The organism is Chromobacterium fluminis (assembly GCF_011602385.1).
In the GTDB taxonomy this organism is placed as follows: domain Bacteria; phylum Pseudomonadota; class Gammaproteobacteria; order Burkholderiales; family Chromobacteriaceae; genus Chromobacterium; species Chromobacterium fluminis.
On the sequence record NZ_JAAOMA010000028.1, the window covers coordinates 1 to 55,797 of the forward strand.

The 55,797-nt window shown below is 65.1% G+C and carries 56 protein-coding genes (1 of these 56 only partly in view); 24 read left to right on the forward strand and 32 right to left on the reverse strand.

Translation table 11 applies throughout. The features are described 5' to 3' along the window. Positions 1-5,650: RHS repeat protein (locus HA052_RS17875; RefSeq protein WP_166452933.1), on the reverse strand; the 5,650-nt coding region annotated here is incomplete at its 3' end. Positions 5,651-5,762: 112 nt separating this feature from the next. Then, the gene (locus tag HA052_RS17880) at positions 5,763-6,623 is read right to left on the reverse strand and encodes a methionyl-tRNA formyltransferase (protein ID WP_166452934.1); all 861 of its coding nucleotides are present in this window, start codon (positions 6,621-6,623) and stop codon (positions 5,763-5,765) included. A gap of 312 nt (positions 6,624-6,935) precedes the next feature. On the opposite strand from HA052_RS17880, the gene HA052_RS17885 reads away from it, so the two are divergent. From HA052_RS17885 to HA052_RS17905, 5 genes are all read left to right on the forward strand, one after another. Beyond that, positions 6,936-7,598, forward strand: coding sequence for a hypothetical protein (locus HA052_RS17885; protein WP_166452935.1), 663 nt, complete (start codon positions 6,936-6,938; stop codon positions 7,596-7,598). 64 nt (positions 7,599-7,662) lie between these two features. Continuing rightward, positions 7,663-8,097 (forward strand): hypothetical protein, encoded by a 435-nt coding sequence (locus tag HA052_RS17890; RefSeq protein WP_166452936.1) that lies wholly within the window; start codon positions 7,663-7,665, stop codon positions 8,095-8,097. Between the two features lie 145 nt (positions 8,098-8,242). Continuing rightward, entirely contained in the window at positions 8,243-9,073 is an 831-nt protein-coding gene (gene dapF / locus HA052_RS17895; RefSeq protein WP_166452937.1) for a diaminopimelate epimerase, read from the forward strand. A gap of 67 nt (positions 9,074-9,140) precedes the next feature. Continuing rightward, positions 9,141-9,794 carry a DUF484 family protein gene (locus HA052_RS17900; RefSeq protein WP_081544570.1) on the forward strand — a complete coding sequence of 218 codons (654 nt, stop codon included), beginning with the start codon at positions 9,141-9,143 and terminating at the stop codon, positions 9,792-9,794. Next, the gene (locus HA052_RS17905) at positions 9,791-10,360 is read left to right on the forward strand and encodes a hypothetical protein (protein WP_081544569.1); all 570 of its coding nucleotides are present in this window, start codon (positions 9,791-9,793) and stop codon (positions 10,358-10,360) included. The genes HA052_RS17900 and HA052_RS17905 overlap by 4 nt, the downstream gene beginning before the upstream one ends. 88 nt (positions 10,361-10,448) lie before the next feature. On the opposite strand, the gene HA052_RS17910 is transcribed toward HA052_RS17905, so the two are convergent. The 7 genes from HA052_RS17910 to HA052_RS17940 all read right to left on the reverse strand — a co-directional run bounded on the left by HA052_RS17910 (position 10,449) and on the right by HA052_RS17940 (position 17,140). Continuing rightward, complete coding sequence (locus tag HA052_RS17910) at positions 10,449-11,018, reverse strand: YceI family protein (RefSeq protein ID WP_166452938.1); 570 nt, start codon at positions 11,016-11,018, stop codon at positions 10,449-10,451. A gap of 44 nt (positions 11,019-11,062) precedes the next feature. After that, positions 11,063-11,620 (reverse strand): YceI family protein, encoded by a 558-nt coding sequence (locus tag HA052_RS17915; protein WP_166452939.1) that lies wholly within the window; start codon positions 11,618-11,620, stop codon positions 11,063-11,065. Continuing rightward, positions 11,617-12,180 (reverse strand): cytochrome b, encoded by a 564-nt coding sequence (locus HA052_RS17920; protein WP_081544567.1) that lies wholly within the window; start codon positions 12,178-12,180, stop codon positions 11,617-11,619. Before HA052_RS17920 ends, HA052_RS17915 begins: the two co-directional genes overlap by 4 nt. Positions 12,181-12,440: 260 nt before the next feature. Beyond that, complete coding sequence (locus HA052_RS17925; protein ID WP_166452940.1) at positions 12,441-13,406, reverse strand: ABC transporter permease; 966 nt, start codon at positions 13,404-13,406, stop codon at positions 12,441-12,443. Beyond that, on the reverse strand, positions 13,406-14,512 hold the full coding sequence (locus HA052_RS17930) for an ABC transporter permease (protein WP_166452941.1): 1,107 nt from the start codon (positions 14,510-14,512) through the stop codon (positions 13,406-13,408). The genes HA052_RS17925 and HA052_RS17930 overlap by 1 nt, the downstream gene beginning before the upstream one ends. Beyond that, positions 14,509-16,038, reverse strand: a complete 1,530-nt coding sequence (locus HA052_RS17935; protein ID WP_081544565.1) for an ABC transporter ATP-binding protein — start codon at positions 16,036-16,038, stop codon at positions 14,509-14,511. The genes HA052_RS17930 and HA052_RS17935 overlap by 4 nt, the downstream gene beginning before the upstream one ends. Positions 16,039-16,156: 118 nt before the next feature. Beyond that, positions 16,157-17,140, reverse strand: coding sequence for a BMP family lipoprotein (locus HA052_RS17940; protein WP_166452942.1), 984 nt, complete (start codon positions 17,138-17,140; stop codon positions 16,157-16,159). Between the two features lie 492 nt (positions 17,141-17,632). Here HA052_RS17940 and HA052_RS17945 point away from each other — a divergent pair, with 492 nt between their 5' ends. From HA052_RS17945 to HA052_RS17965, 5 genes are all read left to right on the forward strand, one after another. Beyond that, positions 17,633-18,400 carry a tRNA pseudouridine(65) synthase TruC gene (locus HA052_RS17945; RefSeq protein WP_166452943.1) on the forward strand — a complete coding sequence of 256 codons (768 nt, stop codon included), beginning with the start codon at positions 17,633-17,635 and terminating at the stop codon, positions 18,398-18,400. Between the two features lie 21 nt (positions 18,401-18,421). Beyond that, positions 18,422-19,270 (forward strand): 23S rRNA (adenine(2030)-N(6))-methyltransferase RlmJ, encoded by an 849-nt coding sequence (locus HA052_RS17950; RefSeq protein ID WP_166452944.1) that lies wholly within the window; start codon positions 18,422-18,424, stop codon positions 19,268-19,270. Positions 19,271-19,290: 20 nt separating this feature from the next. Further along, positions 19,291-19,845: a thymidine kinase gene (locus HA052_RS17955; RefSeq protein ID WP_166452945.1), complete on the forward strand. Its 555-nt coding sequence runs from the start codon at positions 19,291-19,293 to the stop codon at positions 19,843-19,845. Positions 19,846-19,981: 136 nt separating this feature from the next. Next, positions 19,982-20,560 (forward strand): LexA family protein, encoded by a 579-nt coding sequence (locus HA052_RS17960; RefSeq protein ID WP_166452946.1) that lies wholly within the window; start codon positions 19,982-19,984, stop codon positions 20,558-20,560. A gap of 17 nt (positions 20,561-20,577) precedes the next feature. After that, positions 20,578-20,733, forward strand: coding sequence for a hypothetical protein (locus HA052_RS17965; RefSeq protein WP_166452947.1), 156 nt, complete (start codon positions 20,578-20,580; stop codon positions 20,731-20,733). Positions 20,734-20,809: 76 nt separating this feature from the next. Here the strand turns inward: HA052_RS17965 and nagZ are convergent, their stop codons facing one another. From nagZ to rpoE, 16 genes are all read right to left on the reverse strand, one after another. Continuing rightward, entirely contained in the window at positions 20,810-21,898 is a 1,089-nt protein-coding gene (nagZ, locus tag HA052_RS17970) for a beta-N-acetylhexosaminidase (RefSeq protein WP_206118949.1), read from the reverse strand. Between the two features lie 15 nt (positions 21,899-21,913). Beyond that, complete coding sequence (gene acpS, locus HA052_RS17975; RefSeq protein ID WP_166452948.1) at positions 21,914-22,303, reverse strand: holo-ACP synthase; 390 nt, start codon at positions 22,301-22,303, stop codon at positions 21,914-21,916. Continuing rightward, positions 22,300-22,863 (reverse strand): metal-dependent hydrolase, encoded by a 564-nt coding sequence (locus tag HA052_RS17980; protein ID WP_166452949.1) that lies wholly within the window; start codon positions 22,861-22,863, stop codon positions 22,300-22,302. The genes acpS and HA052_RS17980 overlap by 4 nt, the downstream gene beginning before the upstream one ends. Positions 22,864-22,868: 5 nt before the next feature. Then, positions 22,869-23,594 carry a pyridoxine 5'-phosphate synthase gene (pdxJ, locus tag HA052_RS17985; RefSeq protein WP_166452950.1) on the reverse strand — a complete coding sequence of 242 codons (726 nt, stop codon included), beginning with the start codon at positions 23,592-23,594 and terminating at the stop codon, positions 22,869-22,871. 23 nt (positions 23,595-23,617) lie between these two features. Further along, on the reverse strand, positions 23,618-24,346 hold the full coding sequence (gene recO / locus HA052_RS17990) for a DNA repair protein RecO (protein WP_217806182.1): 729 nt from the start codon (positions 24,344-24,346) through the stop codon (positions 23,618-23,620). Further along, positions 24,343-24,666: an antibiotic biosynthesis monooxygenase family protein gene (locus HA052_RS17995; RefSeq protein ID WP_166452951.1), complete on the reverse strand. Its 324-nt coding sequence runs from the start codon at positions 24,664-24,666 to the stop codon at positions 24,343-24,345. The genes recO and HA052_RS17995 overlap by 4 nt, the downstream gene beginning before the upstream one ends. 7 nt (positions 24,667-24,673) lie before the next feature. Continuing rightward, positions 24,674-25,564, reverse strand: coding sequence for a GTPase Era (era, locus tag HA052_RS18000; protein ID WP_166452952.1), 891 nt, complete (start codon positions 25,562-25,564; stop codon positions 24,674-24,676). Then, positions 25,561-26,280 carry a ribonuclease III gene (gene rnc / locus HA052_RS18005; RefSeq protein WP_439823243.1) on the reverse strand — a complete coding sequence of 240 codons (720 nt, stop codon included), beginning with the start codon at positions 26,278-26,280 and terminating at the stop codon, positions 25,561-25,563. The genes era and rnc overlap by 4 nt, the downstream gene beginning before the upstream one ends. Beyond that, positions 26,277-26,639, reverse strand: a complete 363-nt coding sequence (locus tag HA052_RS18010; RefSeq protein ID WP_081544554.1) for a DUF4845 domain-containing protein — start codon at positions 26,637-26,639, stop codon at positions 26,277-26,279. Before HA052_RS18010 ends, rnc begins: the two co-directional genes overlap by 4 nt. Positions 26,640-26,670: 31 nt before the next feature. Beyond that, complete coding sequence (lepB, locus tag HA052_RS18015; protein ID WP_346774573.1) at positions 26,671-27,639, reverse strand: signal peptidase I; 969 nt, start codon at positions 27,637-27,639, stop codon at positions 26,671-26,673. Then, on the reverse strand, positions 27,640-29,433 hold the full coding sequence (gene lepA, locus HA052_RS18020) for a translation elongation factor 4 (RefSeq protein ID WP_166452953.1): 1,794 nt from the start codon (positions 29,431-29,433) through the stop codon (positions 27,640-27,642). A 173-nt stretch (positions 29,434-29,606) separates the two neighbouring features. After that, on the reverse strand, positions 29,607-29,846 hold the full coding sequence (locus tag HA052_RS18025) for a glutaredoxin family protein (RefSeq protein WP_081544551.1): 240 nt from the start codon (positions 29,844-29,846) through the stop codon (positions 29,607-29,609). Beyond that, positions 29,843-31,261 (reverse strand): DegQ family serine endoprotease, encoded by a 1,419-nt coding sequence (locus tag HA052_RS18030; RefSeq protein WP_166452954.1) that lies wholly within the window; start codon positions 31,259-31,261, stop codon positions 29,843-29,845. The genes HA052_RS18025 and HA052_RS18030 overlap by 4 nt, the downstream gene beginning before the upstream one ends. A 235-nt stretch (positions 31,262-31,496) precedes the next feature. Next, the gene (locus HA052_RS18035) at positions 31,497-32,456 is read right to left on the reverse strand and encodes a MucB/RseB C-terminal domain-containing protein (protein WP_081544548.1); all 960 of its coding nucleotides are present in this window, start codon (positions 32,454-32,456) and stop codon (positions 31,497-31,499) included. Beyond that, the gene (locus HA052_RS18040; protein ID WP_166452955.1) at positions 32,457-32,945 is read right to left on the reverse strand and encodes a sigma-E factor negative regulatory protein; all 489 of its coding nucleotides are present in this window, start codon (positions 32,943-32,945) and stop codon (positions 32,457-32,459) included. 2 nt (positions 32,946-32,947) lie between these two features. Continuing rightward, positions 32,948-33,547 carry an RNA polymerase sigma factor RpoE gene (gene rpoE / locus HA052_RS18045; RefSeq protein WP_081544546.1) on the reverse strand — a complete coding sequence of 200 codons (600 nt, stop codon included), beginning with the start codon at positions 33,545-33,547 and terminating at the stop codon, positions 32,948-32,950. 300 nt (positions 33,548-33,847) lie between these two features. On the opposite strand from rpoE, the gene prpB reads away from it, so the two are divergent. The 6 genes from prpB to prpF all read left to right on the forward strand — a co-directional run bounded on the left by prpB (position 33,848) and on the right by prpF (position 40,324). Next, positions 33,848-34,735 carry a methylisocitrate lyase gene (gene prpB, locus HA052_RS18050; protein WP_166452956.1) on the forward strand — a complete coding sequence of 296 codons (888 nt, stop codon included), beginning with the start codon at positions 33,848-33,850 and terminating at the stop codon, positions 34,733-34,735. Further along, on the forward strand, positions 34,722-35,051 hold the full coding sequence (locus HA052_RS18055) for a cupin domain-containing protein (RefSeq protein WP_166452957.1): 330 nt from the start codon (positions 34,722-34,724) through the stop codon (positions 35,049-35,051). The genes prpB and HA052_RS18055 overlap by 14 nt, the downstream gene beginning before the upstream one ends. A gap of 32 nt (positions 35,052-35,083) precedes the next feature. After that, on the forward strand, positions 35,084-36,232 hold the full coding sequence (gene prpC, locus HA052_RS18060; protein WP_166452958.1) for a bifunctional 2-methylcitrate synthase/citrate synthase: 1,149 nt from the start codon (positions 35,084-35,086) through the stop codon (positions 36,230-36,232). Positions 36,233-36,284: 52 nt separating this feature from the next. Next, the gene (gene acnD, locus HA052_RS18065) at positions 36,285-38,894 is read left to right on the forward strand and encodes a Fe/S-dependent 2-methylisocitrate dehydratase AcnD (RefSeq protein ID WP_439823242.1); all 2,610 of its coding nucleotides are present in this window, start codon (positions 36,285-36,287) and stop codon (positions 38,892-38,894) included. A gap of 56 nt (positions 38,895-38,950) precedes the next feature. Then, positions 38,951-39,046, forward strand: coding sequence for a DUF559 domain-containing protein (locus HA052_RS28260; protein ID WP_166452959.1), 96 nt, complete (start codon positions 38,951-38,953; stop codon positions 39,044-39,046). 90 nt (positions 39,047-39,136) lie between these two features. Further along, positions 39,137-40,324, forward strand: coding sequence for a 2-methylaconitate cis-trans isomerase PrpF (prpF, locus tag HA052_RS18075; RefSeq protein WP_166452960.1), 1,188 nt, complete (start codon positions 39,137-39,139; stop codon positions 40,322-40,324). Positions 40,325-40,335: 11 nt separating this feature from the next. Here the strand turns inward: prpF and HA052_RS18080 are convergent, their stop codons facing one another. Together HA052_RS18080 and HA052_RS18085 are read right to left on the reverse strand one after the other, a co-directional pair. After that, positions 40,336-41,850: a class I adenylate-forming enzyme family protein gene (locus HA052_RS18080; protein WP_166452961.1), complete on the reverse strand. Its 1,515-nt coding sequence runs from the start codon at positions 41,848-41,850 to the stop codon at positions 40,336-40,338. Between the two features lie 16 nt (positions 41,851-41,866). Continuing rightward, the gene (locus HA052_RS18085; RefSeq protein WP_166452962.1) at positions 41,867-43,513 is read right to left on the reverse strand and encodes an acyl-CoA dehydrogenase family protein; all 1,647 of its coding nucleotides are present in this window, start codon (positions 43,511-43,513) and stop codon (positions 41,867-41,869) included. Between the two features lie 57 nt (positions 43,514-43,570). Here HA052_RS18085 and HA052_RS18090 point away from each other — a divergent pair, with 57 nt between their 5' ends. Further along, positions 43,571-44,215 carry a TetR family transcriptional regulator gene (locus HA052_RS18090; protein ID WP_166452963.1) on the forward strand — a complete coding sequence of 215 codons (645 nt, stop codon included), beginning with the start codon at positions 43,571-43,573 and terminating at the stop codon, positions 44,213-44,215. A gap of 82 nt (positions 44,216-44,297) precedes the next feature. Beyond that, complete coding sequence (gene dapA, locus HA052_RS18095; RefSeq protein WP_166452964.1) at positions 44,298-45,200, forward strand: 4-hydroxy-tetrahydrodipicolinate synthase; 903 nt, start codon at positions 44,298-44,300, stop codon at positions 45,198-45,200. A 57-nt stretch (positions 45,201-45,257) separates the two neighbouring features. On the opposite strand, the gene HA052_RS18100 is transcribed toward dapA, so the two are convergent. Next, positions 45,258-45,758 carry a YajQ family cyclic di-GMP-binding protein gene (locus HA052_RS18100; RefSeq protein WP_019099884.1) on the reverse strand — a complete coding sequence of 167 codons (501 nt, stop codon included), beginning with the start codon at positions 45,756-45,758 and terminating at the stop codon, positions 45,258-45,260. Positions 45,759-45,813: 55 nt separating this feature from the next. Next, complete coding sequence (locus tag HA052_RS18105) at positions 45,814-46,686, reverse strand: MurR/RpiR family transcriptional regulator (protein ID WP_166452965.1); 873 nt, start codon at positions 46,684-46,686, stop codon at positions 45,814-45,816. Positions 46,687-46,985: 299 nt separating this feature from the next. Between HA052_RS18105 and HA052_RS18110 the strand changes: the two genes are divergently transcribed. From HA052_RS18110 to HA052_RS18135, 6 genes are all read left to right on the forward strand, one after another. After that, positions 46,986-48,356 (forward strand): glutamine synthetase family protein, encoded by a 1,371-nt coding sequence (locus tag HA052_RS18110; RefSeq protein WP_166452966.1) that lies wholly within the window; start codon positions 46,986-46,988, stop codon positions 48,354-48,356. After that, on the forward strand, positions 48,357-49,742 hold the full coding sequence (locus HA052_RS18115) for an aldehyde dehydrogenase family protein (RefSeq protein WP_081544534.1): 1,386 nt from the start codon (positions 48,357-48,359) through the stop codon (positions 49,740-49,742). 4 nt (positions 49,743-49,746) lie between these two features. Continuing rightward, positions 49,747-50,907, forward strand: coding sequence for an iron-containing alcohol dehydrogenase (locus HA052_RS18120; RefSeq protein WP_166452967.1), 1,161 nt, complete (start codon positions 49,747-49,749; stop codon positions 50,905-50,907). Further along, positions 50,907-51,617, forward strand: a complete 711-nt coding sequence (locus tag HA052_RS18125; RefSeq protein ID WP_166452968.1) for a gamma-glutamyl-gamma-aminobutyrate hydrolase family protein — start codon at positions 50,907-50,909, stop codon at positions 51,615-51,617. The genes HA052_RS18120 and HA052_RS18125 overlap by 1 nt, the downstream gene beginning before the upstream one ends. Before the next feature lie 142 nt (positions 51,618-51,759). Beyond that, positions 51,760-53,298 carry an amino acid permease gene (locus tag HA052_RS18130; protein WP_206118950.1) on the forward strand — a complete coding sequence of 513 codons (1,539 nt, stop codon included), beginning with the start codon at positions 51,760-51,762 and terminating at the stop codon, positions 53,296-53,298. Positions 53,299-53,398: 100 nt separating this feature from the next. Then, entirely contained in the window at positions 53,399-54,037 is a 639-nt protein-coding gene (locus HA052_RS18135) for a LysE family translocator (RefSeq protein WP_166452969.1), read from the forward strand. Between the two features lie 75 nt (positions 54,038-54,112). Here HA052_RS18135 and HA052_RS18140 read toward each other — a convergent pair whose 3' ends face one another. The 3 genes from HA052_RS18140 to HA052_RS18150 form a co-directional block, all read right to left on the reverse strand. Then, positions 54,113-54,316: a DUF2788 domain-containing protein gene (locus HA052_RS18140; RefSeq protein WP_019099892.1), complete on the reverse strand. Its 204-nt coding sequence runs from the start codon at positions 54,314-54,316 to the stop codon at positions 54,113-54,115. Between the two features lie 115 nt (positions 54,317-54,431). Then, complete coding sequence (locus HA052_RS18145; RefSeq protein ID WP_166452970.1) at positions 54,432-55,316, reverse strand: DMT family transporter; 885 nt, start codon at positions 55,314-55,316, stop codon at positions 54,432-54,434. A 58-nt stretch (positions 55,317-55,374) separates the two neighbouring features. Further along, a protein-coding gene (locus HA052_RS18150) for an argininosuccinate synthase (RefSeq protein ID WP_081544630.1) crosses the window boundary here: on the reverse strand, positions 55,375-55,797 show its 3' portion. 804 nt of this gene lie beyond the right edge of the window; the window shows 423 of its 1,227 coding nt (coding positions 805-1,227); its start codon lies off the right edge, out of view; the stop codon is at positions 55,375-55,377.

Consider the following 55,797-nt stretch of genomic DNA (forward strand, 5'->3'; position numbering starts at 1 on the left):
CCACCGCGGTATTGGTCTTGCGCAGCGTCGCCACGCCTCGCACCGCGCCGGCCGGCGCCACGCCGTCCGCCACCGTCCGTTTGTAACCCTTCAGCGCCGGACCGCCCGGCAAGTTGTCCGCCGGGGTATTACGATGGGCGAGCGTTTGTTCCGAGGTGGAACCCAAGGCCTGGCCCGCCGCGTTGAACCACACGATGTGTAGGGTAACCAAGGCGCGGTGGGCACCGGTATACACCGAGAAGGCGTAGCGGCGTCCGGCTTGCACCGGCACGCTTTGCACCAGTTCCTGATAGGCACCTTGCGGGTGACGACCGGTCTGGTGCAAGTAGACGGTGTTCTCACCGGCCAGGCCTTCCGCTATCCGCCAGTCGGCGTCCAGATTGCCGCCCACTTCGGCCTCAGCGTTCCACGCGCCATAGCCCCAGCCCGCCACCTTGCCCGGCGCCGAAGTTTCGAACAGGCTGTTGCGCAGCAGGTTGGCCTGGGCGCGCTCTTGCAGGCGCTCCGCCGACAGGCCCATCTGCGCCAGGCTCTTGGCGTAGCGTATGGTGTCCGTCACCCGCCCCGCCGCGTCGTAACGCCGCTCGCTCACATAGCCCTGTGCGTCGATGCTGAAGGTCTGCCGACCCGCCACGTCGTAGCTATACCGCGTGCTCTGCGCCCCCGGCCCGCTCACCGACGCGCCGCGGACATAGGCCGTCGTCTCCCGCGTCAGACCCGGCGAACGGCTCGTCGCAAACTGTAGTTGCAGCTGCGTCCATTCATATTCTCCGCTAACGGTATAGCTGTAGCCCTGCGCCCGGCTGCTTCCCTTCGCGTACAGGTACAACGTGCCGCCGGTCGCATTGCTTACAAATTCCAACACATAGCTCGTGCCCGCCTGGTAGGCCCCCAGCGCCACTTCTCTCCATTGGTCTTTGGCATTGGCGATTTGAGCGTAAACAAGGCCATCGGCCCGGAACAGCACGCCTAGGCGGCCGGTCTTGCCCGTTATGCTCTGCACCATCACATGCAGGGTGTCTTGCAATTGGGTCGGCGTCAGTTCCAGTTGGAAAGCACTGCCGGCAGCTACTATCGCCGTCGCGCTCGCCCCCGCCCAGGAGCCCCCGGCTTCCGGTTTGCCTATCAGCTTCAACTGACCGTTCTCCACCACGCCCGCGGTGCCGCCAACCAACTCGAGTGTTTGCCTCCCCCCCAGCATCGATTGCAGCGCCGATTCGCTCAGCGGGGTCGGCAGCGATACGCTTTGCTCGTAACGCTTGTCCTCCACCAAGCGTCCGGCTGCGTCGTAGACGCGTTCGCTCACATAGCCCAGCGGATCCACGCTGTAACGCAGCTGGTCCTTGCCGTCGTACACGTAACGGGTGACATTGCCCGCCGCATCCGTCTTGGACACCACATTGCCCTGGCCGTCGTATTGGTAAACCGTGCTCTGCTTCAGCCCCTCCGGGTCCACCGTCTCCCGCACCCGACGACCGGCGCCGTCGTATTCGTAGTCGGTGGTCTTCGCCTGCGCCGTCCCCGCCGCTTCCGTCACCCGAATCTGCCGTCCCTGGCCGTCGTAGCCGTAGGTGGTCGTCAGCTTGAGGCCGGCCGGATCGACGATCAGGCTTTGCAGCCGACCCGCCGCGTCGTAGCGGCTTTCGGTCACCCGGCCGTTGGGGTCGGTTTGCCGCAACACCCGCCCTTCGGCGTCGTATTCGCTGCGGCTGCTCAGTTTCAGGCCGTCCGGGTCCACCGTGCTTTGCAGCACCCGGCCCGCCGCGTCGTAGTGGTAGACGGTGCGGGTGCCGTTGGCGTCGATGCTTTCGATCCGATGCCCGGCGTTGTCGTAGCCGCTGCGCGTCGTCCCCGCCGGCGTGGTGGTGCTCAGCACTTGGCCGTCGCGGTTGTATTGGTAGGTCGTCGCCTGACCCAGCCCGTCGATCAGTTTGACGGTGTCGCCGTGAGCGTTCTTCTGGGTGATGGTCTGGACGCCGTCCGCCTGGGTGACGGTGATGCGGCCGCTGGCGTCGTCATAGGCGGTGGTGGTCACGCGGCCCAGCGCGTCGATCTGGCTCAGTACCCGACCGAAGGCGTCGTAGGCCTGGCTTTGACGGCCGCCTTGCGGGTCTTGCGTCACGATCTGACGACCCAGTTTGTCGTAGTCGAGCCGGCGGCGGTGGCCGTTGGCGTCCACGCTTTCGATCGGCCGGCCGAAGGCGTCGTACTGGGATTCCGTCCGCAGCGCCAACCCTTCGGCGTCGCGGGTCTGGCTTTGCAGCAGGCCGCGCCGGTCGTAGCCGCTGGTCTGCCAGCTGCCGCGCGCGGCGTCTAGCCGCAGTTGGTGGCCGACGGCTTCGCCGAAGGCGTTGTAGCGCCATTGTTCGCGTTCGGCGTTCAGGCGGTCGCCGGCGGCGAGGCGTTGGCCCAGGCGATTGTATTGGCTGGTTTCGAGGCGGTCGGCCTCGCTTTGCAGCCCGCCGGGCAAGCCGCTTTGGCTGCCGCCGTTCAGCGCGGCCAGCGCGCCGGCGCCCAGCCGGGTGGCGTAGTGTTGGGTGGCGACGACGTCGCCGAAGGCGTTGTAGCGCACTTCGCTGATTTCGCCCAGGCTGTTGAGGGTGTGGCTGAGGCGGCCGGCGGCGTCGTAGTAGTACAGGGTGCGCGCGCCGGCGCCGCCCTGGCCGTCCGGGCCCAGGCTGGCGGTGCGTTGGCCGCCGGCGTTGTAGTAATGACGGGTGCCCCAGCGCGACCAGACGGCGTCGATTTGCGGGGCGTCGGCGTCGGCGCCGAGCGCGGCCAGCGCCTGGGCGCCTTCACCGCTCAGTTCCTGGCTCACCCGGCCCTGGCTGTCGTAGCGCTTGAGCTGGCGGCGCGCGTCGTCGCCGGCCTGGCGGGTGACGGCGGTCACCTGGCCCTGGGCGTCGTATTGGTAGCGGACGATCAGGCCGCTCGGCCGGTGTTCTTCGCGCAGCAGCCGGTCGGCGGCGTCGTATTGGCGCTGCACTTGGCGGTCGTTGCGGTCGGCCGCCGGGCGCAGCGCGGCCAGGTTGTCGCCGCCGCCGACGCGGGTGGCGTAGCGTATCGTTTGCGCAATCCGGCCTTGGCCGTCGTAAACGGTTTCGTCGAGGTAGCCTTCGGCGTCGATCCGCCCCACCAGCCGGCCGGCGCCGTCGTACAGGCTGCGCGTGCGTTGGTCGGCATCGTCGCGGGACGGACGCAGCGCTTCCAGGCTGTCGCCGGCGCGGGCGCGCTGTGCGTAGCGTACGGTTTCGATCGCGCGGCCGGCGCCGTCGTAGCGGGTTTCGCTCAGATAGCCTTCGCCGTCCAGGCTAGCCAGCAGCAGGCCGTCGCGGTCGTAGTAGCGGCGGCTGACGCGGTCACCGGCCGGGTCGGCCGTCGGCTGCAGTTGGGCGTCGGACGGGTCCAGTTCGCCGGGCTGGCTCGCCAGCGCCACCAGTTGTTCGGCGCTCAGCCGCGTGGCGTAGCGAGTGCTGCTCGTCAGCCGGCCGGCGGCGTCGTATTGATGGCGTTCGACGCCGCCTTCGGCGTCCACGGTCTGGACCAGGCGGCCCAGGCTGTCGTATAGCCGGCGTTCGACGCGGTCTTCCGCCGGATTCGCCGCCGGACGCAGCGCGGCCAGCGACAGCGCCGCCGGGTCGCCGCTCAGCCGGGCGACGTCGATCCGGGTCGCGTAGCGCAGGCTGGCGATGATCTGGTCCTTGCCGTTGTAGCGCCATTCGGTGACGCTCCCCGCCGGGTCGACCTGGCCGACTTTACGGCCCCTGTCGTCGTACAGCAGGACGCTGGCGGCGCCGTTGGCGTCGGTCAGCCTGACCGGCAGCTGGCGCGCGTTGTACTCGGTGCGCGCGGTGCCCAACGGACCGCCGGCGTCTTGCTGCACCACGGAGAGGAGCTGGCCGGCCGCGTCGTAGCTGCTCACCGTGCTCAGGCCGTTGCTCAGGCTGACCCGGGTCTGCCGCTGCGCGTCCTGGTAGACGGTGGTGGTGGCCACGCCCGCGCCGTCCCGGCTGCGCACCACGCGGTTCAGGCCGTCGTAGAGGTAGTCGGCCAGCACCGCGCCGCTGACGCCGTCCAGCTTCTGCAGCAGATTGCCCGCCGGGTCGTAGACGTAGCGCACGCTGCTGTGCCGGCCGTCGGCCACGCCCTTCCCCTCGGCGTCCAGGGTGGCGTAGCGGGTGGTGCTGGCCACCAGGCCGCGCAGGTCGTAGCCGGTGTCGCTGCGTTCGACGCGGGACCGGTCCTGCTTTGCCGCCCAGGCTTGCAGTTCGGCTTCGCCGGTGGCGTCGTCGGCGCCGGCGAACACGCCGCCCTGGTACAGCAGCCGGCTGACTTCGCGGCCCTGGGCGTCGTAGCGGCGCTCTTCCACCCGGCCTTCGGCGCTGAGGCTGAAGCGCAGCCGCAGGCCGCTGGCGTCATAGACGTTGCGCCGGGTGCCGGCGCCGTCGACGGTTTCGCTCAGCAGCTGGTTCTGGGCGTTGTAACGGCGTCGGGTCTGCTGGTTCTGCGCGTCGCGCACGCCGACGCGGTTGCCGGCGGCGTCGTAGTCGAAACGGGCGGTTTGGCCGCGACCGTCGGTGATCGCGCTGACCCGGCCGTGGCCGTCGTAGTCGAAGCGTTGCTCGACGCCGCCGCCGGCCACCCGTTGCAGCAGGCCGTCGCGGTAGTTCAGTTCGGTGCGCAGCCCGGCGGCGTCGCGGACCACGGTGCGCTGCCCCGCGGCGTCGTAGTCGAAGGTGGTGGTCAGCGTCTGCTCGCCGCGCACGTCGCTGACGCTGAGCACGCGGTAATCGCCATCCACCTGCGCGTAGGCGAAGTCCAGCCGGCTGCCATCGCTCTGCTGCAAGCTGGCCAGCCGCTGGCTGGCGCCGTCGTACACATAGCGGGTGGTGTAGACCTGGCCGTCGGCGACGCTGTTGTCGTCGGGGCTGAGGTCGGTGGTGACGCTGCTCAGCCGGTTCTGCTCGTCGTAGCCGTAGCGGGTGCGGGTCAGGGTCTTGTGCTGCTCGCCGTCGCGGTACACGCTGCGCAGTTGGCTCAGATGGCCCTGGGCGTCGTAGTCGATGAACAGCGTCTCGCCGTCGGCGCTGCGCAGGCTGACGATGCGGCCGGCGCCGTCGTAGCCCAGCGCGACGGTCTGGCCGTCGCGGCTTTGCACTTGCTGCAGCCGGCCGGCGCTGTCGTAGCGCTCCTGGCTCTGGCTGTCGCCGTCGGTCCAGATCCAGGCCTGGCCGTCCCAGCGCACGGTGTCTTCGGCGCCGACGCCGCCTTGCGCCAGATACACTCCCCTCGCCGCGTCGTAGCGGTACAGGGTGTCGCTGCCGTCCTCGGCCTGACGGCGCAGTTGCGAGCCGGCGCTGCCCGGGGCGCCGCTGAAGTCGAACAGCTGGCGGCTGTAGCCCAGGCGCCAGTTGCCGGCGTCGCCGCCCTGGCCCTGGCTGTTGTAGGTGCGGACCAGCTGGATCGGCAGGCCGTTGCCGGCGAGGAATTCGTCGCGGCGCTGCAGCACCAGATTGCCGTTGCCGGCGTTGACGTAGACCCGTTCGCCGCCGCGACCGAAGGCGGCCTCGCCCAATTGGCCCTGCCCGCCCAAGGCCGCCAGCGAACTGTTCTGCAAACCCAAACCCACGCCCGACACCACTGCAACCATTATGCGACCTCTCGAAAATCGGATTATTCGAGAAGTCTTATCTAGAGAATTGGGGAAAAGTTTAGGGCGGAATGAAAAAAACTCATATTAAGACGGCGGTACAATTCACACACTACCCCCGCAGCCGGCCGCTAACGCCGCCGGGCGGGTTCAAGCTCCATTCGCTGATCAGCACCATGCCGTCGGCGGCGGCCACCAAGAGGCTCAGCGCGTTGGACAAAATCAAGGAGCCCGGCGGGTAGGCATGGCTCTCGCGCCAGGCTTGCGCGCGGTGCACGTGCACGGTGACGCCGTTAACCGCGGCCAGGCATTCGAAATCGCCAAAGGCCCGGACGCGGCGCATGATGTCTTCCACTGGCAGACTGAAATCCAGCATCCGCTCTTCGTCCCGCCACAGCGGCCAGTAGCTGCTGTTTTCGCCTTGCGGCTGCGCCTGCTCCCACAAGGAGGCGAAGTCGCCGGCCACCCGCCCCGCCAGCCGGTACAGCGCCAGTTGCAGTTTCGCGTCCAGCGATTCATGGGTTTCGTCCGGCCTCAGCGCGAACTGCTCCTGCGCCAGCACATCGCCGGCGTCCATTTCCCGGATCAATTGATGGCAGCTGCATCCCCATTGTCGATGGCCGTCCAGAATCGCCCTCACCATGGGATAAGGCCCGCGGCCGATGGGCAGCGGCGATGGATGGAAGTTGACCGCGTAATTCAGATAAGGCTCCCAGTCCGGCACCCGCCAGTTGTAGCTGGCCACCAGCAAAACTTCGCAGTCCTGCTCCGCCAGCTCCAGCAAATCGCGTTCGCGCATCCGCGACAACTGCACCGGCACGCCCAAGCGCTCCGCCGCCGCCAGCGATTCCTTGTGGTGATGCATGCGATGGTCCACCGGGGTGCAGAACAGCTTCAATGGCTGCCAGCCAGCGTGCAGGAAAACGTCCAGCACCGGCTTGAAGCGGTCGGACAAGGTAATGGCAAAACGCATGGCGGCATCCCGGCGATTCAGAGGGCTGACTTGTTTATACCAAGACCATCCATACCCAGCAGAACGCCTAATGGAAATTAACAGAATCTCGCCTGCCCGCTGGCACGCCGCTTGCATCTACCCACTGGCCAAACCCTTGTTTTGACGCAATAACAGGCTAAACCCGCCGCCTTGCGGCAATCCTGTCCGCCACAGCGGCATGGATTGCCGCCCGTGCCGGCAAACGTCGAAGCCGGGGTGGCGAATGGGAGTCGAGCTGCTCCGTGAAGCTCACGACCGACACTCCACCATAGACTTAGCGGGAGATTATCCATGTCAGTCAGCAACACAAGCGGCATCGACGGCGGCAGCCATGCCTGGCAACAACGCCGGGCCGTTCACCAGCAGCGCCGTCAGGATTTCCAGACCATGATCAACGATGTGCGGCAGGGCAATCTCAGCGGCGCGCAGCAAGCGCTGTCCAGCCTGCAGCCCAACGCGGCCGCGGCCAGCGGCACCGGCGCGAGCAGCGGCAGCGCCCAGGATTTCGCCAGCCTGATCAATTCCATGCAGACCGACGGCAGCGTCGCCAGCGCCGGCGACGCGTCAGCCAGCAATGCCGGCGGCAACGGCGATCTGGCCGTGCTGTTCCAGCAGATGCTGAGCCAGTTGCAGGCGGCCAGCTTCGGCGGTTCGGGCAATAGCGACGCCGACGACGCCTTAAGCGCGCTGAGCGGCGCTTCCTCGGCCTCATCGCCCAACTCGCTGTTCAACAACCTGGGCCAGGATCTGGGCAGCGGCAACCTTAAGCAGGCGCAGCAGGATTACCAGCAACTGCAGCAGGATTTGCAGGCCAACTCGCAACAGAGCCAGCCAGCTCATCACCGTCACCATCATCATGGCGGCGGCCAGGTTCAGGCCGCGCTGAACGCCTACCAGGCCAATAGCAGCGCCGGAACTGGCGCCATCAACCAAGCCCAGACCACTACAGGCTGAGCCCGCCATCGCCCAGGCCCGGCCCGGCGCCGGGCCTGTTTCATTGACTCTTGCGCACACTGATATGAAAGTTCACTCCGTACCCTTTCAGCCTTCCATCCGCGCTCAAGCGACGACCGCGACAGAAGACGCCGCCTTCTCTCCCTCCGCAACCGCGCCGACCACTTCCGAGCCCGAGCAACAGCCGGCGCAGGCCAACCGTCCCCGCCTGGACATGGCCACGCTGGTGCGGCTGCTGCTGATGCAAATGCAGCTCAAGCTCAGCCAGCCCGGCGACGCCGCCGAGGGCACGCTCAAGCTGGCCACCGGACAAGACGCGCCGGCGTCTTCGTCCGGCTCGCTGATAGACGACGCCGGCCAGGCCGCCGCCGCCGACGCGCAAGCCGCCGCAGTTCAAGCCGGCGGCGAAGCCATGCCGCAGACGGCCACGTCCAGCGCCGCCCTACAGGCCTACGCCGGCGCGGGCGCCCCGCCCGGCAAGCCGCTGAGCAGCGCCTGAGCACGCGCCTGTACCTCTATCTACGCCACTGTGCTAACCTGCCTTATTGGCGGCGACGCCCCGTCCGCGCTTCCGCGCGCGCGGCCCGCCGCCCGACCGCCGGCCCGATAGCGGGCCGCTTGTTTACGCAGGATCTGGCGCGCCAATGAAATTGCACTTCACCAAAATGCACGGCCTCGGCAACGACTTCATGGTTGTCGACGGCGTGAGTCAAACCATTCCCCTGAGCGCGGAGCGCATCCGTCAGCTGGGGGATCGCCACTTCGGCATCGGCTTCGATCAATTACTGCTGGTGGAGCCCCCGCGCTCTCCGGACAACGATTTCCGCTACCGCATCTTCAATAACGACGGCGGCGAGGTGGAGCAATGCGGCAACGGCGCGCGCTGCTTCGCCAAATTCGTGTCCGACCGCGGCCTGACCGCCAAATCGCGAATCCAGGTGGAAACCGCCAAGGGCGTGATCGCGCCGGAGTATCTGGGCGACGGCCAGGCCCGGGTGGACATGGGCCGGCCGCGCTTCGCTCCGGACGAGATTCCGTTCCAGGCCGAGCGCGAGGCGGTATGCCACGATTTGCAAGTCGAGGATGCGACCTTGTCGGTCAGCGTGGTGTCGATGGGGAACCCCCACGCGGTGCAGGTAGTCGCAGATGTAGCCTTGGCTCCGGTGACGCGCGTCGGCGCGGCCATCGAAAACCATCCCCGCTTCCCGGAACGGGTCAACGCCGGCTTCATGCAGGTGCTCGCCCGCGATGAAATCCGTCTGCGCGTGTTTGAACGCGGCGCCGGCGAAACGCTGGCCTGCGGCACCGGCGCCTGCGCGGCGGTGGTGGCCGGCATCCGCCGCGGCCTGCTGGACCGGCGCGTGCGAGTGCACACCCGCGGCGGCGAACTGACGGTGGAATGGCCGGCCGACGACGCCGCGGTCACCATGACCGGCCCCGCCGTCACCGTGTTCCAGGGCGAAATCGAGATTTAACGGCCCGCCGCCGGCAAACGGCGGCGGGCTCGCAACAACAACACAGCCGTATAGGGGGTTATGAATCATGCAGACAGATGATGTGCTGGCGTTTTTGGACCAACACCCGGACTTTCTCGCCCACCATGCCGAAAGACTCGGCCTGAAGCCGGGCGGCGCGCCGCAAGACCGCGTGGTGGTCTCGCTGGCGGAACGCCAAATGCTGGACCTGAAGGACCGCAACCGCCAGTTGGAATCGCGTTTGCAGCAGTTGATCCGCCACAGCGAAGCCAACGACCGCATCATCGCCAGCGCTCATCAACTGGGGCTGACGCTGCAGGCCTGCCTGAGTCTGCAAGACATGCTGAGCGCGCTGCCCGCCTGCTTCGCCGAGCATTTCAAGCTGAAACGCATGGCCTTGCGGCTGTGGCACCCGGCGGCGGAATCCGCCGGCCCGGCCTACGACGCCCGCAGCGAGGTGGCCGCGCTGGCGCGCAATCTGTCCGCGCCCTATTGCGGCCCCTACGTCAACGACGACGTGCTGGCCTGGTTCCCCGCCGCGCCGGTGCTGCAGTCCTTCGCCCAACTGGCGCTGCGCGACGGCAAGGGCCAGGCCTTCGGCCTGCTGGCGCTGGCGTCGGACGATCCGCAACGCTTCACCTTCGACATGCACACCCACTACCTGGCCCAGATAGGCGAGCAAGTGTCCGCCGCGCTGATTCGCGTGCTGGAGGCTCAATGACGGCGACGCCCACTGGTTGGTTCCTGCTCGTTCTGGTCGCGCTGTTCTACCTGCACATTCTGTGGCGCTTGATCGCCAGCCGCGACGGCATCGCCCAGCTATGCTTCGCGGCGTCCTTCTTCATCCTGGCGCTGATCTTCCGCGCGGACCCCTTCCTCACCGCGCTGTCGCCGGTGCTGCTGCCCTTCTGTTACGCCTACGCCTGGCTGGGCATCGCCGCCGTGCTGTGGTCCGCCAGCAGCTTGCGGGTCAGCCGGCTTGGCCTGGCCTTCCCCGAACGCCAGCCGCAGCTGGCGGCGCTGATGGCCAGCCAGCTCAGCCTGCATCTGGGCATCGTCGCTTTCTCGCGCCTGCTGGACTGGCGGCCGCTGCTGTCCTACCTGATGGCTCCGCCGCTGATCATGGTCGTCAGCTACGCCTGTTACCGCGCGCTCTTGTACGTGATGCGCCGTCAGCCGGAAGCGCGTCTGCCCTGGACGGTGTTCGGCGGCATGACCGTGATCAGCCCCCTGCTGGTAATGTGGCTGTCCGACTGGCTGGCCCCCATCGTGCTAAGCCTGACCTGAACGGCTTCGCCGGCATGAAAAAACCCGAGTCCTCCGACTCGGGTTTTTTTGACGCCGGACAAGGGCTCCGGCGCTTTATCGAATCCGCTTACTTCTTGCCGGCTTCGATGGTGATGCTCAACTGCAGGTCGTCGCCCACCGCCGGCGCGTAAGCGCCCACGCCGAACTCGCTGCGCTTGATAGTGGCGGTGGCGTCCGCGCCGCACCACGGCTTCTTGGCCATCGGGTGGGAATCCACGCACTTGAAGTTAGTCACGGTCAGCGTCACCGGCTTGGTCACGCCATGCAGGCTCAGTTGGCCGTCCACCGCCGCCAGCTTGTCGCCGTTGAAGGTGAACTTGTCGGATTTGAACGTAATGGTCGGATACTTCTCAACGTCCAGGAAATCCGGGCTGGCGATGTGCTTGTCGCGCGCCGCCCAGCCGCTGTCGTGGCTGGCGGTCTTGATCACGATGTCCACCGAGCCGGTTTTCTTGGCTTGATCCAGCACCACGCTGCCCTTGGTGTCGTTGAAGCGGCCGCTTAGCGTAGAGAAGCCCAGGTGGCTCAACGAGTAGCCGGCATGGGTGTGCGAGCTGTCCACTTCGTAAGTGACCGGGGCGGCTTGCGCGCTGCCCAGCACACCCAACGTCATCACGGCGGCAAACAGAGTTTTCATTTTGGTCGTCACGTCGGTTTTCTCCAGGGTAAAGAAAGGCAAGATCACTTGCCGGTCAGAACGAATTTGTATTTGACGGTCACCAGGTCGGCGATCGCTTCGGTGTCGTCCCAAGCGCCGTCGCCCACCTTGAACTGCAGACGCTTCAACGGGAAGCTGCCCTGCAGCGTGGTCTCATTCCCCGCGCTGGCGGCGGTGAAGGTGGACACCACCTCGCGGCTAACGCCCTTCAGGCTCAAGGTGCCGTGAGTTTCGAACTTGCCGCCGCCCAAGGCCTTTACCGATTTGGCGGTGAAAGTCGCTTTGGGCAGGCTGGCGATATTGAAGAAAGACGCGCCGCGCACCGTGGTGTTGCCGTCGGCGCTGCCCACGTCCACGCTGCCCAGGTCCACGGTGAACACCGCCTTGGTGGCCTCCGGCTTGGCCGCGTCGAAGCTGACGTTGGCGGCGAAGCTCTTGAAGCGGCCCTCGGTCGGCACGTTCATTTGCTTGAAGGTAAAGCCCAGCGTGCTCTTGGCCGCATTCAGCGTTTGCGCGGCCTGGGCCGGCGCCATGGCCAGCGCCACGGCGGCGCTCAGGACGAGAGAAGTCAGAAATTTCATGCTTGAGGATCTCCTTTGCGACAGGACGGCAGCATCCGCGCCAGCGTGGCGTCGCGATCGATAAAGTGATGTTTCAAGGCCGCCAGCGCATGCAGGCCGACGATGGCGACGATGGCGTACGCCATCAGCGCGTGGCTCCAGCCCAACACATGGCCCAACGCCTCGTTCTTTTCCACCAGGTCCGGCAGTTGCACCAGGTTGAACCACACCACCGGGTAGCCTTTGGCGGAGCTCATCAGCCAGCCCACCAGCGGCATCGCCAGCATCAAGGCGTACAACAGCAAGTGAATCAGGTTGGCGGCTTTAAGCTGCCAGGCCGGCTGACCCGGCAAAGGCGTCGGCGCGCCGCGGCGCGCGCGCCAGATCAGGCGCAGCACGGCCAGCGCCAGCACGCTGATGCCCACCCATTTGTGCCAGGCGATCAAAGAGGCTTTCAGTTTGAAGCTGGCCGGCGATGTGATCTGCATGCTGTTGAAGTACCAGCCCATGATCAGGGCGGCAATGATCAACAGCGCAATCAGCCAGTGCAAAGCAATCTGTGTCGGACTGTAGCGTTGCATCGAGTTCCTTATTACAAATGAGCGGCAAATTAAAACCTGTCATGCCGGTTAATCATAAAAGCGCGCCCATTGCCGTCATAGCGAAATTATTAGCGCAAAAGATTCAAATTTTCTGAACAACTACCAGGCAATACAATAGCAATTGAGATTGGGAATCACTATGAATAGCAAACGACGGCAAGGTTCCCGTATGCGATATAAAACAAAAAACCGCCAGGGGCAAAGCCCGCTGGCGGTTTCTAGCCTGTCTCAAAAGCCGGTTAACGGCTCTTGACGAAAGGTATGCCTATCGCCTTGGGCGCCACCGCGCGGCCAACGAAACCCGCCAGCAGCAATACGGTCAGCACGTAGGGGATGATCGCGATGGCCTGGGACGGGATCTGGCCGATGCCCGGCAACGCCACGCCTTCCAGGCGGATCTGGATGGCGTCGGCAAAAGCGAACACCAGGCAGCCCAGCACCGCCGGCAGCGGTTTCCACTTGCCGAAGATTAGCGCGGCCAGCGCCAGGAAGCCCTTGCCCGCGGTCATTTCCTTGATGAAGCTGCCGGTCTGGTACACGGACAGATAGGTGCCGGCGATGCCGCACAGCACGCCGCCCCAGAACAAGGCGGTGTAGCGCACCTTGGCCACGGAGATGCCGGCGGTGTCCGCCGCGTGCGGGTTCTCCCCCACTGCGCGCAGACGCAGGCCAAAGCGGCTCTTGTACAGCACCCAGGTCACCAGCGGGACAATCAAGAACAAGGTCAGATACACCAGAATGCTGTGGCCGGACAGCAGCTTGCTGTACAGCTGACCCAGCAGCGGCACGTCGCGCAGCTCATTGGCGAACGGCAGCGCAATCTCATGGAAACGCCCCTCGTCCGGCAGTTGCGGGGTGTTGCCGCCCTGCTGGAACCAGGCCAGGCCCAACACCGGGGTGATGCCGGAGGCAACGGTGTTGAGCGCCATGCCGGAAATCAGCTGGTTGCCGTTATACGTGACCGACACAAAAGCGTGGATCATCGCCATCGCCACCGAGGCGGCGATGCCGCAGGCCATGCCTATCCACGGGTTCTGGGTGGCGAAGGCCGCCGCGGCGGCGGCGAAAGCCGCCACCAGCATCTTGCCTTCCAGGCTGATGTCCACCACGCCGGAGCGCTCGGAGAACATGCCGGCCATCGCGGCCAGGATCAGCGGCGTGGCCACGCGCAGCGTGGAATCGAGCAGACTGAAGAAGATTTCCATTATTTGTCGTCCTTGCGCTTGAACAGGCCGGCGATGAACGGCTCGAACAGGTTTTCCAGCGCGCCGCAGAACAGGATGATCAGGCCCTGAATGAAGATGATCATCTCGCGGGTGATCATTGGCTTCTCGAAGGACAGATCGGAACCGCCCTGGGTCAGCGCGCCGAACAGCAACGCGGACAGGATGATGCCCACCGGGTGGTTGCGGCCCATCAGCGCCACGGCGATGCCGACGAAGCCGACGCCGTTGGTGAACATCACGTTCATGCGGTGGGCGGAGCCCATCAGCTCATTGACCGCGGCCAGGCCGGACAGCGCGCCGGACACGCACATGGCGACGATGATGACGCGGCTGACGCTCATGCCCGCATAGCGGGCGGCCGGTTCGCTGGTGCCCACGGTGCGCAGCTCGAAGCCCCAACGGCTATGCCACACCACCAGATAGAACAGCGCGGCGGCCAGCAAGGCCATCACAAAAGTCAGGTTCAGCGGCGAGGTGGGAATCTCCACGCCAAAGCGCGCCGCCATTTCATGAATGGCGGGAATCCAGGCCGCCTGGCCGAATTCGCGCGTGGTCGGGTTCTGCGAGCCGGCTTCGATCAGGTGATGGCTGATCAGGTACAACATCAAGGAGTAAGCGATGAAGTTGAACATGATGGTGGTCACCACGATGTGGCTGCCCCGCTTGGCCTGCAGCCAGCCCGGCACGAAAGCCCAGGCCGCGCCGAAGCCCATCGCCGCCAGGATGGCCAGCGGCACCAGCACCGCCGGCGGCAGGCTGTGGTCGAAGCCCAGCACCACCAGGGTCACGCCCAGGCCGGCCAGATAGGTCTGCCCTTCTCCGCCGATATTGAACAGGCCGGCGTGGAAGGCGGTGGCCACCGCCAGGCCGGTGAAGATGAAGCCGGTGGTGTAGAACAGCGTATAGCCTATGCCCTCGCCGTAGCCGAAGGCGCCGTTGATCAGCAGCTTCAGGCATTCCCAAGGGTCTTCGCCTATCAGCCAGGTGACCAGGCCGGTCACCAGCAAGGCAGCCAGTAGATTAAGCGCTGGCAGCACCGTCAGCTGCGCCCAGCGCGGCAAGGTGGAAGCTTGTCCGAATTTCAATGTTTGTGCCCCCCCATCAGCAGGCCCAGCGAAATGGTGTCGGCGTCCTTGGCCGCCACTTCGCCGGTGATCTGTCCGCCGGCCATGACCAGGATGCGGTCGGCCAGCGCCAGGATTTCTTCTAGTTCAACCGAGACCAGCAAAATGGCCTTGCCCTCGTCGCGCAGTTCCACCAGCCGCTTGTGAATGAATTCAATCGCGCCGATGTCCACGCCGCGCGTCGGCTGGCCGATCAGCAGCAGATCCGGGTTGGCGTGGATTTCCCGCGCCAGCACCACTTTCTGCTGGTTGCCGCCGGATAGCAGGCCCACGCGCAGCAGCGGGTTGCCCGGACGGATGTCGAATTGCTGGATGAAGTCGCGAGTGCGCGCCAACAGCCGCTTGCGCGAATACCACGGGCCGCGGCCCAGGCCGGGTTCGCCGTGATAGCCGAGAATGGCGTTTTCATAGCTGGAGAAAGCCTTGACCAGGCCTTCGCGCGAGCGGTCTTCCGGCACGTGGGCGATGCCCAGCTTGCGGTAGAGCGCAGCGCGCGGCTGGGCGCCGCAACGGCGGCGCAGCAAATCCTCGCCCTTGTAGACCATCTCGCCGGCGCTAGGCTCCAGCATGCCGGCCAGCACTTCCAACAGTTCGGACTGGCCGTTGCCGGACACGCCGGCGATGCCGACGATCTCGCCGGCGCGCACTTCGAAATTCAGCTGGTCCAGCAGCTTGACCGCGCGCGCGTCGGTCAGACACAGATTCTTGACGCTGAGCACCGCCGCACCCGGCTCGCGCTCGGCCTTGTCCACTTTCAGGCTAACCTTGCGGCCCACCATCAGATCCGCCAGCTTTTCCTTGTCCACGTCGCAGGTGGCGACATTGGCCACCACGGTGCCGGCGCGCATCACGCTGACGCCGTCGGTGATGTCCATCACCTCGCGCAGTTTGTGGGTGATCAGGATCACGGTCTTGCCCTGCGCCTTCAGCGAACGCAGGATGTGAAACAGATGGTCCGCTTCCTGCGGCGTCAACACCGCAGTGGGCTCGTCCAGAATCAGCACGTCGGCGCCGCGGTACAAGGCTTTGAGGATTTCCACCCTTTGCTGCAGGCCCACGCCCAGATCGCCCACCAGCGCGTCCGGATCCACCTCCAGCGAGTAATTGCGGTTGAGCTCTTTCAGATGCTCGCGGGCCTCGTCCAGCCCCTTTTTCAGCACCAGGCCGCCTTCGGCGCCCAGTACGATGTTCTCCAGCACGGTAAAGGTATCCACCAGCATGAAATGCTGATGCACCATGCCGATTCCCAGCTCAATGGCTTCCTGGCTGTTGCGGATCGGCGCTTCCTTGCCGTTCACCCGGATGGCGCCGCTGTCGGCCTGGTAATAGCCGTACAGAATGCTCATCAACGTGGATTTACCGGCCCCGTTTTCGCCGATGACGCCATGGACAGTGCCCTTGGCGATTTTCATCGAGACGTCGCGGTTGGCTTTGACGGCACCAAAACTCTTGTTGATGCCCGCCAGCTCAATGGCAAACTCGGTCATGCTTATTCATATTCCCTGGTTAGGGTCAACCTGATTCCGCTCCGGCATGAACAAACAGGCACGATGGAATGCATCGTGCCTGCGTCCCCGAAACGGATCAGGGAAAACTCAGCTCAGCTTATTGCATCGGGCAACTGTTGTTGGCGCGGTAATCCACCACCTTGATCTTGCCGCCGATGATGTCCGCCTTGGCCGCGTTGATCTTCTTCTCCATCGCCGGCGTGATCACTTTGCGGTTGTTGGCGTCCAGCGCCCAATCCACCCCGGCTTCCTTCAGGCCCAGAATCTTGACTTCCGGCTTCCAGGAACCGTTCTTGGCGTCCTTGAAGGTGTTGAACACCGCCACGTCCACGCGCTTGACCATGGAGGTCAGCACCGAACCCGGGTACAGATGGTTCTGGTTGCTGTCCACGCCGATGGAGTACTTGCCGGCGGCCTTGGCGGCTTGCAGCACGCCCAGGCCGGTGCCGCCGGCGGCGGCGAACACCACGTCCACGCCGCGGTCGAACTGGCTCTTGGCCAGCTCAGTGCCGCGCGCCGGGTCGTTGAAGGCCTGCGGAGTGGTGCCGGTCATGTTCTGGATCACGCTGGCGTTCTTGTTGGTGAACTTGACGCCCTGCACATAGCCACAGCCGAAGGCGCGGATCAGCGGCACGTCCATGCCGCCTACAAAGCCCACCTTGCCGCTCTTGGAGGCCATCGCCGCGGCCACGCCGGTCAGGAAGGCGCCTTCTTGTTCCTTGAACACGATGCTCTGAACGTTGGAACCTTTTGCCACGGCGTCGATCAGAGTGAACTTGACCTTGGGGAACTCCTTGGCCACGGTTTCCACCGCCTGGGTGAAGGAGAAGCCGATGGCCACCACGATGTCGGCGTCGCGACGCGCCATATTGCGCAGCAGCTGCTCTTTCTGGGCTTCGGACGCGATCTGACCGTCGCGGTAGTTGATCTTGAATTCCTTCTTGAAACGCTCGGCGCCGTTGTACGCGGATTCGTTGAAGCTCTTGTCAAACTTGCCTGCCATGTCGTAAACCACGGCGGGCGAGAACTCTTTGGCGAAGGCGGAGGTGGACAGCACCGCTGCCGCTACGGCAAAGCTCATTCGTTTCAGCTGGATTTTCATCTCTATGACTCTATGGAGTTTGTTGGTCAACCCGCACGTCGATCACCCCCTGTGGTTCCCGTGCCGTGCAGCGAAGCAAAGCGCCCGCCAACCCCTTGTCATGTAGCGTCGCAACTACACGCCAGGTTGCGCGGATGCGGTCCTGCCGCCATCCCGTGGCAAACGGGATCGCAATCGGCACAGACGCCGCCCTGTCATTCTTGTTTGAGCGCGGCGAATTGTAATGACGCGCTCATGGCCTGTAAACAACTTCCTCTCTACTTTGAAATATCATGTCGCAACGAAAACCGGCAAAGCCCGAGCCAGCGCACAAAAACGCCAATAGCATGCCAAAACCTTGTTGTTTTCGCGTAATCGAAGCGTAAGACATAAAACTACAGCACAGCGGCATCACCCACCGCGCGCGCGCCTTCCAAAGCCGGCCGCCAGCGCCTACAATGCCGGCCTTCCCCACCCGTTACCACCCGCTCCATGCTGCCCATTCTCTACCGCGACGACCGGCTGATCGCCATTCACAAGCCCTCCGGCCTGCTGGTGCACCGCACCGCGCTGGACCGCAACGAAACCCGCTTCGCCGTGCAGTTGCTGCGCGACCAGATCGGCCAGCGCGTCTACCCGGTGCATAGGCTGGACAAGGGCACCTCCGGCGTGCTGCTGTTCGCGCTGGACAAGGATATGTGCCGCGAGATGAGCTGGCAATTCGAACGCCAGCAGGTGGACAAGCGCTATATCGCCGTGGTCCGCGGCCACACCGACGACGCCGGCCATATCGACTACCCGCTAAGCCGCCGCCCGGACGACCTGGAATGGATAGGCGAGACGGTGGACACCGCGCCGCAAGCCGCCGTCACCGACTACCGCACGCTGGCGCGCATCGAACTGCCGATAGAGGTAGAACGCTACCCCAGTAGCCGTTACAGCTTGCTGGAACTGACGCCGCACACCGGCCGCCGCCACCAGCTGCGCCGCCACCTCAAGCACATCGCCCACCCCATCATCGGCGACGCCACCCACGGCAAGGGCCGCCACAATCGCATGTTCGCCGAGCATTTCGGCAGCCGGCGCCTGCTGCTGGCCTGCGTCGCCATGCGGCTGAGCCTGCCGGACAGCGGCCAGCCGCTCTTGCTGCAAGCGCCACCGGCCGACGATTTCATGCAGCTTGCGGAACAACTGGGCTGGCGCGCCGCGCTGGAGGACGCGCTGCGCGGCCACGCCGAATCCGGTACAATCCGAAGCTGATAAACGCCATACCCCGCAGCCATGCTCAGTTACCGCCACGCCTTCCACGCCGGCAATCACGCCGACGTGCTCAAGCATCTGATCCAGATCGAACTCCTGAATTACCTGGGACAGAAAGCCAAGCCCTATTGGTATATCGACACCCATGCCGGCGCCGGCGCTTACTCGCTGGTGGAAGGCTACGCCACCAAAAACGCCGAATTCGAATCCGGCATCGCCCGACTGTGGCGTCGCGACGATCTGCCGGAAGCCGTCGCCAACTACGTCGAGGTGGTACGCAGCCTGAACGCCGACGGCGAACTCAAGCTCTACCCCGGTTCGCCCTGGTGCGCGGCGGAGGTAATGCCGGCCAGCGACAAGCTGCGCCTGTTCGAGCTCCACCCCACCGATCACCAGTTGCTGGCCGACACCTTCGCCGACGCCGGCCGTCGCGTGCAAATCCAGCAGGCCAACGGCTTCGAGGCGATCAAGGCGATTCTGCCGCCACCGCCGCGCCGCGCGCTGGTCCTGATCGATCCGCCCTATGAAGACAAGCGCGATTACCAGCACGTGATCACCGCGCTGAAGGAAAGCCTGAAGCGCTTCGCCACCGGCGTCTACGCGGTCTGGTATCCCTGCCTGCAGCGCGCCGAGATGAAGGAACTGCCCAAGGACCTGAAGAAGCTGGGCGCCAAGAACTGGCTGCGCGCCGAACTGCATGTGCAAAAGCCGTCCAGCGACGGCTTCGGTATGCACGGCAGCGGCATGTTCATCCTCAACGCGCCATGGACGCTGCCGCAGACGCTGCGCGAAGTGCTGCCCTACCTCGCCCAGCATCTGGCGCAAGACGCCGGCGCCAGCTATGTGCTGGAAACCGGCGGCGACCTTTAAGCCCCACCGAGAATCTATCGATGGCAAAACTCTTTTTCCGCTACGCCGCGATGAACAGCGGCAAAAGCACCCAGTTGCTGCAAATCGCCAACAACTACGAATCCATGGGCAAGACCGTGGCGCTGTTCACCAGCGCGATGGACGACCGCTACGGCTTCGGCAAAATCACCTCGCGCCTCAATCTGCAGCGCGACGCCCGCACCTTCTCGCCGGAGCTGAACTTCCTGGCCGAGGATTTCGGCCAAACCGCCTGCATCCTGATAGACGAAGCCCAGTTCATCACCCCGGAGCAGGTGCACCAGCTGCATGAACTGGCTCACACCCGCAACATCCCGGTGATCTGCTTCGGCCTGCGCACCGATTTCCGCGGCGAGCCCTTCGTCGGCTCCGGCATGCTGCTGGCGCTGGCCGATGAAATCGAAGAGATCAAGACGATTTGCGAATGTGGCAAAAAAGCCACCATGCACATTCGCATCGACGCCGACGGCCACCGCGTCAAGGAAGGCCCCCAGGTGGAAATCGGCGGCAACGCCCGCTACCGCGCGGTTTGCGCCCGTTGCTTCTACCAGCGCTGAAGCCGCCACCCTCCCGCCGAAACCAGCCCGCTCCAGCGGGCTTTTTTGCGCCCGCCGCCGCCGCACACAAAAAAAACTTGCCCTGCAGTTTGATAATGTACACAATCAAATCTACTTGCATTACAGAGGATTAGCCATGAGCCACGGAGGCAAACGCAGCGGCGCCGGCCGCAAGTCCAGCTACGGCGGCGACAAGACCGTCGCCCTCCGCGTACCGGAACCGTTGAAACCAGTACTGGAAGACTGGCTGCACGATTACCGCAGCTGGCGCACCGCCAACAGCGCCCAGGCCGACGACGTGCGCACGCTGGCGCGCCAGCTCAGCGAACTGTCGCTGCCGCTGTTCGCCAACAGCGTGCCGGCCGGCTCGCCGGTGGCGGCGGACGACCTCAAGGAAGACGACGTGGACCTCAACGCCCGCCTGGCGCCGCGTCCGGGCAGCACCTTCCTCGTCACAGTCAAGGGCGAATCCATGCTGGGCGCCGGCATCCACGACGGCGACCTGCTGGTGGTGGACCGCGCGGCGGAAGCGCGCAGCGGCAAAGTCGTCGTGGCGGCGCTCAACGGCGAACTCACGGTGAAGCGGCTGGAAAAAACCGCCAAGGGCATCCGCCTGCTGCCGGAAAACCCGGAATTTCAGCCGATTCCGGTGCCGGAAGACGCCGCCTTCCATATCTGGGGCGTCGTCACCAACGTCATCCACAAAGTGGACTGAACCTTCGGGAGAACACCATGGAACACAGTCAAGCGCAGTACGACAGCATCAAGATGAAGTTCATGGACTGGCGCCGGCTGCCGCGCGCCTTCCGCGCGGTGATCCAAGGCCAGCCGCAAGTGCTGGTCAGCCGCCCGGGGCGCGACTTCTACGTGCCAGTGCAGTTTGTTTAAGCGCCCCTTTCCAAACGACAACGGCCCGGGCGTCCATACGCCCAGGCCGTCTTTCCTCCGATAATTGTCGGCGGCTCTAATTCGCCTCGCCCACATCCGGCCCTCGCATCGTGTCCGCCGGCATGTTCAAACGTTCCACTTGGGCGCGCGCCGCGGCGAAAGCCGGGCCGGCCAGTTCCGCCGCCCAATCCGCCGCCTTGCCGGCCATGCGCTCCAGCCTCCGCGCCAAGTCCGGCTGCGCCGGCGGCCGCAGATGGGCCAGGATCAGGTCGGTCTGCCGGGGATCATTGCAAACCAGCACCATATCGCAACCGGCGGCCAGCGCCGCGTCGGCGCGCTGCACGAAGCTGCCGGCGCCGGCAGCCCCCTCCATGTCCAAGGCGTCGGAGAAGATCACGCCGTCGAAACCCAGCCGGCCGCGCAGCACATCCTGCAGCCAGACCCGCGAGAAACCGGCCGGCTGCGCGTCCACCGCCGGGTACAACACATGGGCGGGCATCACTGAGCCCATGCCCGCCGCCGCCAAGCGGCCAAAAGGCACCAAGTCGTCCGCTTCCAGTTCGGCCAGGCTGCGGCCGTCTTCCGGCATCAAGTGGTGGCTGTCGCCCTCGACAAAGCCATGGCCGGGGAAATGCTTGCCGCAGGTGGACATGCCCCCGCGCGCCAGACCGCGCTGCAGCGCTTCGGCCAACTCGGCCACGATGGCCGGGTCACGGTGGAAGCTGCGGTTACCGATCACCGCGCAGCGTCCCCAATCCAGGTCCAGCACCGGAGTGAAGGACAGATCGACGCCACAGGCGGACAACTCCGCCGCCAACACGTAGCCGACGTTCTCCGCCTGCGCCAGCGCTGCCGGACGGTCTTGCTCCCACATCCGGCCCAAGACTTGCATCGGCGGAAGGCGGGTAAAGCCGTCGAGGAAGCGCTGCACCCGGCCGCCTTCGTGGTCCACCGCAATCAGCAGATGCGGGCTGCGCAGCGCGCGGATTTCCGCGGTCAACACCTTCAGTTGTTCGATGTCCTGGAAATTGCGACGGAACAGGATCACCCCGCCCACCAGCGGATGCGACAAGCGCCGCTTTTCCTCATTCGTCAGCCGCAGGCCGGCCACGCCCGCCATCACCGGCCCGCGCGGCAAGGCCGCGCTCTGTTGAGTCTGCTGCATCGGTTTGCTTTCTCTCTAGCCGGGCGCGGAGCGCTCCAGCACCACAAAAGCCAGCGCGTAGCCGCGCTCGTCGCTGATGGACAGATGACGCGCGCCCACGCCGCGCTGGCTTAAAAATTCGTCCAATTCCGGGCTTAGCGCCAACAGCGGCTTGCCCCATTCATCATGCTCGACCCAGATCGCCGTCAGCAACACCGGCGCGCACACCCCGGTGCCCAGCGCCTTGGCCAGGGCCTCCTTGACCGCGAAACGCTTGGCCAGGAAACGCGCCGGATCGACGCTGGCGGCAAACGCCTGCCGCTCGGCCGGGGCCAGCATGCGCCGCCCCAGCTTGAAGCCCCAGCGCTGAAACATCGACCGCATGCGCTCGATTTCCACCAGATCGGTGCCGATGCCGTAAATCATCGCCCACCCTCCCCGCGTCCGCGCAGCCAAGCCGCGCGGGCCATCCACAGCAGCAGGCAAGGCAGCCAAACGTAAAGCAACTCAGATCTCAACACCCGCAGGCCCTTGGGCCCCAACCAGCGGCTCGGCGTCAACGGCGAGCCCTCGATGGGCCGCCAGTCGAACAAGAAACGCCCCTGGTGCCAGGGCATCGCCAACGCCGGGCCATGGGTGGCGTCGGTCCACATGTCCAACAGCGCATGAGACGCCACCGCCAGGCTCAGCACGACAAAGGCGCGCAGCGGCCCCAGGCCCAGTTGCTCCCACCAACGCCGCCCGAAGGCGGCAAGCAGGCCGCCGGCAATCAAGGCCAGCGTCAGCGAATGAGAAACGCCGCGATGTCCCCAGGGACTGGCGTAGGGAATGCCCAGCTTGAAGGTGATCACGTCCAGATCCGGCAGCATCGCCGCCGCGCCGCACAGCAGCAGCCACCCGGCCATGCCGGGCGCGCGCAGCGGCCGCAGCGCGCACAGGCCGGCCAGCGTGGCGCCGGCCAAGGCGTGGGTGACGACGGTGGGCATTGCGCTTAGCCGCGCGCGGCCGCCATCAGCGCCTTCATCTCCTTCACCGCCTCGGCGAAGCCGACGAACAGCGCCTGGGCGACGATGGCGTGGCCGATGTTCAGTTCCGCGATCTGCGGAATCGCGGCGATCGGCTGCACATTGTGGTAGTTGAGGCCGTGGCCGGCGTTGACCACCATGCCCAGCTCGGCGGCGAAAACGGCGGCGTCGCGGATGCGCGCCAACTCGGCGTCGCGCGCCGCGGCGTCATGGGCGTCGGCGTAAGCGCCGGTGTGCAATTCCACCACGCGCGCGCCGGCGTCCCAGGCGCGCTGGATCTGCGCGCGGTCCGGGTCGATGAAGATGGACACGCGGATGCCGGCGTCCAGCAAGCTGCGGGTGTAGCGGCTCACATCGGCGAAGTGGCCGATGGCGTCCAGGCCGCCTTCGGTGGTGACTTCCTCGCGCTTTTCCGGCACCAGGCACACGTCCTCCGGCTTCACCGCCAGCGCATTGGCCAGCATTTCCTCGGTCATCGCCATTTCCAGGTTGACCCGGGTCTTGACCGTCTGGCGCATCGCCACTACGTCGGCGTCCTGGATGTGGCGGCGATCTTCGCGCAGATGCAGGGTGATCAGGTCGGCGCCGGCGGTTTCCGCCACCAGCGCAGCCTCCACCGGGCTGGGATAACGAGTGCCGCGCGCCTGGCGCAAGGTGGCGACGTGATCGATGTTTACGCCCAACAGAATCATATTCACTCCCGATTAGGTTCGCCTCAATCCGACAAGGAATTGACGGCTTGCAATAGCTCGCGCGAAGCCAGCGGCTCCTCGCCCAATAAAGCGGTCAACCATACGCGCATCAGCCCCCGCGCTTCAAGCCGGGTGGCCGCCTCCGCGTAGTCGTCGGCCTCTATCGCCAACAGACTGGCGCCGCTGAGCCGCAGCCCGCGCTCCAGGCTCTGGCCGGCGTCCCGCTCCGGCGCGGCGTTGCCCTGACACCAGTAGCTGGCGCCCGCGTCCACTTCCGCGCCGTCGCCGTCGCGCAGCAGGCTGGGCGCGTAGCCCAACACCTGGGTCAGCCTCAGCTCATAGCGGCGCAACACCGCCGCCAGGCCGCTTTGACGCGCCAAGCCGCGCACCGCGGCGTCGTAGACGGCGAAGGCGCGCGGTTCGGGATCGTCGCGCGCGGTCAGCTTCATCATCAGTTCGTTCAGGTAAAAACCGCAGATCAGCGGCAGGCCGGACAGCTGCGGCACGCCGCCGTCCCAGTCCGCGCTGTGCAAGGTGCGCAACTCGCCCTTGCCGAACCAAGACAGGGTCAGCGGCTGGAAGGGAAGCAGCAGGCCGCGCAGATCGGCCCGCGGCCGCCGCGCGCCGCGCGCCACCACCGAGAAACGGCCATGGTCGCGGCTGAGAACTTCCACCAGCAAGCTGGTTTCCCGGTAGGGCTGCGCATGCAGCACATAGGCCGGCTGACGGTCTACCCTGCCCGGCTGGCTCATCCGGTGCCCCCGGCCGACGGCCGCGGACATACCGCGGCCGCGCTCACGTTGAAGGCGAACACCCGATACCAGGCTTCCGGCCCGTAACGTTGGGAGATCAGGCGCTCTGCGCACTGGCGCCAGGCAGCGATGGCCTCGACGCTGTCCCAGTAGGACACGGTGTCCCGCCCCGGCTCGCCGCGCTCCAAGCCGAGAAAACCGGCCTGGCAAGCCGCCAGTCGGGCGATGCGCTCCAGCAGCTCGCGGCTGCCCGGCATCTCCTGGCCTTGCTGCAGAGAAAAAATCACCGTCCAACAGGACGGCGCCAAATGATAGTGCATGAGGGCTTCAGTCCAGGCCGAATTCCCGCAGGAAGCGAACGTCGTCGGCCCAGCCTGACTTGACCTTGACCCAGACTTGCAGGAAAACCTTGCCGTCGAACAGCTTTTCCATATCTATCCGCGCTTCGGTGGAGATCTTCTTCAGTTTCTCTCCGCCGCGGCCGATAACGATGGGCTTCTGGTTTTCCTTGTCCACCAGCACGCCGATATGGATGCGGCGCAATTCGCCGTCCATCTCAAACATCTCCACTTCCACGTTCATTTCATAGGGTAGTTCTTCACCCAGATAGCGGAACAGCTTCTCGCGCACGATCTCGGCGGCCAAGAAGCGTTCGCTCTTGTCGGTAACCATGTCCTCCGGATACAGCGGCATCGATTCCGGCAGATGCGGACGCACCTGCTCCAGCAGCTCGCTCAAACGCTGACCGTGTTTGGCGCTGACCACTTCAACGCCGGCGAAGGCGAATTCCGCCTGCACCTCGGCGATGAAAGCCTGCAACGCGTCTCGGTCCTTGGCCTTGTCCAACTTGTTCACCACCAGGATCACCGGTTTGCGCTTGGGCAGCAAAGCCATCACTTCGCGGTCGGCGCCGGTGAAGCGCATCGCCTCCAGCACGAACAGCACGCAATCGACGTTGCCCAGCGAATCCTTGACGCTCTTGTTCAAGGTCTCGTTGAGCGCGCCTTTGTGAAAGGTCTGGAAGCCCGGGGTGTCTACGAAGATGAACTGGGCGTTGTTCTCGGTGTGGATGCCGGTGACGCGGTGGCGCGTGGTTTGCGCCTTTTTCGAGGTGATGCTGACCTTCTGACCAATCAGATGGTTCATCAGCGTGGATTTGCCGACGTTGGGACGGCCGACGATGGCGACAAAGCCGCAGTGGTATTGGATGTCAGTCATATACGTTTCTTACTCGCAGCGAGTTTTTGTTCCAGCAGGATCAGCGCCGCTTCGGCGGCCTGCTGTTCGGCGGCGCGGCGGCTGCCGCCTTCGCCGGTGGAGCCTATCGCCAGCTCGCCCAGGTCGCACTCGACACGGAACCACTGTTCATGAGCTTCGCCGCTTTGCAACAGTATCCGGTATTTGGGCAGGGCCAGCTTGCGCGCCTGCAGCGCTTCCTGCAAGCGGGTCTTGGCGTCCTTGGCCTGGAGGGAGGTGTCGATGGACGACACCCGTTGATCATAGAGCCGGCGCACCACCTGCTCCGCGCGCAGGAAATCGGAATCGAAGCTGACCGCGGCGAAGGTGGCTTCCAGCGCGTCGGCGAGAATGGACGGCCGGTTGAAACCACCGCTCTTCAGCTCGCCCTCGCCCAGGTAAAGGTAATCGCCCAACTTAAGCTCGTGGGCGATCTCGGCCAGGGTGTTCTGGTTGACCAGATTGGCGCGCAGCCGCGACAGCTCGCCCTCGGTCAGCTTGGGAAATTGATCGAACAGCATGCGGGCGACCGTGTAGTTGAGGATGCTGTCGCCCACGAATTCAAAACGCTCGTTGTTGCCGGCGCCGTAGCTGCGGTGCGTCAAGGCTTGACGCAACAACTCCGGCTTCTGAAATGCGTAATCCAGCGCCTGACACAGGCGCCGGAATCTATTGTCGGTTGGTATCACTTGGCTTATTGCGGGGGCTTGCCCGCTTGGGTATCGAATTTGAACAGCAGACTGATATTGGAGAATAAAGGCACTTCGCGCTGATAAGCGGCGCGGATGTACACGAAATTACCGCCGGCCACCACCATCAGGTTTTCACCCTTGATCGAGGCGATGCCGGCCACGCCGGCCCGCTGGTTGAAATCCCGGCGAATCGACGCCTCGCCGACATTGCTCTGGGCGGACAAGGCGGTGATCGCCTGGCGCACCTCGGCGTACTCCGAGTACACCGGCATCACCTTCATGCCCAGCACGAGGATCGCGCCCAGCACGATCATCACCAGCAACACGGAAAACAGCGACAGGCCCTTCTGACGGCTGAAATGCATAATGCGCTCCGAGCTTGCGATCTTGCGTTTATCAGTGAATGGTTTTGCCAATGCGCGATAGGTCGCCAAAGTTCATCCAGATCATGAAGGCTTTGCCCACCATCAGCTTGTCATCGACGAAGCCCCAGTAGCGGCCGTCCAGGCTGTTGTCGCGGTTGTCGCCCAGCATGAAGTAATGGCCGGCCGGCACCTTGCAGACAAAACCATTGTCATCATAGCGGCAGTTGTCGCGGGACGGGAAGTCCTGCACTTGGCTCAAGGCTACGGTAGGCGAACCTTCGTTGTTCAGCACGGAGTAAGTGCGCTGGCCCATGGTTTCCTTGTAGCGCTTGGCGTTGACCATCATCAGGCCCTGCTCCAGATACTCGTAGTTGCCGTCGTCGGCGTCCGGCAGCGGCTTGCCGTTGACGGTCAGACGCTTGTCGCGATACTCGACCACGTCGCCCGGCAGACCGATGGCGCGCTTGATGTAGTTGACCTTGGGGTTGGGCGGGAAATTGAACACCACCACGTCGCCGCGCTCCACTTTGTCCACCGATGCGAACACTGTGTTCAACACCGGCACGCGCAGACCGTAGGTGAATTTGTTCACCAGGATGAAATCGCCGACCACCAGGCCCGGACGCATCGAACTGCTGGGGATCTGGAACGGCTCGGCAATGAAAGAGCGCAGCAGGAACACCACCAAGATCACCGGAAAGAAGCCGCGCGAATAATCGACGAAATGGCCGGCTGGGGTCTCGGCGGCGCGGCGCTTGGCCAACACCAGCTTGTCCGCCAGCCATACCGCGCCGGTGATCAGCACGAAGACCAGCATCACCGCGGTGAAACTCATGTAGTTGGACAGCAGGCCAAAGCCGCCAATCAGCACCGCCAGGTAGCCCCACTGCACCGCCTGCGGCCAATCCTTGGCGCCCTCTTGCTTCTTGCCGCCAAAAGCGATCAGCATGCCGCCGATCGCCACCGCCACGACAAACACCCAGAACAGATTTCCGCCCACTTATTTGTCCCCTACTTGAAGAATTGCCAGGAATGCTTCCTGCGGAATTTCCACGTTGCCCACCTGCTTCATGCGCTTCTTGCCCGCTTTCTGCTTCTCCAGCAGCTTTTTCTTGCGGGTGATGTCGCCGCCGTAGCACTTGGCCAACACGTTCTTGCGCAAAGCCTTGACCGTCTCGCGGGCGATGATGTGGCCGCCGATGGCCGCCTGCACCGCGATGTCGAACATCTGGCGCGGAATCAGTTCACGCATCTTGGACACCAGTTCGCGGCCGCGGTAGACGCTGGAGGCGCGGTGCACGATCAGCGACAACGCGTCGACCTTCTCGCCATTGACCAACACATCCAGCTTGACCAGATCGGCGCTCTGGAATTCCTTGAACTCGTAATCCAGCGAGGCGTAGCCGCGGCTGGTGGACTTCAGCTTGTCGAAGAAGTCCATCACCACTTCGTTCATCGGCAGATCATAGGTCAGCATCACTTGGCGGCCCATGTACTGCATATTGCGCTGCACGCCGCGCTTCTGGTTGCACAGCGTCATCACCGCGCCGACATAGTCTTGAGGCACGAGAATGGTGGAGGTGATGATGGGTTCGCGCAACTCCTCGTACTTGCCAGCGTCCGGCATCCGCGACGGGTTGGACACCACTTCCATCGTGCCATCCTTCATCACCACTTCGTAGTTCACCGTCGGCGCGGTGGTGATCAGGTCCATGTCGAACTCGCGCTCCAGGCGCTCCTGCACAATCTCCAAGTGCAGGAGGCCGAGGAAGCCGCAGCGGAAACCGAAGCCCAGCGCCTGCGACACTTCCGGCTCGTACTTCAGCGAAGCGTCGTTCAGCTGCAGTTTTTCCAGCGCGTCGCGCAGCGCTTCGTAATCGTGGCTTTCCACTGGATACAGACCGGCGAACACCTGGGACTGCACTTCCTTGAAGCCCGGCAGCGCCTCGGTGGCTGGCTTGGACACTAGGGTGATGGTGTCGCCGACCTTGGCCGATTTCAACTCCTTGATGCCGGCGATGACGAAGCCCACCTCGCCCGCGTTCAGACTCTGACGCTGGACAGATTTAGGCGTGAACACACCCACCTGCTCGCACAGATGCTCGGCGCCAGTGGCCATGAACTTGATCTTGTCCTTGGGCTTCAGCGAACCGTCGATCACGCGCACCAGCATCACCACGCCGACGTAGTTGTCGAACCAGGAGTCGACGATCAAAGCCTTCAGAGGACCGCCCTCATCGCCCTTTGGCGGCGGAACCTTGCTGACCACTTCCTCCAGGATGTCCTCAATCCCGATGCCGGACTTGGCCGAGGCGCGCACCGCATCCGCAGCCTCGATGCCGATAATGTCTTCGATTTCCTGGCTGACCCGCTCCGGTTCGGCGGCCGGAAGGTCGATCTTGTTCAGCACCGGCACCACTTCCACGCCCAGATCAATGGCGGTATAGCAGTTGGCCACGGTCTGCGCTTCCACGCCTTGCGAGGCGTCCACCACCAGCAGCGCGCCTTCGCAAGCGGACAGCGAGCGCGACACTTCGTAGGAAAAGTCCACGTGTCCCGGGGTGTCGATCAGGTTCAGGTTGTAAACCTGACCATCTCGCGCCTTGTAGCTCAAGGCCGCGGTCTGCGCCTTGATGGTGATGCCACGCTCTTTCTCGATGTCCATCGAGTCCAGCACCTGGGCGCTCATTTCGCGCATTTCCAGGCCGCCACAGAATTGAATGAAGCGGTCGGCCAGGGTCGATTTGCCATGGTCGATATGGGCAATGATCGAGAAATTTCGAATGTTTTTCATGATATCCAGCAAAAGATAAGGGCACGCTAGCGTGCCCGGAACTGCCGATGGAAGCCGCGGGCCTGATGAAAGCGGCTCATCATCAGGATTGCGACCTCTAAAGCCGTTAACAGCCCATCCAGCAAGCGGGGGCACCCAAGTGCCCCCGACATAAACTCACACTGGCGCGGATTTTAGCCGATTTCGCCCAAATGTGCAGCCAATGCGGCTTGATCCAGACGCCAATGGCAGATTTCGGTCTCATCCTCCATCAGAACCGGCACCAGCTCGTTGAAGCGCCGCTCCAGCTCCGGATCGGCGTCGACGTCGACGACGTCCAACTCAAAGCCGTAGCGTTCGCGCCAAGGCTGCAGCTCGGCCAACATCTGATGGCACAAGCTGCAGTACTCGCGAAAATACAGCGTCAGCCTCACTTGCCGTCGCCCACCGGCAACGGAATGAACTGGGTAGCCCCCTGGCGCAGCACTTGCAGCGCGATCGACGAGCCCTTCTTGGCCGCGGACAGCGCGGATTTCAGTTGCTCGACATTGGCCAGCGGCTCGCTGCCGATGCCCACGATCACGTCGCCCGGTTGAATGCCGGCGCGCATCGCCACATTATTGGCGCCGCGCACCAGCAGGCCGTACTTGATGCCGGCGCGCTGCAACTGCGCCGGATTCAGCACCTGCAGCCGCAAGCCGATCTGCGAGAAGCTCTGCTCGGCCGGACGCTCCTGCTGCGAGCCGCGATATTCGCGCTGCGCCAGCCTCGGATTCTGATCCAGCTGCTCCACCGGCACCACCTTGGCAGACACCGCGGCGCGAGCGCGCCACAGGCCCAAGGTCACCGGCTTGCCGGGCGGAATGCTGCCGATCAGCCGCTGCAGATCGGAACCGGATTCAACCGGCTTGCCATCCACTTGCTGGATGATGTCGCCGGGTTTGACGCCGGCCTTGGCCGCCGGACCACCCGGCTCCACCGCTGTGATCAGCGCGCCGGCCGGCTTGGCCAGGCCGAAGGAGGCGGCCAGATCCTGGCTCAACTCCTGGATCACCACGCCGATCTTGCCGCGGCTGACATGGCCCTTGGCCTTCAGCTGAGCCACCACGTCCATCGCCACGTCAATGGGGATGGCGAAGGAAATACCCATGAAACCGCCGGAACGGCTAAAGATCTGGGAGTTGACGCCCACCACTTCGCCCCTGGCGTTGAACAGCGGGCCGCCGGAGTTGCCGGGGTTGATCGCGGCGTCGGTCTGAATAAAGGGCACGAGGGTCTCATCCGGCAGCATGCGGTTCTTGCCGGAAACGATGCCGGAAGTGGCGGTGTTCTCGAAACCGAACGGCGAGCCGATGGCCAACACCCCTTCGCCCACTTTCAAGGCATTGGCGTCGCCGCGGCGCACCACCGGCAGCTTGTCCGCTTCAATTTTCAACAACGCCACGTCGGTGCGGGCGTCGGAGCCTATCACCTTGGCCTTGTACTCGCGTTTGTCCGTCAGCTTGACGGTGATTTCATCGGCGCGGGCCACCACATGGGCGTTGGTCAACACATAGCCGTCGGCGGAAATGATGAAGCCGGAACCCAGCGACGACTCCTGCCGCTCCTGGGCGCGCGGCGGCGCGAAACGACGGAAGAATTCAAAGAACGGGTCGCCGCTCATGCCCTCGGGCAAATCGTTGCTGACCTCGCGCACCGTGGACTTGGTGCTGATATTGACCACCGCCTTGCCCTCGTTAGAGACGATCTGGCTGAAGTCCGGCAGTTCCGCGGCCATTGCAGCGGGCGCAGAGCCCGCCATAATAGAGGCCGCCAGCATGGCGGAAACAATCAGTTTTTTAACCGGCATGAGCGCTCCATCTTGATATGTTGTGGTTAAGACGTGCCGGCGAAAACCGGCTGACGGATTTCGGCGTCGAATCGGTCGCGCGCCAGGCGCCCAGCCGTAAGGTTCGCCGCCAAGAAAAACAGGCGAGCCGGCGACAAAGCGCCGGCTCGAGCCCTATCCGACCCGCTCCGCGCAAGCGCACCGCCGGAGACCAGGCCTCCGGACGGGCTTGCGGAAACGTCGGCGGGCTTGGCCATCATGGCTTAAGGCTGACTTTCAACCCTTTCAACAGCCCCATCATCGCCGGCTCGGGCATGTCGCCCACCGCGGTCAACTGGTAGCTGCCCTGCGGGCCAGTAGCCATATTGATGGCGCCGTGCAGGTTGCTGCTGCGCTCCAGGCGCGCGCCTTCCGGCTGCGTCTCGACAAACAACGACAGCATCACCAGGCCGTCGGAATACACCATGTGGCGCACCGACTTGCCCGCCTGGCCCGGCAAGCTGCGCTGTACCGAACGCAGCAAATGGAAGCCGTTGGGCAGCCCGGACACATCGTTGTCCACCTGCGCGCCGGCCTGCGGCATGGAGGCGGCGCCCGAACGCAACAAGAACTTCTGCGCGAACTTGGGCCGATAGGCGCGCTTGTCTTTGGGGCCGGTCAGGTCGATGTCGGTGAAAGTAAACTGTTCCACCGCTTCGCCCTTGGGCGACAAGGTCACCATTTTCAAAGGCAGGGAGGTCAGCGGCTCCACGCACATGCGCAGGCTGTAACGCTGCCTGTCCTTGGGCCGCAGTTCCAGCAGATTGCAATCGCGCTGCGCCACCCTGTCGCTGCCGACGTGCTTGAGCGAATACGACTGATTGATCTCGCTCATGTCTTCCGGCAACAAGGCAGGAAACAAGCGCATCGCGCTGATCTTGGCCGCGTTCAAGGCTTTCTTGTCCGGCGCGAAACAGGCCAACTCATTGCCTTTGCGGACAATTTCGCGAGAAGGCCCGTCCAAGGACGTCCGCTTCTCCCGCATGGCGTCGCCTTGGCCTTCCCTAACGATGTGGAAGGTTTCCAGCGTGCCGTTCATCTGGTGCAGATAGGTGCCGTTCAGCGCCTGCTGGCGTCCGGCAGCCGCCACATTGCGCAGCAGCTGCCAGTCATCCTCTGCATGGGCGGCAGGCGCCGCCGCCACAACCATCAAGCTGATCAGAGGAATTACACGCATTTAACGGCGAGCTCCGTTTCCGTAGGATACTTTCATATTGCCTTGTTCGGAGGTCACTTCCTGATGAGCCAGCAGATAGGGGTCGTCGCGCTCGAGTTGGCTGGCTTGCGCCGGCTGGGCCACTTGCACCGGAACGCCCTTGTCCGCCACCAACGAAGCCGGCTCGCCGCGATGCGTCAGCTGCTGCCAGCCCACCACGGCGGCGAAGCTGACGCTGGCGGCCAGCGCCACCGCGCCGGCGGTGCGGGCGCGAGCCGGACGCAACCAGCGCCGCGGCGCAAGCACCGTGGGCTCGTCCGCCAGCCGGCTGGCGACCTGCTCTCGCACGTTGAGCGCAACCATGCGGTTGGCGCGCATCGCGTCGCCAATCAAGTGATACTCGCCCCAGGCGGCATCCAGTTGCTTGTCAGATGAAATAGAAGCGATGGCCCTGGCTATGTCCGTGTCGTCCAGTTCGCCATCCATCATCGCGGATATCGTTTCTTTCATACCTACCACCTTCTGTTCTTGGCCGTATCCAGCAAAGGCCTGAGCTCGGCAGCAATCGCCTCGCGCGCCCGGAAAATCCGCGAGCGCACGGTGCCTATCGGGCAATCCATCACCTTGGCGATTTCATCGTAGGATAGACCGTCCATTTCCCTGAGCGAAATTGCGGTTCTTAATTCCTCCGGCAAAGCCTCCACGGCGGCATTGACCGTTGCCAGAATCTCCTTGTTCATCAGCTCGGTTTCGGGCGTATTCAGGTCAGGCAGCTGCGACGTCATGTCGAAGCTTTCACCGTCCTCGTCCTCTATCTCGCTGTTGACCACCGGACGACGTCCGGAGGCGCTAAGGAAATTCTTGGCAGTATTGATGCCGATTCTGTACAGCCATGTGTAAAACGCGCTCTCGCCACGAAACGACGGCAAGGCACGATACGCTTTGATAAACGCTTCTTGCGTCACATCCTCGATGTCAGCGCCGTCGCGGATAAACCGCGACAACAACCTGGCGAGACGTCGCTGATACTTGGCAACAAGCAGATCGAAAGCTCTTTTTTCACCTCGCTGGGCACGCTCCACCAACTGTTGATCGAGATCCCGATCACTCATGTCGTTGTTATGCTCCCTGATTTGCCCACTGTCGTGTTTGTGGTCGTTTATGTGGACTGTGACTAGACCACCGCGCTTGCGATGAGTTCCCCCACGCGATTCAGCTGCGAAACATAACAGACCTCGGACAAAACTTGAACATTTGTTTTAACCGTATTGCCAGCGCGCAAACCAGCCCTTACACTCCTACCAAGCACTTGCTTGAATGACATAGAGATAACAACCAAAGCCAATAGTTCCTTGAACCGCCTTCGCGCTTCCGGGCCATGGCTTTGTCTTGCAATAAAGGAATCCAACGCGATGAGCACTCCCGGCCAACGCTTCCGTCAGGCGGTAGCACAAGAACAGCCCTTGCAGGTGGTGGGCGCGGTCAACGCCTACGCCGCCCGACTGGCCGAACACTCCGGCTTCAAGGCCCTGTATCTGTCCGGCGGCGGCGTAGCCGCCTGCTCCTGCGGCATTCCGGACCTGGGCATCACCACGCTGGAAGACGTGCTGATCGACGTGCGCCGCATCACCGACGTGACCGAGCTGCCTCTTCTGGTGGACATCGACACCGGATGGGGAGGCGCCTTCAATATTGCCCGCGCGGTCCGCAGCCTGGAGAAAGCCGGCGCCGCCGCGGTGCACATCGAGGACCAGGTACAGCAGAAGCGTTGCGGCCACCGCCCCAACAAGGCCATCGTCAGCCAGGACGAAATGGTGGATCGCGTCAAGGCGGCAGTGGATGCGCGTCGCGACGACGGCTTCGTGATCATGGCGCGCACCGACGCGCTGGCGGTCGAAGGGCTTGACGCCGCCATCGAGCGCGCCGTCGCCTGCGTCGAGGCCGGCGCAGACATGATTTTTCCGGAGGCGATGACCGAGCTGGCGATGTACCGCCGCTTCGCCGAAGCGGTGAAAGTGCCGGTGCTGGCCAATATCACCGAGTTCGGCGCCACCCCGCTGTTCAACACTCGCGAGCTGGGCGAACACGGCGTCGGCCTGGTGCTCTATCCCTTGTCCGCTTTCCGCGCGATGAGCCAGGCCGCGCTCGGCGTCTACGGCGCGATCCGCCGCGACGGCGGTCAGCAAGCGGTGCTGGACACGATGCAAACGCGCGCAGAACTTTATAGCCATCTGGACTACCACGCCTACGAACAAAAACTGGACGCGCTGTTCCGCCAGGAAGGTCATGGTGCCGAATAATCTGCTTGCAGACATCCCGGGCGAGCTGCCGGAAGAGTTGCTGCAGACTTTATTCAGCGGCGCGAAAGGATTCCGCGTCGAACGCATCGTCTCGCGCGGCCATGCTTCGCCGGACGGATTCTGGTATGAGCAGGACGAAGAAGAATGGGTGCTGTTGCTGTCCGGCGCGGCGGAGCTGGAATACCAGGACCCGCCGCGGCGCCTCAGATTGGAGCCGGGCGATTGCGTGGCCATAGCGCCGCGCCAACGCCACCGCGTGGCCTGGACCGCGCCTGGGCAGGACAGCGTCTGGCTGGCCGTTTTCTACGAAAAATAATCATTCCGCAGGTCTGCGATCAGGAGAAAAGCATGAGCGAAACCGTTGTTGGCATCAAACCCAAAAAATCCGTAGCCCTGTCCGGCGTCGCCGCCGGCAATACCGCGCTGTGCACCGTGGGCCGCAGCGGCAATGATCTGCACTACCGCGGCTACGACATCCTCGACCTCGCCGGTCGTTGCGAATTCGAGGAAGTGGCCTACCTGCTGGTGCACGGCAAGCTGCCGAACAAGGCCGAGCTGGTCGGCTATAAGAAAAAGCTGAAGTCGCTGCGCGGCCTGCCGGCGGCGGTGAAGGCAGTGCTGGAGGCGCTTCCGGCCAGCGCCCACCCGATGGACGTGATGCGCAGCGGCGTGTCCGCGCTGGGTTGCGCGCTGCCAGAGAAGGACGATCACAACCAAGCCGGCGCGCGCGACATCGCCGACCGACTCATGGCCAGCCTGGGCTCCATGCTGTTGTACTGGCATCATTTCAGCCATAACGGCAAGCGCATCGAGGTGGAAACGGACGACGACAGCATAGGCGGTCACATCCTGCACCTGCTGCACGGCGAAAAACCGTCGCAGGAATGGGTGCGCGCAATGCACACCTCGCTCAATCTATACGCCGAGCATGAATTCAACGCCTCCACCTTCGCCGCCCGCGTCATCGCCGGCACCGGCTCGGATCTGTACAGCGCCGTCACCGGCGCCATTGGCGCGCTGCGCGGCCCCAAGCACGGCGGCGCCAATGAAGTGGCCTTCGACATCCAGCAGCGCTACGAAACCCCGGCCGAGGCCGAGGCGGACATTCGCGAACGCGTGGAACGCAAAGAAGTGGTCATCGGCTTCGGCCACCCGGTCTACACCATTTCCGATCCTCGCAACAAGGTGATCAAGGAGGTGGCGCGCGAACTGTCCAAGTCCGCCGGCAACAGCAAGATGTTCGACATCGCCGAACGCCTGGAAACCGTGATGTGGGACATCAAGAAGATGTTCCCCAATCTGGACTGGTTTTCCGCGGTCAGTTACCACATGATGGGCGTGCCCACCGCCATGTTTACTCCCTTGTTCGTGATCGCCCGCACCAGCGGCTGGAGCGCGCACGTGATCGAGCAACGTCAGGACGGCAAGATCATCCGCCCCAGCGCCAATTACATCGGCCCGGAAGACCAGGTCTTCGTACCGCTGGAACAGCGCTGACCGGACCGGGAGCCCCCGCGCTCCCACCCCTGATTTTCAAATTGGCCAAGACATGATGAATTCCGCTTACCGCATTCCCCTGCCCGGCACCGGGCTCGACTACTTCGACGCCCGCGCCGCCGTTAACGCCATCCGCCCCGGCGCCTGGGAACAACTGCCCTATACCGGCCGCGTGCATGCTGAAAACCTGGTGCGCCGTTGCGATCCTGCGCTGCTGGGCGAATGCCTGGAGCAGATCGCCCATCGCAAGCGCGAGCGCGACTTCCCCTGGTTCCCGGCGCGCGTGGTCTGTCACGACATCCTGGGCCAGACCGCGCTGGTGGACCTGGCCGGCCTGCGCGACGCCATCGCCGACCAGGGCGGCGACCCGGCCCAGGTCAACCCGGTGGTGCCGGTGCAATTGATCGTCGATCACTCGCTGGCGGTGGAGTGCGGCGGCTTCGACCCGCAAGCTTTCGAAAAGAACCGCGCGATCGAGGACCGGCGCAACGAAGACCGCTTCCATTTCATTGAGTGGACCAAGAGCGCCTTCGACAATGTCGACGTGATCCCGGCAGGCAACGGCATCATGCACCAGATCAATCTGGAGAAGATGTCGCCGGTGATCCACGCCGACAACGGCCTGGCCTACCCGGACACCTGCGTCGGCACCGACAGCCACACCCCGCACGTGGACGCGCTGGGCGTGATCGCCGTCGGCGTCGGCGGCCTGGAAGCGGAAAACGTGATGCTGGGCCGCGCCTCGTGGATGCGGCTGCCTGACATCGTCGGCGTGGAGCTGTCCGGCAAGCCCGGTCCCGGCATCACCGCCACCGACGTGGTGCTGGCGCTAACCGAATTTCTGCGCCAGCAGAAAGTGGTCGGCGCCTATCTGGAATTCTACGGCCCGGGCGCGGCGGCGCTGACCTTGGGCGACCGCGCCACCATCTCCAATATGGCGCCGGAGTACGGCGCCACCGCGGCGCTGTTCTTCATCGACGAACAAACCATCTCCTACCTGAAGCTGACTGGCCGCAGCGACGAGCAAGTCCAGTTGGTGGAAACCTACGCCAAGACCGCCGGCCTGTGGGCCGATACGCTGCGAAACGTCGTGTACGAGCGAGTGCTGCGCTTCGACCTGTCCAGCGTGAGCCGCAACCTGGCCGGCCCGTCCAATCCGCACAAGCGGCTGCCGGTGTCGGCGCTGGCCGAACGCGGCATCGCCGTCAATCTGGCGCTGGCCCGCGCGCAGGAGGCCCAGGGCCTGATGCCGGACGGCGCGGTAATCATCGCCGCCATCACCAGCTGCACCAATACCTCCAACCCGCGCAATGTGATCGCCGCCGGCCTGCTGGCGCGCAACGCCAACCGGCTGGGCCTCGCCCGCAAGCCGTGGGTGAAGTCCTCGCTGGCGCCGGGTTCCAAGGCGGTTGAGCTCTATCTGAAGGAAGCCGGCCTGCTGTCCGAGCTGGAGCAATTGGGCTTCGGCATCGTCGCCTTCGCCTGCACCACATGCAACGGCATGTCCGGCGCGCTGGAACCCAAAATCCAGCAGGAAATCGTGGAGCGCGACCTGTACACGACGGCGGTGCTGTCCGGCAACCGCAACTTCGACGGCCGCATTCACCCCTACGCCAAGCAAGCCTTCCTGGCTTCGCCGCCGCTGGTCATTGCCTACGCCATTGCCGGCACCATGCGCTTCGACATCGAAAAAGACGTGCTCGGCGTCGCCGACGGCAAGGAGATCCGGCTCAAGGACATCTGGCCGGACGACGCGGAGATAGACGCGGTGCTGCGCCAGGCGGTCAAGCCCGAGCATTTCCGTCAAGTGTACGAACCGATGTTCGCCATCCGCCGCGACACCGCCGCCAAGGCCAGCCCGCTGTACGCCTGGCGGCCGCAGTCCACCTATATCCGTCGCCCGCCTTACTGGGAGGGCGCGCTGGCCGGCGAGCGCACGCTGCGCGGCATGCGCCCTCTGGCCCTGCTGCCGGACAACATCACCACCGACCACTTGTCGCCCTCCAACGCCATCCTGCTGGACTCGGCCGCCGGCGAATATCTGGCGAAGATGGGCCTGCCGGAGGAAGACTTCAATTCCTACGCCACCCACCGCGGCGACCACCTGACCGCGCAGCGCGCCACCTTCGCCAACCCCAAGCTGTTCAATGAAATGGTGTTGAACGAAGACGGCTCGGTGCGCCAGGGCTCGCTGGCGCGCGTGGAACCGGAAGGCAAGACGATGCGGATGTGGGAGGCGATCGAAACCTATATGCGGCGCAAGCAGCCGCTGATCATCGTCGCCGGCGCCGACTACGGCCAGGGTAGCTCGCGCGATTGGGCGGCCAAGGGCGTGCGCCTGGCCGGCGTCGAGGCCATCGTCGCCGAAGGCTTCGAACGCATCCACCGGACCAATCTGATCGGCATGGGCGTGCTGCCGCTGGAGTTCAAGCCCGGCGTCAATCGCAAGACGCTGGCGCTGGACGGCAGCGAGACCTACGACGTGATCGGCCGTCGCCAGCCGCGCGCTGAGCTGACGCTGCTGGTCCGCCGCCGGAACGGCGACACTGCGCAAGTACCGGTGACCTGTAGGCTGGACACCGCGGAAGAAGTGTCGATCTACGAGGCTGGCGGCGTGTTGCAGCGTTTCGCTCAGGACTTTTTGGAGGGGGCGAAAGGCTAATCTCCTCTCCTCCGGCCCCTCTCCCGCAATGAGAGAGGGGCGATACCGCAAGATTTGTGACGCCGTGCGACGCTTGGCTGCAGGCGCAAGGCTTCCGAATCACACGCTTCTGGAACAACGATATTCTGCACAACTCGGGATGCCGCTCTTGAAGTAATATGACAAAGAACTTAGTGCCAGGACACAATAAACACGACGACGTCCCGGCAACGGAACCACCGCAAGCACAGGAAAAATAGCATATGACTCCAGCAGCCCAGATCCGCATCCCCGCCACCTATATGCGCGGCGGCACCAGCAAGGGCGTGTTCTTCCGGTTGCAGGACCTGCCGGAGGCCGCGCGCCAGCCGGGCGTGGCGCGCGACGCGCTGCTGCTGCGCGTGATCGGCAGCCCGGACCCTTACGGCAAACAGATAGACGGCATGGGCGGGGCCAGCTCCAGCACCAGCAAGACCGTGATCGTATCCCCCTCCTCTCGCCCGGGTCACGATGTCGACTACCTGTTTGGCCAAGTCGGCATAGACAAAGCCTTCGTCGACTGGAGCGGCAACTGCGGCAATCTGTCCGCCGCGGTCGGCCCCTTCGCCATAGCCGGCGGTCTGATCGACCCGGCGCGCATTCCCGTCGACGGCTTCTGCACGGTGCGCATCTGGCAGGCCAATATCGGCAAGACCATCATCGCCCACGTGCCCATCAGCGCAGGCCAGGTACAGGAGACCGGCAATTTCGAGCTGGACGGCGTCACCTTCCCCGCCGCCGAAGTGGCGCTGGAATTCCTGGATCCGGCCGATGAAGGCGACGGCGACGGCGGCGCGATGTTCCCCACCGGTCAGTTGGTAGACACGCTAGAAGTGCCTGGCGTCGGCGCCTTCCCAGCCACGCTGATCAATGCCGGCATTCCCACCATCTTCGTCAACGCCGCCGACATCGGCTACAGCGGCGCCGAACTGCAGGACGCGATCAACGCCGATCCGGCGGCGCTGGCGCGCTTCGAAACCATACGCGCCCACGGCGCGCTGAAGATGGGCCTGATCAAGACGCTGGACGACATCGCCAACCGCCAGCACACGCCCAAAATCGCCTTCGTCGCGCCGCCGGCCGACTACCTTTCCTCCAGCGGCAAGCCGGTGCGCGCCTCCGACATCGACCTCTTGGCGCGGGCGATGTCCATGGGCAAGCTGCACCACGCGATGATGGGCACCGCCGCGGTGGCCATCGGCACCGCGGCGGCGATTCCAGGCACCCTGGTCAATCTGGCCGCCGGCGGCGGCAAGCGCCGGATGGTGCGCTTCGGCCACCCTTCCGGCACTTTGCGCGTCGGCGCCGAAGCGCGTCAGGAAAACGGTGTCTGGGCCGTGAGCAAGGCGGTCATGAGCCGCAGCGCGCGGGTGCTGATGGAAGGCTGGGTGCGTGTGCCTGGCGATCTCTGAAGCGCCGACACTCAAGCGCCTTTCCCGCCTGGCGCCTCGCGCCGCAGCAGATACTTCTGCAGCTTGCCGGTGGGCGTGCGCGGCAGCCGCTCCACAAAATGGAAGCGGCGCGGAATCTTGTAACGCGCCAGGCGGCTGGCCAGGTAATCGGCCAGCGCCTCGCCGCTGGGCGGTTCGCCCGGCTGCGCCACTACATAGGCGACGACGGTTTCGCCCCAGTCCGGATGCGGCTCGCCGATGACCGCCGCGTCCGCCACCGCCGGGTGGCCTAGCAAGACGTCCTCCACCTCTTTGGAATAAACATTCTCGCCGCCGCTGACGATCATGTCCTTGATCCGGTCGACAATGAAGCAATAGCCGTCGGCGTCCCGCCGCGCCAGGTCGCCGCTGCGATACCAGCCGTCGCCGGCCAAAGCTTGCCGCGTGGCAGCCTCGTCGTTCAAATAGCCTTGCATCAGGCTGTCGGCGCGCAGCCAGATTTCGCCCACCTCGCCGGCGCGGCAGTCACGACCAGCGCGCACCAGCCGCAGCTCCACCCCGGGCAACCCGCACCGGCCTATCGACCCGGCCTTGGCCAATTGCTCGTCCGGCCGCAGCACGCTGCCCGCCGGCCCGGTTTCGGTCATGCCGTAGACTTGATAGAAATTGTTGGAGCGATAGGCCGTCATCAGCCGCCGCGCGGTGTCCGCGCCTATCGGCCCGCCGCCGTAAATCCAGGTCCGCACGCTGGATAGATCGAAGCGCTCGAAATCCGGCACCGTCTGCAAGGGCAGCAGATAGGACACCGGCGCGCCGAAGTAAGCCGTGACGCGCTCACGCGCCACCGTTTCGAGGAAATCCAGCGGCCGGTATTCGCGCAGCAAAGCGACCGTGCCGCCGGCCAACAGGGTGCCGGCAAGCCAGTTGTTCAGCGGCGACGCGTGCCAGATCGGCATCGCCAGCAAAAAGACCTCGTCGCCGTCCAGGCCCAGCCCGGCGCGGGCGGCTTCCGCCGCGCGGCGCACGCCGCGGTGGCTGAGCATGCAGCCCTTGGGGCGGCCGGTGGTGCCGGAGGTGTACAACACTTCCGCCAGGCCCTCCGGCGCCGGCGTCTCGCCCTCAAAGCCGTCCGCGGCCGCCGCTTCCGCGTCGAAATCCGGCCAGCCGGCCAAGACCAGGCCGGTGCTCAAGGCCGGCGCCCGATGACGCACGCGTCGCCACACCGGCGCGAGCTCGCCGTCGAACACGCTCAGCGCCGCGTCGCAATGCGCTAGAATGTAATCCACCTCCTCCGCCTGCAGTTTGTGGTTCACCGGCACCACGGCGGCGCCCAGCCGCCAGGCGCCGAGCAACATCTCAACGAAGGCCGGAGTGTTGAAACACATCAAAGCCACCCGGTCGCCTCGCGCCACGCCGTGCGCGCGCAATACCGCGGCGGCGCGGCGGCTGGCCGCGCTCACCGCGCCGTAGCTGAAGGCGCAGCCCTGGTAACGCAACAAGGTCCGCTGCGGCCGCGCCGCGGCCAGTTCGTCGAAATGGGTCAACATATCCGCGCCGCCGATCTCAATCGGGCAAGGCGCGCTGCAGGATCGCTTCGATCTGCAAGCGATTAGCATCCAGCGCGCCGGCCACCCGCCCCCACTGCCCATCGCTCAAACGGCTGGCGATGAACCCCTGGCTCAGCGCCGCTGGCGCATGGCATGTCAACAGGCAGGCCTGCGCGGTCAGCGCCAGCAATTGGGCGAAGCGCCGTCCCAGGGGCTCCAGTTCGGCCGGCCTGGCGGCCAGCTCTCGCAATTGCGCCAGCGCCGCGGCCAGTGCCGGCTCGCCGCCGGACAAGGCGGCCAAATCCTCCAACAGCGCCTGCCAGGCTTCAGGCTCGCGTTGCAAGGCGCGGATCACATCCAGGCACATCACATTGCCGGAGCCCTCCCAAATCGAATTCAGCGGCGCTTCGCGATACAGACGCGCCATCGGTCCATCAACGTAGCCGTTGCCGCCAAACACCTCCATCGCCTCTCCGCTAAGCTCCACCGCTCGCTTGCACACCCAAAACTTGGCCGCCGGCGTGACGATGCGTTTCCAGCCCCGCTGCGCCGGCGCGTCATCGCGCTCGAAGGCTTCGGACAGGCGCGCCGCCAACTGCAGCGCCGCCTCGCTCTCCAAAGCCAAGTCCGCCAGCACCGCGCGCATCAGCGGCTGCTCGGCCAAGCGCTTGCCGAAGGCCATGCGCCGCCGTGCGTAGGCCAAGGCTTGTACCGTGCCCTGGCGCAGCAGCGCGGCGCTGCCGATCACGCAGTTGAGCCGAGTGTAGCCGGCCATTTCGATGATGGTGGGAATGCCGCGCCCCTCCTCGCCGATCAACACGCCCCAGGCATCTTGAAACTCTACCTCGCAGCCGGCGTTGCTGCGGTTGCCCACCTTGTCCTTCAGGCGCTGGATCCGCACCGCGTTGCGCTCGCCGTCCGGCCGCCAGCGCGGCAGGTAGAAGCAGCACGGCGCGCCGTCCGCGGTTTTGGCTACCACCAGGTGAGCATCGCACATCGGCGCGGACCAGAACCATTTGTGGCCGCGCAACCGATATTCTCCGCCGCGGCCGCCGGCGCCCAGCGGCGTCGCCTGCGTGGTGTTGGCGCGCACGTCGGAGCCGCCCTGCTTCTCGGTCATACCCATGCCTATCCAGGCCGACGCTTTGCGCTCCAGCGGCAAATCGCGGCTGTCGTGAACGCGGCTGAACAGCTTGTCGCCCAGTTGCGCCCACAGCGCCGGCTCGCGTCGCAACAAGGGAATGGCGGCCTGGGTCATTGTCGCCGGGCACAAACTGCCGCCCTCCACCTGACCGTGCAGATAGAGGCCGGCCATCGTCGCGGTCCAGCGGCCAGGCCGCTGGCTGTCGAAAGGCAGGCTCACCAGACCCTGCTCGCGGTACAAGGCCAATAACTGGTGCCAGGCGGGATGGTAGTCCACCTGGTCTAGGCGGCGGCCGCGGCGGTCGAAGGCGCGCAACTCCGGCGCATGGCGGTTGGCTTGCTCGGCCAATTCGAAGCTGTCCGCCCTCCCCATATGCTCGCCGTAAGCGCGCAGCCCGGCCTCGGCCCAGCCCGCGTCGGCGCGCAGCAGCGCCTCGCGCAAGGCCGGGTCGCTGTCGTACAGCGAGTAGTCCGCCAGTTCTTCGTACTGGTTGCTCACTTCATGGGTTTGCCAGATCATCGTTCCGTCTCCCTCGCGCCGCGCAGCGGCCATGACGAAAGTATAAGGAAAGCGGCGATGCGACATGTTCGGGTTTCCCCCACCGCGGCGCAGCAAGCCGAGCAGGCCGCGCCGGCCACGCGCCGGCGGCCGCGCCAATCGCGCTCGCGCGCCAGCCTTATTGCGCTGCAACAGGCCTTTGTTCAGGTTTTGCTGGAACGCGGCTACGCCAAGACCACGGTACGCGAAGTGGCCGCCGTCGCCGGCGTGGCGGTCGGCACCTTCTACCTTTACGTGCGCAATATGGACGGCCTGGCCGCGCTGAGCATCCACCAGCATGTGCATGCCCTGGCCGACGCTTTGCGTCGTAAAGCCGCCGCCTGCCGCGGCGCGGACCGCCGCGAGATCGCCGCCGCGCTGCTAGCCTTGCAACTGGATACAGTGCAGCGCCAAGCCGCGGCCTGGAGCGCTTTGTTCCAGTTGGAGCGGAGAGTGTCCCCGCTGGAGGCCTACCGCCGCCATTACCAGCAATACGTGGACATCTGGCGCGCCGCGCTGGCCGGCGCCGTCGAGCCGCCGCCGCGGCTGGAGGCCGCCGCGCGCATGGCTCACTGCCTCTGTTACGGCGCAATCTCCCAAGCCTTGCTGAGCCAGGGCTCCGCCGCCGATCTGCCCGCGCTGCGCCCGGAGCTGGAGGCGGCGCTCAGCGCCTGCCTGGGCTGAAACCAAGGGAAAGGCTGTGCGATAAGGAGTAGAATCAGCCTCAGCCGCCGTCAAGGCGGCCAAGAAGAACAAAGGAAGCAAAATGACAGAACATTGGGGCAAGGTGCTGACCGCCATGGTCACGCCCTTCGACGAGGCCGGCCGGTTGAACCTGGACGCGGCGCGGCAACTGGCCAAACACCTGGCGGCCAACGGCAGCGACGGCCTGGTGGTGGCGGCCACTACCGGCGAAGCGCCGACGCTGAGCGACGAGGAACGGCGCGATCTGGTACGCGCGGTCAGCGAAGCCGTGACCATCCCGGTGCTGGCCGGCACCGGCAGCAGCCATACCGAACACGCGATCACGCTGACGCGCGAAGCCTCCGACCTGGGCGCCGCCGGCGTTTTCGTGGTCGGTCCCTATTACAACCGCCCGCCGCAAGCCGGCATCGAGGCTCATTTCCGCGCGGTGGCCGCAGCCACCCGGCTGCCGCTGATGGTGTATGACGTGCCGGGCCGCACCGGCCGCCGCATCGCCGCCAACGTGCTGCTGCGGCTGTTCCGCGAAGTGGACAATATCGTCGCCTTCAAGGACGCCACCGGCGACCCGGCCGCGGCCGCCGCGCTGGTAGCCGCCGCCGGCGAACATTTCGCGCTCTATTCCGGCGACGACGCGCTGACCCTGCCCTTGCTGGCGGTGGGCGCGGTGGGCGTGGTCGGCACCTCCACCCACTGGACCGGTCCGGAATTCGCCCGCATGATCGCCGCCTTCGAACAGGGCGACACGGCGCAGGCGCGGCGCGTCAACGCCGGCTTGCAGGAATCCTTCGCCTTCTCCAACACCGACGCTTCGGTGTTTTCGATGTCGGTGAAAGCCATGCTGCGGGTGCAGGGTCTGCCGGTGGGCCAATGCCGGCTGCCGCTGCCGCCCACCGGCGCCGCCGAGGAGAATCAGGCGCGGCTGGTATGGGAGCGGTTGCAGTTACGTCGCGCCGCTGCCTATTAAACGCTAGCCATGAAAAAAGGAGCCGGCCGGCTCCTTTTTCTCGTCAAAGAACGGCGTTCAGTCGCGGAAGTTGTTGAACTGCAGCGGGAAGCCGTTTTCCTTGTCGTCGGCGATTTCCTTGCGCATCAGCGCAATGCATTCCTGCAGCACGTCGCGCTTGGCGCCGGACACGCGCACCGCTTCGCCCTGAATGCTGGCCTGCACCTTGAGCTTGGCGTCCTTGATCAGCTTGACGATTTTCTTGGCCAGGTCGGACTCCAGCCCTTCTTTCACCGTCAGCACTTTCTTCACCTTGTTGCCGCTGACTTTTTCCAGCTTGCCGTACTCCATGCAGCGCACGTCCACGCCGCGCTTGGACAGCTTGTTCACCAGAATGTCGTTGACCTGGTCCAGTTGAAACTCGGCGTCGGCGTATAAGGTCAGTTCCTTGTCTCCGGTTTCGATGCGGGCGTCGCTGCCCTTGAAGTCGTAACGGGTGGACACCTCTTTATTGGCTTGCTCCACGGCGTTGCGCACTTCCACCTTGTTCACTTCGGACACGATATCGAAAGACGGCATGAAATATTCCTAATAATGCTTGATGCCGCCATTTTAGAGGCTGGCCCCGCCCTTGTCACTCGGCCGCCCCCTCCTCGCCTTCGCCCAACCGCGCCCGCATCGCTTCCACCTCCTTGAGCCGGCCGCTGATGCGGTCCCAATGCCGCGCGTTCAAGGCGGCGATCACCGCGTCCACCAACATCATCAACGGCGTGTTGCTGTCCCAACCGGCCGGTCCGGCGGTGTGCGCCGCCAGGGTGTAGCGCGCCACCCGCGCCACCGGCGACAGCCATTGGTCGGTGAACAGCAGCACGCTGGTCTTGCGCTGCGCCGCCATTTCCGCGATGCGCAGCGCGTCGTCCCAGTAACGGCGGATGTCGAAGATCACCAGTACGTCGTGCCGTCCCATATCCACCAGCGAATCCGCCCAACTCGCCGGCACGCCGCGCAAATGCACCACGTCCGGCCGCACCACTTTCAGATGATGGCAAAGATAAGCCGCCAGCGGATCGGTCAGCCGCCCGCCCAGCAGCCAGATCCGGTGCTTGCGCTCGCCCAGTAGGTCCACCGCCCCGTCGAACTCCGCGCGCGGCACCTGAGCCGCAGTCTGCCGCATCAAATCGACGATGCGCTCGGCGTGGCTGGCCAGAAAATCGTGATCGCCCTGCAGTTGCCCCGGATCGTGGCGCATTAACGGCGACTGCAGCCGCAATTCCAGTTCGTCGCGCAAGGCGCCCTGAAACGCGGCGTAACTGTCGAAGCCCAACTTGCCAATCAGACGCAATACGGTCGGGCCGCTGACGTCGGCGCGCTGCGCCCATTGCGCGATGGTTTCCAAGCCAGCCACCGGATAGTTGGCCAGCAGCGCCCGTCCCACCTTGCGTTCGGTGGGGGTCAGCGCTTCGAACAGCGCGCGGACTTGCTCCGCGATCGAGCGGCTTTGACTCATTCTGTTGCCCCTTTGGCGATGCACGACTGCCGTCGTGCCGCGCAGCATAACAGCGCCGGCGTAAAAACGGCATTGTGTCATTGCGCCCACACTGCCGTCCTGATTCTAATATTTATTACAAATTTGGCTTGATTCATTTTTTTTTAACGAATAATACTATCCAAACAACATGCAGGCAACAAGGAAGCGGCCCAAAAGGCAGCGACAAACCGCTATCAAAACAGATAGTTGCAAGCCAGACGATGAACGCTCGGCCGGTATCGGGGAAGTTAGACCGCGGCAATCAGGGAGAGACAGCGATGGAAGCACGCGACGTAAAGACAATCGCGGATTTTAAGGTTTTGATCGAAGAACGCCGCCTGAACCAGATCAAGGTGGGCCTGGTGGACATGGACGGGGTGATGTGCGGCAAATACATGTCGCGCGACAAATTCCTGTGCGCGCTGGAAGGAGGCTTCGGTTTTTGCGACGTGGTGTTCGGCTGGGACGTGGGCGACAAGCTGTACGACAACACCCTACTCACCGGCTGGGGCCGCGGCTACGGCGACGCCGAGGTGCGGCTGATTCCCGAATCCTGCCGCGACCTGCCGCTGGAAGGCGATATGATCTTCGTCCAGGGCGAGGTGGTGGGCCGGCTGGAAAGCCTCTGTCCGCGAGGCTTGCTGCGCCGGGTGCTGGAGCGCGCGCGCGCCATGGGCTTTGACGTGCTGGCTGGCTTCGAATACGAATTTCTGGCGGTGGACGAAGACAACGACGCGCTGCAGCAGCGTCTCTACCAGCACCCCAAGCCGCTGGGCAGCGGCGCCTTCGGCTACTCCATCCTACGCAGCTCGGTGAACACCGACTTCTACCGCGCGCTGCTGGACCTGTGCGAGCGGATGCAAATGCCTATCGAGGGCCTGCACGAGGAAACCGGACCCGGCGCGCTGGAGGCCGCGCTGTGCGTGGACAACGCCCTGCGCGCCGCCGACAACGCCGTCTGTTTCAAAACCTTCTCCAAGGTGCTGGCGGAGAAACAGGGGCGCATGCTCTGCTATATGGCCAAGTGGCACCAGGAGCAATCCGGCCAGGGCGGCCACATCCACATCTCGCTGCGCCGCCGCGACGGCGGCGACAGCGCCTTCCACCAGCCGGGCCGCGAACACGCGATCAGCGACGCCATGCGCCACTTCATCGGCGGCATCCAGCGACTGATGCCGGAATTCATGAGCCTGGCCGCACCCACGGTCAATAGTTTCCGCCGGCTGGTGCCCGGTTACTGGGCGCCCACCAGCTCGCTGTGGGGCGTGGACAACCGCACCGTGGCCATCCGCGCGATTCCCGGCAGCGCCAAATCGCAACGCGTCGAATACCGCCTGCCCGGCGCCGACAGCAACCCCTATCTGGCGCTGGCCAGCGGCCTGGCCGCCGGCCTCTACGGCATCGAACACCGCATCGAGCCGGAAGAACCGGTCAGCGCCAACGGCTATCTGCTGGACGCGCCGCCCCATCTGAAACTGCACCGCACCTTGTGGGAGGCCGCTCAGGCGCTGCGCGGCTCCGCCGCCGCCCGCGACTGGTTCGGCGACGACTTCGTCGATCACTTCGCCGCCACCCGCGAATGGGAGGAGCGCGAGTTCCAGCGCCATGTCACCGACTGGGAATTGAAACGCTACTTCGAGATCATCTAAATGAGCGAAAACTACTCCGTCATCACCCCGCTGGACGGCTCCGCGCTGCTGCAGCGCAGCTATACCAGCCCGGTCCAGACCCAGGCCGCGCTGGACGCCGCCCGCGCCGCCCAAGCCGGCTGGCGCGCCACCCCGCTGGCCGAACGCAAGGCCTTGATCGGCCGGGCGGTGGACTGGCTGATCGCCCACAAGGGCGACTGCGCCGACGCCGTCACTCGCCAGATTGGCCGGCCCATCCGCCAGTCCCCCGGCGAAATCGGCGGCCTGGCCGAGCGCGCCCGCCATATGCTGGACATCGCCGAGGAAGCGCTGGCCGACCTCCACCCCGCGCCCAAGCCCGGCTTCGAACGCTGGCTGCGCCGCGAACCGCTAGGCACGGTGCTGGTGCTGGCGCCGTGGAACTACCCCTTCCTCACCGCCATCAACACCATCGCGCCGGCGCTGGCCGCCGGCAACTGCGTGCTGCTCAAGCATTCCTCGCAAACCCCGCTGATCGCCGACCTGTTCCGCCAGGCCTGCGCCGCCGCCGGCCTGCCCATCGGCGTGTTCCAAACCCTGGAGCTGGATCATGCCGCCACCTTGAAACTGACGGCGGCGCCCGAGATCGACTTCGTCGCCTTCACGGGCTCGGTGAGCGGCGGCCGCGCGGTGCAAAGGGCGGCCGCCGAGCGCTTCATCGGCGTCGGCCTGGAACTGGGCGGCAAGGACCCGGCCTATGTGCGCGCCGACGCCGACCTGCCGGCGGCGATAGAAAACCTGGTGGACGGCGCCTTTTTCAACTCCGGCCAGTCCTGCTGCGGCATCGAGCGCATTTATGTGCAGCGCGGGCGTTACCGCGACTTCGTCGACGGCTTCGTCGAACTGACCCGGACCTATCGCTTCGGCCATCCGCTGGACCCGGACACCAATCTGGGACCGATGGTGCGCGCCGGCGCCGCCGACTTCGTCCGCGGACAGATCCAGGCGGCGCTGGCCGCCGGCGCGCGCGCGCTGATTCCGGCCGGCCATTTCGCCGCCGACGCGCCGGGCAGCGCCTATCTGGCCCCGCAGGTGCTGGTGGACGTGAACCACGCCATGAGCGTGATGCGCGAGGAAAGCTTCGGCCCGGTCATCGGCATCATGGCGGTGGACTCCGACGAGGAGGCGCTGCGCTTGATGAACGACAGCGCCTACGGCCTGACCGCCTCGATCTGGACCGCGGACCGCGACGCCGCCGTCCATCTCGGTCAACAACTGGAAACCGGCACCGTGTTCATGAACCGCTGCGACTACCTGGACCCGGCGCTGGCCTGGACCGGGGTCAAAGACACCGGCCGCGGCATTTCCCTGTCCACGCTGGGCTACCAGCAACTGACCCGGGTCAAATCCTTCCATCTCAAGGGGTAAGGCGATGCAACTGCAAGGCAACTGGAATTATCCGACCAGCATCCGCTTCGGCGCCGGCCGCGCCACCGAACTGCCAGCGCTGTGCCGCGAACTGGGCATGCGCCGCCCGCTGCTGGTCACCGACCCCGGCCTGGCCAGGCTGCCGATGCTGGCCCGGCTGCAGAGCTTGCTGAGCGACGCCGGTCTGGAGACCGCCTTGTTCAGCGATATGCGCCCCAATCCTGTGGGCCGCGACGTCGACGCCGGGGTCGCCGCCTTCCGCGACGGCCGCCATGACGGGGTGGTCGCCGTCGGCGGCGGCAGCGCGCTGGACGTGGGCAAGGCCATCGCGTTGATGTCCGGGCAAAAACGCCCGCTGTGGGACTTCGAGGACGTGGGCGACAACTGGCTGCGCGTCGATCCCGCCGGCGTCGCGCCCACGCTGGCGGTGCCCACCACCGCCGGCACCGGCTCCGAGGTGGGCCGTGCGTCCCTGATCATCGACGAGGCCGCGCACCGCAAGGTCATCATCTTCCATCCGGCCATGCTGCCCAAGCTGGTGCTGGCGGACCCGGAACTGACCGTCGGCCTGCCGCCGGCGCTGACCGCCGCCACCGGCGTCGACGCGCTGGTGCACAATCTGGAAGCCTTCTGCTCGCCGTTCTACCACCCCATCGCCCAAGGGGTGGCGCTCGAAGGCATGCGGCTGGCGCACGACTGGCTGCCGGCGGCCCACGCCGACGGCGGCAATCTGGAAGCCCGCGCCCAGATGTTGTCCTGTTCCATCATGGGCGCTACGGCTTTCCAGAAAGGCCTGGGCGGCGTGCACGCGCTGGCGCATCCCATCGGCGCGGTGTTCGACACCCACCACGGCCTGGCCAACGCCGTGCTGCTGCCCTATGTGCTGGTGCGCAACCGGCCGGCGATAGCCGAAAGGCTGAGCGCCGCCGCCCGCTACCTGGGCCTGGCCGACGCCGGCTTCGACGGTTTCCTGGCCTGGGTGCTGCAATTGCGCGCCGGCCTGGGCATTCCGCACACCCTGGCGGAGATCGGCATCGGCGCGGACGCCGCCGCCGACATCGGCCGCATGGCCAAGGCCGACCCCAGCGACGGCGGCAACCCCTTGCCCCTATCCACCGACGACTACCGCGCGATCTTCCTCGCCGCGCAGCAAGGCAGGCTGTGATGAGGCGCCCGCTGATCGGCCTGACCACCTACCCGGCCACGCCCGAACACGGCTACCACACGCCGCTGGAATACGTGGCGGCGGTGGTGCGCGCCGGCGGCGCGCCGGTGCAATTGCCGGCACTGGGCCCCGACATGGTGGACAGCTGGCTGGACAAGCTGGACGGCGTGGTACTGATCGGCGGCGGCGACATCGACCCTGCCCGCTTCGACGCCGGCGGCCACCCAACCATTTACAACCTCAGCCCGGAGCGCGACGCCACCGAAATCGCGCTGGCGCGCGCGCTGCTGCAACGCAAGCTGCCGACGCTGGCAATCTGCCGCGGCCTGCAAATCCTCAACACCGTGCTGGGCGGCAGCCTGCACCTGCACCTGCCTGACGTGGTGGGCGAGGCCGTGCCCCATCGCGCGCCGCCGCGCGCGCCCACGCCGCACCCGGTGCGCATCGCCGCGGGCTCCTGCCTGGCGGGCCTGATAGGCGCCGAAGTGCTCACCCAATCCTGGCATCACCAGGCGATAGACCGCCCCGGCCAAGGGGTGGTGCCGGTGGCCTGGGCGCCTGACGGCGTGATCGAGGCGATAGAAATCGCCGGTTTTCCCCAGTTGATCGCGGTGCAATGGCACCCCGAACTCTCCGCCGAGCGCGACGACGGCCAGCAAAGACTGTTCGACGCGCTGGTCACCATGAGCGGCAGTCCGCCGCCCGGCTGAGCGTAGCCGCACCTCGCCCCAGACATAGCACGAAGCCCGGATCACCGGGCCAGGATCCGGCCGGCCTCCGCCGCCGTTCGGGCGTCGGCGCGTACGCGCCTAGGCGGAAAACAACAGACATACACAATGAGAGAGGAACATCATGGAACCAGTTCGGCATGAGTCCGCGCCCGTCGGCGAGGACGAGAAACTGTTGCACAGCATGGGTTACGCTCAGGAGTTGTCCCGGCGCATGAGCGGCTTTTCCAACTTCGCCATCTCCTTTTCCATCATCTGCGTGCTGGCGGGCGGCATCACCGCCTTCCCGGCCGGACTCAGCGCCGGCGGCGGCGCGGCCATCGGCATAGGCTGGCCGCTGGGCACCTTGTTCGCCGCCATCGTCGCCGCGGCAATGGCCCAGATCGCCTCCGCCTACCCCACCGCCGGCGGGCTTTACCACTGGGCGTCCATTCTGGGCGGCAAGGGCCTGGGCTGGACCACCGCCTGGATCAATCTGCTGGGACTGATCTTCGTCACCGCCGCGGTCAATTTCGGCGTTTACGACCCCTTCTTCAAAACCCTGGTCGCGCCGCTGCTGGGCCTGAATCCGGAACAGCTGGGCTGGGGCCATCAGACCTTGTTCCTCGCCGTGGTGGCGCTGAGCCAGGCCTGGCTCAACCACCTGGGCATCAAGCTCACCACCCGGCTGACCGATCTGTCCGGCTATCTGATCTTCGTCGTCACCCTGGCCTTGGTGGTGTCGCTGCTGATCTACGCGCCCGGGCCGCTGGATTTCTCCCGCTTGTGGACCTTCCACAATTACAGCGGCGCCGACGGCGGCGCCTGGCCGCGGATGGACAACACGGTGATGGTCTTCCTGGCCGGCCTGCTGCTCACCGTCTATACCCTGACCGGCTACGACGCCTCCGCCCACACCTCGGAGGAGACCCGCGAAGCGGCGCGCAACGTGCCCAAGGGCATCTTGCGCTCGGTGCTGTGGTCCGGCGTGTTCGGCTATCTGATGATCTGCGCCTTCGTGCTGGTGCTGCCGGACCTGGGCGCCGGGGTCAAGGCCGGCATGGGCTTTTTCGATCTGCTGCTGAGCGCGCTGCCGCCGGCCTTGAAGGCGGCGCTGGGCATAGGCATCTTTCTGGTCAACTATCTATGCGGCCTGGCCTGCCTGACCTCCACCTCGCGCATGATGTACGCCTTCGCCCGCGACGGCGGCCTGCCGGCCTCGCGCTGGCTGCGCCAGGTGCATCCGCAACACCGCACCCCGGGCCCGGCGATCTGGGTCAGCGCCGTGTTCGCCATCGCCGCCACCTTGTACGGCGACGCCTTCCTGGTGCTGTCCACCGGCGCCGCGGTGTTCCTGTACATCTCCTACATCTTGCCGTCCGCCGCCGGCCTGTTCGCCGAGGGCCGCAGCTGGACCCACAAGGGGCCGTTCGATCTGGGCCGGGCGTCCAAACCCATCGCCGCGCTGGCCACGCTGGGCGGCGCGGTGCTGGTCTTCGTCGGCATCCAGCCGCCGAATGAGAAGGTCTTGTACCTGACCGTCGCGCTGCTGCTGGTGCTGGCCTTGTTCTGGTTCGCGCTGGGCGTACGCAAGCAATTCAAGGGACCGCCCACTGGCCAGCGCATCCAAGGCCATCAGGCGCATATCCGCGAAATCGAAAGCGCGCTGGACGAGGCCGGCTGAACGCGCAGTCCAAAGGGAGACCGGCGCGGCCGGACAAAGCGCTTGTCTCCCGGCGGCAAATGCGGAATCATCCGGACACGAACCACCGCCAGAGAAGCCCATGCTCGTCACCCCGGAACAATTGCTCGCCTTCACCGCCGCCGCGATGCTGATCACGCTGTCGCCCGGCCCGGACAATCTGATGGTGCTGAGCCAGGGCATCGCCCGCGGCCGCCGCCAGGGCATGGCCTTCGGCCTGGGCTGCGCCTTGGGCTGCCTGAACCACACGGTGCTGGCCGCGCTCGGCGTCAGCGCGCTGATCGCCGCCTCCCCGCTGGCCTTCACGCTGCTGAAGTTCGCCGGCGGCGGCTATCTGATCTATCTGGGCTGGCAGGCGCCGCGCAGCCCCGGCGCCAGCTTCCAGGCCGGCGCCGCCGGGCGGGACGCCGCGCCGCTGGCCGCCACCTTCCGCAAAGGCCTGATCGCCAATGCGATCAACCCCAAGGTGGTGCTGTTCTTCCTCGCCTTCCTGCCGCAATTCGTCAATCCGGCTCAAGGCCCTGCCGGGCTGCAGATCGCCGTGCTCGGCTTGATCTTCACGCTGCAAGGCGCGCTGATTTTTGGCTGCCTCGGCTATTTCTCCGGCTCCATCGGCCAATGGCAGGCCAAGAGCCGCCGCGCCGGCCAGTGGCTGGACCGCGCCGCCGGCTGTGTGTTCATTTTGCTGGGCTTGAAGCTGATACTGGACCGCGGTCACTAGCGGCTAGCGAGTTTTCCAGGGGCCATAAAAAAGCCGGCAAGCAAGCTTGCCGGCCGTTCGCGGTATCGCGGGTCTTCACTTCTGGATCAGGAACTCCACCAGCACATTCTTGAACAGGAAGCCGGATACGCCAAAGCCCAGCACCAGGAACAGGATGAACATGCCCATCTTGCCGGCCTGAGCCTTCTTGCCCAGGTCCCAGATGATGAAGCCCATGAAAATGATCAGCCCGCCCAAGCACACGATCATGGAAATATTGGTGAATTGTTCTTCCGACACTTGTTGTCCTTTGCGTCCACAGCCGATAACGAGCCGGCGGGGGCTTTGAATCTCAGCTCCGCCTCAGCGTAGTAAGATACTCGCCATCGCCCTCCGGCTCAATGGCCGCACGCGGCTATCGGCGCCAGCGCAGCCGCTGCAACACCAGGGCGACGCCCAGCGCGGCCAACAACATGCCGCCCACCGCCAGCAGGCTCAGCTGTTCATCGAACAGCCACCATGCCTGCACCGCCGCCAAGCCCGGCGTCAGATAGAAGTAGCTGGCCACCTTGCTGACCTCGCCATCTTTCAGCATACGCATCAGCAGCAGGATGGCCAGCACCGACAACGCCAACACACTCCAGCCCAAGGCCAGCGCTAGCTGCGCGTTCCAGTGGATGGCCTCGCCGCGCTCCAAGCTCAGGGCCAACGCGCCGGTGATCAGGAAGGCCGCCAGGTATTGATGAAAAGCGCCGGTCAACGGGTTCACGCCCTGGCCGAAACGCTTCTGGTACAGGGTGCCGGCGGTGATGGCGCACAAGGCCAAGGCGGTCAGCCACAGACCGGGATTGGCGCCTAGCTGCAAGCCTTTGCCCCCCAGCACCACCAGCAGCGCGCCGCCAAAGCCTGTCGCCAGGCCCAGCCACTGCATCCGGCTCAGCCGCTGCTCACCCATCAGCCAGCTCAACACCGCGGTCAGTATCGGTTGCAGGCCGACGATCAACGCGGTGATGCCGGCCGGCACCGCCAGCTTGATGCCGGCGAAGCTGGCGCCCAGATACAGACCGTGCAGCATGGCGCCGCAAGCCCACTGGTGCTTGGCCGCTGCCAGACCGGGCCAGACGGGCCGGAAGCAGGCGATCAGCGCGCCGAAGCACAACAGGGTCAGACCCATCCGTATCGCCAAAAAGGTGAACGGGCCGATGAAAGGCAGGCCCAGCTTGGCGCCGATGAAACCGGTGCTCCACAGCAGCACAAAAGCCCAGGGAATCCAGGCGTTGGATCGATGATTAGTTTCCATATCGAGTTTTCATTAAAAAAAGCCCCCAGCGGGGGCTCTTCAGGCCAAGCGCGGGGCTTTAGCCGCGTTTCAGTTTGGCGTTGCCGGCAATCCGCATCCGCAATGCGTTCAGGCGGATGAAGCCTGCCGCGTCGGCGTGGTTGTAGGCGCCGCCGTCTTCGTCGAAGGTGGCGATGGTGGGGTCGAACAAGGAATCGGTCTTGGATTCGCGGCCCACCACGATCACATTGCCCTTGTACAGTTTCAGCCGCACCCAGCCGTTGACCGTGGCCTGGGAGGCATCGATCATGCCTTGCAGCATCAGACGCTCCGGGCTCCACCAGTAGCCGGTGTAGACCAGCTGGGCGTATTTGGGCATCAGTTCGTCCTTCAGATGCGCCACTTCGCGGTCCAGAGTAATGGATTCGATCGCGCGGTGCGCCTTGAGCATGATGCTGCCGCCCGGGGTTTCGTAGCAGCCGCGGGACTTCATGCCCACGTA

Excerpts from the sequence above, each read along its gene's own strand:
- HA052_RS17880 (WP_166452934.1), bottom strand. The coding sequence starts at position 6,623 with ATGCGTTTTGCCATTACCTTGTCCGACCGCTTCAAGCCGGTGCTGGAC.
- HA052_RS17885 (WP_166452935.1), top strand. The coding sequence starts at position 6,936 with ATGTCAGTCAGCAACACAAGCGGCATCGACGGCGGCAGCCATGCCTGG.
- HA052_RS17890 (WP_166452936.1), top strand. The coding sequence starts at position 7,663 with ATGAAAGTTCACTCCGTACCCTTTCAGCCTTCCATCCGCGCTCAAGCG.
- dapF (WP_166452937.1), top strand. The coding sequence starts at position 8,243 with ATGAAATTGCACTTCACCAAAATGCACGGCCTCGGCAACGACTTCATG.
- HA052_RS17900 (WP_081544570.1), top strand. The coding sequence starts at position 9,141 with ATGCAGACAGATGATGTGCTGGCGTTTTTGGACCAACACCCGGACTTT.
- HA052_RS17905 (WP_081544569.1), top strand. The coding sequence starts at position 9,791 with ATGACGGCGACGCCCACTGGTTGGTTCCTGCTCGTTCTGGTCGCGCTG.
- HA052_RS17910 (WP_166452938.1), bottom strand. The coding sequence starts at position 11,018 with ATGAAAACTCTGTTTGCCGCCGTGATGACGTTGGGTGTGCTGGGCAGC.
- HA052_RS17915 (WP_166452939.1), bottom strand. The coding sequence starts at position 11,620 with ATGAAATTTCTGACTTCTCTCGTCCTGAGCGCCGCCGTGGCGCTGGCC.
- HA052_RS17920 (WP_081544567.1), bottom strand. The coding sequence starts at position 12,180 with ATGCAACGCTACAGTCCGACACAGATTGCTTTGCACTGGCTGATTGCG.
- HA052_RS17925 (WP_166452940.1), bottom strand. The coding sequence starts at position 13,406 with ATGGAAATCTTCTTCAGTCTGCTCGATTCCACGCTGCGCGTGGCCACG.
- HA052_RS17935 (WP_081544565.1), bottom strand. The coding sequence starts at position 16,038 with ATGACCGAGTTTGCCATTGAGCTGGCGGGCATCAACAAGAGTTTTGGT.
- HA052_RS17940 (WP_166452942.1), bottom strand. The coding sequence starts at position 17,140 with ATGAGCTTTGCCGTAGCGGCAGCGGTGCTGTCCACCTCCGCCTTCGCC.
- HA052_RS17945 (WP_166452943.1), top strand. The coding sequence starts at position 17,633 with ATGCTGCCCATTCTCTACCGCGACGACCGGCTGATCGCCATTCACAAG.
- HA052_RS17950 (WP_166452944.1), top strand. The coding sequence starts at position 18,422 with ATGCTCAGTTACCGCCACGCCTTCCACGCCGGCAATCACGCCGACGTG.
- HA052_RS17955 (WP_166452945.1), top strand. The coding sequence starts at position 19,291 with ATGGCAAAACTCTTTTTCCGCTACGCCGCGATGAACAGCGGCAAAAGC.
- HA052_RS17960 (WP_166452946.1), top strand. The coding sequence starts at position 19,982 with ATGAGCCACGGAGGCAAACGCAGCGGCGCCGGCCGCAAGTCCAGCTAC.
- HA052_RS17965 (WP_166452947.1), top strand. The coding sequence starts at position 20,578 with ATGGAACACAGTCAAGCGCAGTACGACAGCATCAAGATGAAGTTCATG.
- nagZ (WP_206118949.1), bottom strand. The coding sequence starts at position 21,898 with ATGCAGCAGACTCAACAGAGCGCGGCCTTGCCGCGCGGGCCGGTGATG.
- acpS (WP_166452948.1), bottom strand. The coding sequence starts at position 22,303 with ATGATTTACGGCATCGGCACCGATCTGGTGGAAATCGAGCGCATGCGG.
- HA052_RS17980 (WP_166452949.1), bottom strand. The coding sequence starts at position 22,863 with ATGCCCACCGTCGTCACCCACGCCTTGGCCGGCGCCACGCTGGCCGGC.
- pdxJ (WP_166452950.1), bottom strand. The coding sequence starts at position 23,594 with ATGATTCTGTTGGGCGTAAACATCGATCACGTCGCCACCTTGCGCCAG.
- recO (WP_217806182.1), bottom strand. The coding sequence starts at position 24,346 with ATGAGCCAGCCGGGCAGGGTAGACCGTCAGCCGGCCTATGTGCTGCAT.
- HA052_RS17995 (WP_166452951.1), bottom strand. The coding sequence starts at position 24,666 with ATGCACTATCATTTGGCGCCGTCCTGTTGGACGGTGATTTTTTCTCTG.
- era (WP_166452952.1), bottom strand. The coding sequence starts at position 25,564 with ATGACTGACATCCAATACCACTGCGGCTTTGTCGCCATCGTCGGCCGT.
- HA052_RS18010 (WP_081544554.1), bottom strand. The coding sequence starts at position 26,639 with ATGCATTTCAGCCGTCAGAAGGGCCTGTCGCTGTTTTCCGTGTTGCTG.
- lepA (WP_166452953.1), bottom strand. The coding sequence starts at position 29,433 with ATGAAAAACATTCGAAATTTCTCGATCATTGCCCATATCGACCATGGC.
- HA052_RS18030 (WP_166452954.1), bottom strand. The coding sequence starts at position 31,261 with ATGCCGGTTAAAAAACTGATTGTTTCCGCCATGCTGGCGGCCTCTATT.
- HA052_RS18035 (WP_081544548.1), bottom strand. The coding sequence starts at position 32,456 with ATGCGTGTAATTCCTCTGATCAGCTTGATGGTTGTGGCGGCGGCGCCT.
- HA052_RS18040 (WP_166452955.1), bottom strand. The coding sequence starts at position 32,945 with ATGAAAGAAACGATATCCGCGATGATGGATGGCGAACTGGACGACACG.
- rpoE (WP_081544546.1), bottom strand. The coding sequence starts at position 33,547 with ATGAGTGATCGGGATCTCGATCAACAGTTGGTGGAGCGTGCCCAGCGA.
- prpB (WP_166452956.1), top strand. The coding sequence starts at position 33,848 with ATGAGCACTCCCGGCCAACGCTTCCGTCAGGCGGTAGCACAAGAACAG.
- HA052_RS18055 (WP_166452957.1), top strand. The coding sequence starts at position 34,722 with ATGGTGCCGAATAATCTGCTTGCAGACATCCCGGGCGAGCTGCCGGAA.
- prpC (WP_166452958.1), top strand. The coding sequence starts at position 35,084 with ATGAGCGAAACCGTTGTTGGCATCAAACCCAAAAAATCCGTAGCCCTG.
- acnD (WP_439823242.1), top strand. The coding sequence starts at position 36,285 with ATGATGAATTCCGCTTACCGCATTCCCCTGCCCGGCACCGGGCTCGAC.
- prpF (WP_166452960.1), top strand. The coding sequence starts at position 39,137 with ATGACTCCAGCAGCCCAGATCCGCATCCCCGCCACCTATATGCGCGGC.
- HA052_RS18080 (WP_166452961.1), bottom strand. The coding sequence starts at position 41,850 with ATGTTGACCCATTTCGACGAACTGGCCGCGGCGCGGCCGCAGCGGACC.
- HA052_RS18085 (WP_166452962.1), bottom strand. The coding sequence starts at position 43,513 with ATGATCTGGCAAACCCATGAAGTGAGCAACCAGTACGAAGAACTGGCG.
- HA052_RS18090 (WP_166452963.1), top strand. The coding sequence starts at position 43,571 with ATGCGACATGTTCGGGTTTCCCCCACCGCGGCGCAGCAAGCCGAGCAG.
- dapA (WP_166452964.1), top strand. The coding sequence starts at position 44,298 with ATGACAGAACATTGGGGCAAGGTGCTGACCGCCATGGTCACGCCCTTC.
- HA052_RS18100 (WP_019099884.1), bottom strand. The coding sequence starts at position 45,758 with ATGCCGTCTTTCGATATCGTGTCCGAAGTGAACAAGGTGGAAGTGCGC.
- HA052_RS18105 (WP_166452965.1), bottom strand. The coding sequence starts at position 46,686 with ATGAGTCAAAGCCGCTCGATCGCGGAGCAAGTCCGCGCGCTGTTCGAA.
- HA052_RS18110 (WP_166452966.1), top strand. The coding sequence starts at position 46,986 with ATGGAAGCACGCGACGTAAAGACAATCGCGGATTTTAAGGTTTTGATC.
- HA052_RS18115 (WP_081544534.1), top strand. The coding sequence starts at position 48,357 with ATGAGCGAAAACTACTCCGTCATCACCCCGCTGGACGGCTCCGCGCTG.
- HA052_RS18120 (WP_166452967.1), top strand. The coding sequence starts at position 49,747 with ATGCAACTGCAAGGCAACTGGAATTATCCGACCAGCATCCGCTTCGGC.
- HA052_RS18125 (WP_166452968.1), top strand. The coding sequence starts at position 50,907 with ATGAGGCGCCCGCTGATCGGCCTGACCACCTACCCGGCCACGCCCGAA.
- HA052_RS18130 (WP_206118950.1), top strand. The coding sequence starts at position 51,760 with ATGGAACCAGTTCGGCATGAGTCCGCGCCCGTCGGCGAGGACGAGAAA.
- HA052_RS18135 (WP_166452969.1), top strand. The coding sequence starts at position 53,399 with ATGCTCGTCACCCCGGAACAATTGCTCGCCTTCACCGCCGCCGCGATG.
- HA052_RS18145 (WP_166452970.1), bottom strand. The coding sequence starts at position 55,316 with ATGGAAACTAATCATCGATCCAACGCCTGGATTCCCTGGGCTTTTGTG.